This window comes from Xanthomonas hortorum pv. pelargonii (assembly GCF_024499015.1).
Taxonomy (GTDB): Bacteria; Pseudomonadota; Gammaproteobacteria; order Xanthomonadales; family Xanthomonadaceae; genus Xanthomonas; species Xanthomonas hortorum_B.
In genome coordinates this window covers 3,220,704-3,277,082 of record NZ_CP098604.1, presented here as the reverse complement: position 1 = coordinate 3,277,082, position 56,379 = coordinate 3,220,704, and the positions used below count along the sequence as shown (strand labels likewise).

Annotated in this window: 55 protein-coding genes, 1 other RNA gene and 2 pseudogenes (2 of these 58 running past the window's edge); 24 read left to right on the top strand and 34 right to left on the bottom strand. The window is 61.3% G+C overall.

Annotated elements, in window-relative coordinates; translation table 11 throughout:
• Both NDY25_RS14365 and NDY25_RS14360 read right to left on the bottom strand, forming a co-directional pair.
• Positions 1–830, bottom strand: partial view of an alpha/beta hydrolase family protein gene (locus NDY25_RS14365; RefSeq protein ID WP_180336560.1) — the beginning only. 1,141 nt of this gene lie to the left of the window's left edge; only the first 830 of its 1,971 coding nucleotides appear in the window; the start codon lies at positions 828–830; its stop codon lies beyond the left edge, outside the window.
• Between the two features lie 150 nt (positions 831–980).
• Entirely contained in the window at positions 981–1,316 is a 336-nt protein-coding gene (locus NDY25_RS14360) for a DUF3817 domain-containing protein (RefSeq protein WP_168958705.1), read from the bottom strand.
• 346 nt (positions 1,317–1,662) lie between these two features.
• On the opposite strand from NDY25_RS14360, the gene NDY25_RS14350 reads away from it, so the two are divergent.
• The 3 genes from NDY25_RS14350 to NDY25_RS14340 all read left to right on the top strand — a co-directional run bounded on the left by NDY25_RS14350 (position 1,663) and on the right by NDY25_RS14340 (position 3,885).
• A complete protein-coding gene (locus tag NDY25_RS14350) occupies positions 1,663–2,148 on the top strand; it encodes a MarR family winged helix-turn-helix transcriptional regulator (protein WP_168958706.1) in 486 nt (161 codons plus the stop codon).
• A gap of 12 nt (positions 2,149–2,160) precedes the next feature.
• A complete protein-coding gene (locus tag NDY25_RS14345; protein WP_168958707.1) occupies positions 2,161–3,102 on the top strand; it encodes a CPBP family glutamic-type intramembrane protease in 942 nt (313 codons plus the stop codon).
• 321 nt (positions 3,103–3,423) lie between these two features.
• A complete protein-coding gene (locus tag NDY25_RS14340; protein WP_168958708.1) occupies positions 3,424–3,885 on the top strand; it encodes a DUF4126 family protein in 462 nt (153 codons plus the stop codon).
• An 89-nt stretch (positions 3,886–3,974) separates the two neighbouring features.
• Here the strand turns inward: NDY25_RS14340 and NDY25_RS14335 are convergent, their stop codons facing one another.
• The 3 genes from NDY25_RS14335 to NDY25_RS14325 all read right to left on the bottom strand — a co-directional run bounded on the left by NDY25_RS14335 (position 3,975) and on the right by NDY25_RS14325 (position 6,818).
• Positions 3,975–4,949 carry a glutathione S-transferase family protein gene (locus NDY25_RS14335; RefSeq protein ID WP_168958709.1) on the bottom strand — a complete coding sequence of 325 codons (975 nt, stop codon included), beginning with the start codon at positions 4,947–4,949 and terminating at the stop codon, positions 3,975–3,977.
• Positions 4,950–5,173: 224 nt separating this feature from the next.
• On the bottom strand, positions 5,174–6,148 hold the full coding sequence (locus tag NDY25_RS14330; protein WP_233366530.1) for an XVIPCD domain-containing protein: 975 nt from the start codon (positions 6,146–6,148) through the stop codon (positions 5,174–5,176).
• Between the two features lies 1 nt (position 6,149).
• Positions 6,150–6,818, bottom strand: coding sequence for a hypothetical protein (locus NDY25_RS14325; protein WP_233366531.1), 669 nt, complete (start codon positions 6,816–6,818; stop codon positions 6,150–6,152).
• Positions 6,819–7,198: 380 nt separating this feature from the next.
• Here NDY25_RS14325 and NDY25_RS14320 point away from each other — a divergent pair, with 380 nt between their 5' ends.
• From NDY25_RS14320 to NDY25_RS14295, 6 genes are all read left to right on the top strand, one after another.
• The gene (locus tag NDY25_RS14320) at positions 7,199–8,785 is read left to right on the top strand and encodes an SDR family NAD(P)-dependent oxidoreductase (RefSeq protein ID WP_168958711.1); all 1,587 of its coding nucleotides are present in this window, start codon (positions 7,199–7,201) and stop codon (positions 8,783–8,785) included.
• A 192-nt stretch (positions 8,786–8,977) separates the two neighbouring features.
• On the top strand, positions 8,978–9,607 hold the full coding sequence (locus tag NDY25_RS14315; RefSeq protein WP_180336561.1) for a GntR family transcriptional regulator: 630 nt from the start codon (positions 8,978–8,980) through the stop codon (positions 9,605–9,607).
• A gap of 167 nt (positions 9,608–9,774) precedes the next feature.
• Entirely contained in the window at positions 9,775–9,915 is a 141-nt protein-coding gene (locus NDY25_RS14310) for a lasso peptide xanthomonin 1 (RefSeq protein WP_006452332.1), read from the top strand.
• Between the two features lie 48 nt (positions 9,916–9,963).
• Positions 9,964–10,110, top strand: coding sequence for a benenodin family lasso peptide (locus tag NDY25_RS14305; protein WP_023905250.1), 147 nt, complete (start codon positions 9,964–9,966; stop codon positions 10,108–10,110).
• A 110-nt stretch (positions 10,111–10,220) separates the two neighbouring features.
• Positions 10,221–10,895 carry a lasso peptide biosynthesis B2 protein gene (locus NDY25_RS14300; protein ID WP_168958712.1) on the top strand — a complete coding sequence of 225 codons (675 nt, stop codon included), beginning with the start codon at positions 10,221–10,223 and terminating at the stop codon, positions 10,893–10,895.
• Positions 10,895–12,628 carry a lasso peptide isopeptide bond-forming cyclase gene (locus NDY25_RS14295; protein ID WP_168958713.1) on the top strand — a complete coding sequence of 578 codons (1,734 nt, stop codon included), beginning with the start codon at positions 10,895–10,897 and terminating at the stop codon, positions 12,626–12,628. Before NDY25_RS14300 ends, NDY25_RS14295 begins: the two co-directional genes overlap by 1 nt.
• Before the next feature lie 71 nt (positions 12,629–12,699).
• Here NDY25_RS14295 and NDY25_RS14290 read toward each other — a convergent pair whose 3' ends face one another.
• The gene (locus tag NDY25_RS14290; protein ID WP_233366532.1) at positions 12,700–14,781 is read right to left on the bottom strand and encodes an Atxe2 family lasso peptide isopeptidase; all 2,082 of its coding nucleotides are present in this window, start codon (positions 14,779–14,781) and stop codon (positions 12,700–12,702) included.
• A gap of 69 nt (positions 14,782–14,850) precedes the next feature.
• Positions 14,851–17,298 carry a TonB-dependent receptor plug domain-containing protein gene (locus NDY25_RS14285; protein WP_256627532.1) on the bottom strand — a complete coding sequence of 816 codons (2,448 nt, stop codon included), beginning with the start codon at positions 17,296–17,298 and terminating at the stop codon, positions 14,851–14,853.
• Between the two features lie 439 nt (positions 17,299–17,737).
• Here NDY25_RS14285 and NDY25_RS14280 point away from each other — a divergent pair, with 439 nt between their 5' ends.
• Positions 17,738–17,998: a helix-turn-helix domain-containing protein gene (locus NDY25_RS14280; RefSeq protein WP_023905255.1), complete on the top strand. Its 261-nt coding sequence runs from the start codon at positions 17,738–17,740 to the stop codon at positions 17,996–17,998.
• Positions 17,999–18,070: 72 nt separating this feature from the next.
• Here NDY25_RS14280 and NDY25_RS14275 read toward each other — a convergent pair.
• Positions 18,071–18,834, bottom strand: a protein-coding gene (locus NDY25_RS14275) for an IS5 family transposase (protein WP_256627982.1) whose coding sequence is annotated in 2 segments (ribosomal slippage) — positions 18,071–18,519 and positions 18,519–18,834 — 765 coding nt in all. Because the reading frame shifts where the segments join, the coding sequence is not laid out codon by codon here.
• Positions 18,835–18,896: 62 nt separating this feature from the next.
• On the opposite strand from NDY25_RS14275, the gene NDY25_RS14270 reads away from it, so the two are divergent.
• Together NDY25_RS14270 and NDY25_RS14265 are read left to right on the top strand one after the other, a co-directional pair.
• A complete protein-coding gene (locus NDY25_RS14270) occupies positions 18,897–19,724 on the top strand; it encodes a hypothetical protein (protein WP_256627531.1) in 828 nt (275 codons plus the stop codon).
• 63 nt (positions 19,725–19,787) lie between these two features.
• Positions 19,788–20,768, top strand: a complete 981-nt coding sequence (locus NDY25_RS14265) for an IS5 family transposase (RefSeq protein WP_233366556.1) — start codon at positions 19,788–19,790, stop codon at positions 20,766–20,768.
• A 241-nt stretch (positions 20,769–21,009) separates the two neighbouring features.
• Here NDY25_RS14265 and NDY25_RS14260 read toward each other — a convergent pair whose 3' ends face one another.
• The 3 genes and pseudogenes from NDY25_RS14260 to NDY25_RS23190 form a co-directional block, all read right to left on the bottom strand.
• A complete protein-coding gene (locus NDY25_RS14260) occupies positions 21,010–21,162 on the bottom strand; it encodes a hypothetical protein (RefSeq protein WP_256627530.1) in 153 nt (50 codons plus the stop codon).
• Positions 21,163–21,399: 237 nt separating this feature from the next.
• The gene (locus tag NDY25_RS14255) at positions 21,400–22,380 is read right to left on the bottom strand and encodes an IS5 family transposase (RefSeq protein WP_256627476.1); all 981 of its coding nucleotides are present in this window, start codon (positions 22,378–22,380) and stop codon (positions 21,400–21,402) included.
• Positions 22,381–22,446: 66 nt separating this feature from the next.
• Positions 22,447–22,536, bottom strand: a pseudogene (locus NDY25_RS23190) (XVIPCD domain-containing protein); the annotation flags it as partial.
• 95 nt (positions 22,537–22,631) lie between these two features.
• Between NDY25_RS23190 and NDY25_RS14250 the strand changes: the two are divergent.
• Positions 22,632–23,594, top strand: a complete 963-nt coding sequence (locus tag NDY25_RS14250; protein WP_006448937.1) for an IS1595 family transposase — start codon at positions 22,632–22,634, stop codon at positions 23,592–23,594.
• Between the two features lie 13 nt (positions 23,595–23,607).
• Here NDY25_RS14250 and NDY25_RS14245 read toward each other — a convergent pair whose 3' ends face one another.
• The 9 genes and pseudogenes from NDY25_RS14245 to NDY25_RS14205 form a co-directional block, all read right to left on the bottom strand.
• Positions 23,608–24,234, bottom strand: coding sequence for a hypothetical protein (locus NDY25_RS14245; RefSeq protein ID WP_256627529.1), 627 nt, complete (start codon positions 24,232–24,234; stop codon positions 23,608–23,610).
• Between the two features lie 20 nt (positions 24,235–24,254).
• Positions 24,255–24,461, bottom strand: coding sequence for a hypothetical protein (locus tag NDY25_RS14240; RefSeq protein ID WP_256627528.1), 207 nt, complete (start codon positions 24,459–24,461; stop codon positions 24,255–24,257).
• A 15-nt stretch (positions 24,462–24,476) separates the two neighbouring features.
• Positions 24,477–24,988, bottom strand: a pseudogene (locus tag NDY25_RS14235) (hypothetical protein).
• A gap of 190 nt (positions 24,989–25,178) precedes the next feature.
• The gene (locus NDY25_RS14230) at positions 25,179–25,469 is read right to left on the bottom strand and encodes a SymE family type I addiction module toxin (RefSeq protein ID WP_251755137.1); all 291 of its coding nucleotides are present in this window, start codon (positions 25,467–25,469) and stop codon (positions 25,179–25,181) included.
• A gap of 108 nt (positions 25,470–25,577) precedes the next feature.
• Positions 25,578–26,687 carry an XVIPCD domain-containing protein gene (locus tag NDY25_RS14225; protein ID WP_256627526.1) on the bottom strand — a complete coding sequence of 370 codons (1,110 nt, stop codon included), beginning with the start codon at positions 26,685–26,687 and terminating at the stop codon, positions 25,578–25,580.
• A 19-nt stretch (positions 26,688–26,706) separates the two neighbouring features.
• On the bottom strand, positions 26,707–27,054 hold the full coding sequence (locus NDY25_RS14220; protein ID WP_256627525.1) for a hypothetical protein: 348 nt from the start codon (positions 27,052–27,054) through the stop codon (positions 26,707–26,709).
• A gap of 14 nt (positions 27,055–27,068) precedes the next feature.
• A complete protein-coding gene (locus NDY25_RS14215) occupies positions 27,069–27,707 on the bottom strand; it encodes a hypothetical protein (RefSeq protein WP_168960114.1) in 639 nt (212 codons plus the stop codon).
• Positions 27,708–27,793: 86 nt separating this feature from the next.
• The gene (locus NDY25_RS14210) at positions 27,794–28,210 is read right to left on the bottom strand and encodes a SymE family type I addiction module toxin (RefSeq protein ID WP_168960115.1); all 417 of its coding nucleotides are present in this window, start codon (positions 28,208–28,210) and stop codon (positions 27,794–27,796) included.
• Positions 28,207–28,479: an XAC0095 family protein gene (locus NDY25_RS14205; RefSeq protein ID WP_168960116.1), complete on the bottom strand. Its 273-nt coding sequence runs from the start codon at positions 28,477–28,479 to the stop codon at positions 28,207–28,209. The genes NDY25_RS14210 and NDY25_RS14205 overlap by 4 nt, the downstream gene beginning before the upstream one ends.
• A 379-nt stretch (positions 28,480–28,858) precedes the next feature.
• Here NDY25_RS14205 and NDY25_RS14200 point away from each other — a divergent pair, with 379 nt between their 5' ends.
• The 6 genes from NDY25_RS14200 to NDY25_RS14170 all read left to right on the top strand — a co-directional run bounded on the left by NDY25_RS14200 (position 28,859) and on the right by NDY25_RS14170 (position 35,576).
• Positions 28,859–29,584 carry a hypothetical protein gene (locus NDY25_RS14200; protein ID WP_256627524.1) on the top strand — a complete coding sequence of 242 codons (726 nt, stop codon included), beginning with the start codon at positions 28,859–28,861 and terminating at the stop codon, positions 29,582–29,584.
• Between the two features lie 165 nt (positions 29,585–29,749).
• A complete protein-coding gene (locus NDY25_RS14195) occupies positions 29,750–30,181 on the top strand; it encodes a hypothetical protein (protein ID WP_168960109.1) in 432 nt (143 codons plus the stop codon).
• Positions 30,178–32,652, top strand: a complete 2,475-nt coding sequence (locus NDY25_RS22985; RefSeq protein WP_306308877.1) for an XVIPCD domain-containing protein — start codon at positions 30,178–30,180, stop codon at positions 32,650–32,652. The genes NDY25_RS14195 and NDY25_RS22985 overlap by 4 nt, the downstream gene beginning before the upstream one ends.
• A gap of 98 nt (positions 32,653–32,750) precedes the next feature.
• The gene (locus NDY25_RS14185) at positions 32,751–33,143 is read left to right on the top strand and encodes a hypothetical protein (protein ID WP_233366668.1); all 393 of its coding nucleotides are present in this window, start codon (positions 32,751–32,753) and stop codon (positions 33,141–33,143) included.
• A 585-nt stretch (positions 33,144–33,728) separates the two neighbouring features.
• Positions 33,729–34,805 carry an IS3 family transposase gene (locus NDY25_RS14175; RefSeq protein WP_343243430.1) on the top strand — a complete coding sequence of 359 codons (1,077 nt, stop codon included), beginning with the start codon at positions 33,729–33,731 and terminating at the stop codon, positions 34,803–34,805.
• A gap of 258 nt (positions 34,806–35,063) precedes the next feature.
• Positions 35,064–35,576, top strand: coding sequence for a hypothetical protein (locus NDY25_RS14170; protein WP_256627523.1), 513 nt, complete (start codon positions 35,064–35,066; stop codon positions 35,574–35,576).
• 1,930 nt (positions 35,577–37,506) lie between these two features.
• Here the strand turns inward: NDY25_RS14170 and NDY25_RS14160 are convergent.
• The 4 genes from NDY25_RS14160 to NDY25_RS14145 all read right to left on the bottom strand — a co-directional run bounded on the left by NDY25_RS14160 (position 37,507) and on the right by NDY25_RS14145 (position 43,734).
• Complete coding sequence (locus NDY25_RS14160) at positions 37,507–38,061, bottom strand: hypothetical protein (protein WP_256627521.1); 555 nt, start codon at positions 38,059–38,061, stop codon at positions 37,507–37,509.
• Complete coding sequence (locus NDY25_RS14155; protein WP_256627520.1) at positions 38,042–38,971, bottom strand: AAA family ATPase; 930 nt, start codon at positions 38,969–38,971, stop codon at positions 38,042–38,044. The genes NDY25_RS14160 and NDY25_RS14155 overlap by 20 nt, the downstream gene beginning before the upstream one ends.
• A gap of 706 nt (positions 38,972–39,677) precedes the next feature.
• Positions 39,678–42,365 carry a pyruvate dehydrogenase (acetyl-transferring), homodimeric type gene (aceE, locus tag NDY25_RS14150; RefSeq protein WP_168958030.1) on the bottom strand — a complete coding sequence of 896 codons (2,688 nt, stop codon included), beginning with the start codon at positions 42,363–42,365 and terminating at the stop codon, positions 39,678–39,680.
• A 367-nt stretch (positions 42,366–42,732) separates the two neighbouring features.
• On the bottom strand, positions 42,733–43,734 hold the full coding sequence (locus tag NDY25_RS14145) for an arabinogalactan endo-1,4-beta-galactosidase (protein ID WP_256627519.1): 1,002 nt from the start codon (positions 43,732–43,734) through the stop codon (positions 42,733–42,735).
• A gap of 350 nt (positions 43,735–44,084) precedes the next feature.
• On the opposite strand from NDY25_RS14145, the gene NDY25_RS14140 reads away from it, so the two are divergent.
• Positions 44,085–44,216, top strand: a complete 132-nt coding sequence (locus tag NDY25_RS14140; RefSeq protein ID WP_256627518.1) for a hypothetical protein — start codon at positions 44,085–44,087, stop codon at positions 44,214–44,216.
• 139 nt (positions 44,217–44,355) lie between these two features.
• On the opposite strand, the gene NDY25_RS14135 is transcribed toward NDY25_RS14140, so the two are convergent.
• Together NDY25_RS14135 and NDY25_RS14130 are read right to left on the bottom strand one after the other, a co-directional pair.
• Entirely contained in the window at positions 44,356–45,678 is a 1,323-nt protein-coding gene (locus NDY25_RS14135; RefSeq protein ID WP_168958032.1) for an XVIPCD domain-containing protein, read from the bottom strand.
• The gene (locus tag NDY25_RS14130) at positions 45,675–46,274 is read right to left on the bottom strand and encodes a hypothetical protein (protein ID WP_168958033.1); all 600 of its coding nucleotides are present in this window, start codon (positions 46,272–46,274) and stop codon (positions 45,675–45,677) included. The genes NDY25_RS14135 and NDY25_RS14130 overlap by 4 nt, the downstream gene beginning before the upstream one ends.
• A 283-nt stretch (positions 46,275–46,557) precedes the next feature.
• On the opposite strand from NDY25_RS14130, the gene NDY25_RS14125 reads away from it, so the two are divergent.
• Genes NDY25_RS14125 through NDY25_RS14115 form a run of 3 tightly spaced genes read left to right on the top strand, consistent with a single transcriptional unit; the run spans position 46,558 to position 49,336 of the window.
• The gene (locus NDY25_RS14125; RefSeq protein ID WP_218974002.1) at positions 46,558–48,492 is read left to right on the top strand and encodes a SpoIIE family protein phosphatase; all 1,935 of its coding nucleotides are present in this window, start codon (positions 46,558–46,560) and stop codon (positions 48,490–48,492) included.
• Positions 48,489–48,920 carry an ATP-binding protein gene (locus NDY25_RS14120; protein WP_168958035.1) on the top strand — a complete coding sequence of 144 codons (432 nt, stop codon included), beginning with the start codon at positions 48,489–48,491 and terminating at the stop codon, positions 48,918–48,920. Before NDY25_RS14125 ends, NDY25_RS14120 begins: the two co-directional genes overlap by 4 nt.
• Positions 48,917–49,336 (top strand): STAS domain-containing protein, encoded by a 420-nt coding sequence (locus tag NDY25_RS14115; protein ID WP_168958036.1) that lies wholly within the window; start codon positions 48,917–48,919, stop codon positions 49,334–49,336. The genes NDY25_RS14120 and NDY25_RS14115 overlap by 4 nt, the downstream gene beginning before the upstream one ends.
• 4 nt (positions 49,337–49,340) lie before the next feature.
• Here NDY25_RS14115 and NDY25_RS14110 read toward each other — a convergent pair.
• A non-coding RNA gene (locus NDY25_RS14110) (sX9 sRNA) lies at positions 49,341–49,418 on the bottom strand.
• 158 nt (positions 49,419–49,576) lie between these two features.
• Here NDY25_RS14110 and NDY25_RS14105 point away from each other — a divergent pair.
• Positions 49,577–50,200, top strand: coding sequence for an HAD hydrolase-like protein (locus tag NDY25_RS14105; protein ID WP_168958037.1), 624 nt, complete (start codon positions 49,577–49,579; stop codon positions 50,198–50,200).
• Positions 50,201–50,388: 188 nt separating this feature from the next.
• On the opposite strand, the gene NDY25_RS14100 is transcribed toward NDY25_RS14105, so the two are convergent.
• The 7 genes from NDY25_RS14100 to NDY25_RS14070 all read right to left on the bottom strand — a co-directional run.
• On the bottom strand, positions 50,389–51,108 hold the full coding sequence (locus tag NDY25_RS14100; protein WP_168958038.1) for a GntR family transcriptional regulator: 720 nt from the start codon (positions 51,106–51,108) through the stop codon (positions 50,389–50,391).
• 79 nt (positions 51,109–51,187) lie between these two features.
• On the bottom strand, positions 51,188–52,543 hold the full coding sequence (locus NDY25_RS14095; RefSeq protein ID WP_256627517.1) for an SLC13 family permease: 1,356 nt from the start codon (positions 52,541–52,543) through the stop codon (positions 51,188–51,190).
• A gap of 158 nt (positions 52,544–52,701) precedes the next feature.
• Complete coding sequence (gene mdcH, locus NDY25_RS14090; RefSeq protein ID WP_168958040.1) at positions 52,702–53,622, bottom strand: malonate decarboxylase subunit epsilon; 921 nt, start codon at positions 53,620–53,622, stop codon at positions 52,702–52,704.
• Complete coding sequence (gene mdcB / locus NDY25_RS14085) at positions 53,619–54,443, bottom strand: triphosphoribosyl-dephospho-CoA synthase MdcB (RefSeq protein ID WP_168958115.1); 825 nt, start codon at positions 54,441–54,443, stop codon at positions 53,619–53,621. The genes mdcH and mdcB overlap by 4 nt, the downstream gene beginning before the upstream one ends.
• 107 nt (positions 54,444–54,550) lie before the next feature.
• Positions 54,551–55,195 carry a malonate decarboxylase holo-[acyl-carrier-protein] synthase gene (gene mdcG / locus NDY25_RS14080; RefSeq protein ID WP_168958041.1) on the bottom strand — a complete coding sequence of 215 codons (645 nt, stop codon included), beginning with the start codon at positions 55,193–55,195 and terminating at the stop codon, positions 54,551–54,553.
• Between the two features lie 2 nt (positions 55,196–55,197).
• Positions 55,198–55,902, bottom strand: coding sequence for a biotin-independent malonate decarboxylase subunit gamma (gene mdcE / locus NDY25_RS14075; protein ID WP_168958042.1), 705 nt, complete (start codon positions 55,900–55,902; stop codon positions 55,198–55,200).
• Positions 55,893–56,379: the 3' portion of a biotin-independent malonate decarboxylase subunit beta gene (locus tag NDY25_RS14070; protein ID WP_168958116.1), read on the bottom strand. It continues 416 nt past the right edge of the window; the window shows 487 of its 903 coding nt (coding positions 417–903); the start codon falls outside the window, past its right edge — the gene reads right to left on this strand; its stop codon occupies positions 55,893–55,895. Before NDY25_RS14070 ends, mdcE begins: the two co-directional genes overlap by 10 nt.

Sequence of the window (56,379 nt, the reverse complement as noted above, 5' to 3'; positions counted from 1 at the left end):
CACGCCACCACCACGTCGGTGCCGGTGGCCTGCTCCACTTCCAGATAGGCCTGCGTGCCATCGGCAGAAAAGCCAAGCGGAAATTCGCGATGCTGGCTGGTGGCCGAGTCGTTGATCAACTTCCACGGCGCTTGGTCGTTGTCGCGGTAATACAGCTTGCTGGCGTTCTCCACATCCGCCCCGTGCGCAAACCGGATACGCCCCTGCCGGTCGGTGACAAAGCTGGCGCGGCGCACCGGTGAAGTGGCCACCGTGCTGCGCCGGCGCGTGTAGATGTCCAGCTTGTCGATGCGGATGTTCGGGTCGCCGACGAACGGAATCGACGACACCAGGATATTGCGTGGATCGCCCGGCAAGGTGTCCAGCATGAAGGTGCCCGGATCCAACTCCATCTTCAACTGCGCACCGTTGATCTCATCGTTGGTGCCGTAGGGGCTGGCCAAGAGCCGCCCGTTCTTGCCATCTGCATCGATCGCATGCAATTGGCCGATGGCCATCGGTTCATCGCGCGAGCCCAGCCGCTGCGCCATCGACACCACAATGCGGTCGTCGTTGGCCCACCAGAAATCATCCACCACGCTATTGGCGCCGCCGGTCACCTTGGCCGTGGCCACCTTGTCTTCGCGCCGCACCACACCCAACACGGTGCGATCTTCCAACGGCATGGTGATGGCGTAATACGCGCCCGAGGGCGAAATCTTGATGCGCTCGAACTGGTCGTTCCTGAGATACGGCGTCAGATCCAGCGGTTCCTGTGGGGTTTGCGCGTGCAACGGCACCGCCATCAGGCCTGCCAGCACGGCAGTCGCCACCATCGTCCAATAACGCATTGCTGCACTCCGCTTCTTCCTTGGTCGGCCTATGGTGGCAAAGGCCGTTTGCGGAGTCCATGGTCTGGCGTGACATCGGGGGCGTTGCGCAGCGACATGCCGCATACCTCACAGGGCATTCTCCGCAGTGCCTAGTTTGCCTTGATGCGCTCAGCCACCGCGGCGTGTGCGTTGACCCAACAAGCCGATACGCCGGAACCACATCTCCAACGGCACCGTCACCAACGGCGGCAACGCGGCCAACAAGCTCAGCGCCCAAGCCCACCAAGGCCAGCGCAAACGCAACGCGGCAAGTACGCTGACCGCTACATAGAACAGGAACGCGGCGCCATGCAGGCGCCCGAACAGCCACACCACAACCTCGGTGGTGTGGGTGCCGTACTTGAGCAACATGCCCAGCAGCAACCCGGCCCAGGTCAGCCCCTCTAAAAATGCAGCCACGGCAAACAGCCGACCCATCGGCGACAACGCAGAAGAAGCACGCATGCAAGACTCCAGACGGACAAGGATTGCCGCGACGCGATGGCGGCGGCGACGCCCGCTGGCAACTGCATTCTACAGAGCGCCTGCCGCATCGGCAGCGCGTCGTATTGCACGATGACGAGGTTGGAAGCGGCATCTGCAGTCAACCGTGAGGATCTGCCCGCGCAGGTCCATCTGTCTGTGGGCGAGTACGAGCAACGGCGTTACCACCACAACTACGACATGGTCACCGATGCGCAGGCCATGGTGCGGCGCTTGCGCGCATGCGTGCGGGAGGGCTCTGCAGCGCGCCCCACCCCCCCACTTCTGGCACATGGCGGAAATACGACAGCGCTTATACATTTTGCCAATGCGCACACCCACGCCAACGCTAGGCACCCTTGTCCGGCATCTCATCGAGCAACTCGATGGTGAGCTGGAAGAGGTTTACGCGGCCGCAGGGCTGACCTGGCGGTCACGCTACACCCCCGTGTTGCGGGCACTTCTCCGTGTGGGCCCTGCACCCATCAAGGTGCTTGCACAGGAGATCGGCATCAGTCACTCGGCCGCAAGTCAGACCGTGGCCCAGATGACCAAGCAGCGTCTCACCCACCTGAAACCGGGCGCCGACGCGCGCGAACGCATCGTGGTGCTGACACCCAAGGCCAGGAAGATGATCCCCGCATTGCAACGGCAATGGGCCGCGACAAATGCCGCAGCCGCGCAGCTCGATGCAGAGCTGTCGGTTCCGCTCTCCAGCATCCTCGGCGAAGCGATCGCCGCCTTGCATCAACGCCCGTTTTCGGCACGCATTGCCACGGCAGCCGCCGCCCTGCCCCGCCCACCCACTCTCTAGCAACCACACCACATGGAGTCGTACATGCACGCACCACTGCAACCGGTTGCCGGACGTTCCTTCACCGGGAACGGACCCACGACGCACCAGATCGAACTGGGTGATCGCAAGTTTCTGCACCCCGGGCGCCTGCGTTGGCTCCGCGCGATCGGCTGGGCAGTGGTATTGCTTGTCGTGGTTGCCACATTGGCGCCCATGGCCGGCAGGTTTGTCGGCGGTCTGTTCCCCAAGGACTCCGGCCCCCTGCAACTGCTCGCCAGCCTTGTCGGTATCGCGGTCGGGCTGGGTGTCTATGTGCTTGCAGTGCGCCTGGCCGAAGGGCGGCGCGCCAGCGAGCTCGCCGTGCGACCGATGCTGCCCCAGCTGATCATCGGCCTGCTGATCGGTGCGGCCATGTTCGCCACGGTCATGGGCATCATGGCGGTGTTCGGGCTGTACGACATCCAGGCACTGGGCATGGCGCCGGCATGGACGGCAGTCCGCAAGGCCTTGCAGGCAGGCGTGATCGAAGAGTTGCTGTTTCGCGCGATTTTCCTGCGCCTGATCTGGCGCGCGTTCGGCCCCTGGATCGCCTTCGCCGCGTCTGCTGCGCTGTTCGGCTTCGGCCATATCGCCAACCCGCACGCCACGGTCTTTGCTGCGATCTGCATCGCGCTGGAGGCCGGCATCCTGCTGGGCGCGTTCTACGCCTTGACCGGCCGGGTCTGGATGTCGATCGGCGTGCATATCGCCTGGAATTTCACTCAAGGCTATGTCTTCGGTGCAGCCGTGTCAGGGACCGACATGGGTCCGGCGATTGCCCGCAGCACCGCTCGCCCTGGCATCGCCGAATGGCTCACCGGCGGCCCCTTCGGCCCGGAGGCATCGCTGCCGGGCGTGCTGGTCTGCCTGGCCGTAGGCGTCACGGTCCTGTGGATGGCGTGGCGTACGGGCAAGCTTGCAAAGCAACCGTAAGCGCATAATGCACCCACCACGCCGCCTTGCTCACCGACTGACGGTGCGGCCGCCGTCAGTTCCGGTCACCGCCAACAGGCTCAAGACCCGGGCGTGTCCCTATCGGTCTGATCGCGCAGTCTGAAGCGTCCGCGATCACCCCCACATCGCGTGACGCCATGGTCAGTACTGCATGCCCTGCCCAGGTGCCTGCACATTGCGGGCACCACCTTGCCATCTCGCACACATGTGACGTCCTAGGCTTTGCGCTCCCACTCACGTCAGCTCTGGCTGCAGGATCCCAACCTGCATCGACTGAAGCGCATCACTGCAGAGGTCCACATGTCCCTGATTCATTCGATCCTGATGGCCGCAGTTGCAGGCATGCGCTCGATGACCCCGCTGGCGGCAGTCGCCAATGCGGCCCGCACTGGCAACCTCCCCGCCAACAACTGCGCACCGAAGCTGCTTGCCAATCCGCTCGCATCGGCCGGCATGCTCGCACTCGCCGGTGGTGAGCTGGCTGGCGACAAGATGAAGACCGCACCCGACCGCATCGTGCTCCCCGGCATGATTGCCCGCATCGCCACCGGCGTGATCGTCGGCACGGCACTGGCGCCACGCGAGCAACGCGGCATCGCTGCACTGCTCGGTGCCACCACTGCCGTCGCTGCGGCCTATCTCACCTTCAACGCACGCATGCGCGCAATCGAACGCTATGGCCAAACCAGCACCGGCGTGGTGGAAGACGCCATCTCGGTGGGTGCGGCAACGCTGATCATGCGTAGCGCTGCCAAACGCTAAGCATTTGGCAGTACATACGGTTGCCGCAATCGCGCTTCGGTCAACGCGGCAGCGTGCCTGAGCGCGGCGGCGCGCGGCCGGGAGATGCATCAACCACCACGCCCATGCGGCGCATCCAGATCCAGCACCGGCCCCATTGGAACGATGCCGGTGGGATTGATCATGTCGTGGCTCTGGTAATAGTGATTCTTGATGTGCTGGAAGTCGACCGTCCCGGCGATTCCCGGCATCTGATAGAGCTCGCGCAGAAAGCCGGACAACTGCGGATAGTCGGCAATGCGCTGCAGATTGCATTTGAAATGCCCCACATACACCGCATCGAAGCGCACCAGCGTGGTGAACAGGCGCCAGTCTGCGTCGGTAAGTTGCTCGCCGCACAGATAGCGTTGCTGGCTCAAACGCGTCTCAAGCCAATCCAATGTCTCGAACAACGGCACCACCGCCTCTTCGTACGCAGCTTGCGTGGTCGCAAAGCCCGCCTTGTACACGCCATTGTTGACGCTGTCGTACACGCACGCATTGACCGCATCGATCTGCTCGCGCAACGGCTCGGGGTAGAAGTCGCCGTCTGCAGCGCCAACCTCGTCGAACGCGCTGTTGAACATGCGGATGATGTCTGCAGACTCGTTACTGACCACCGTGTTGCGCTCGCGGTCCCACAACACCGGCACGGTCACGCGCCCTGAGTAGTGAGGATCGGCCTTGAGATAGACCTCGTACAGATGCTGCGCATGATGAATCGCATCGCCCACCACACCCGGGCCTTGCGCGAAGGTCCAGCCGTGCTTGCCCATCCGCCAATGCACCACGGAGACGTCGATCATCGACTCCAGGCCTTTCAGCCGACGAAAGATCAACGTGCGGTGCGCCCAAGGGCAGGCCAACGACACATACAGGTGATAACGCCCCGGAGCGGCCTGAAAGCCGCCCTCGCCGTGCGGACCCGCACTGCCATCGCGTGTCACCCAGTTACGAAATCGCGACTGCGACCGTTCGAAACGCCCCTCGCTCTTGTCGGTGTCGTACCAACCGTCTTGCCACTTGCCGTCGACCAACAGGCCCATGGTGTCTTCTCCCACAACAACAGTGAGAAGCAACCCTAGCTCACCTGATTTGGAGAGTACGTGAGTAGCCTTGGTGGCTTGGGCAAACGCGACAAGCCATGCGCTGTTGAAGACAGAAAACCAACAGCTACAAGGCAACAAAAGCCGCGCTTTGCAACTGGCTGGTAACGCACGCTACCTGGCAATCGCCGACGTGCCAGTTAGCGCACCAAGTGCACCAGTTCTCACACCAGTCGATGCTGAGGTGCGTTGGATTGCTCTCGCTGCTGCTCCTGCTGCGGAGACTGCTGCTGTGTTTCTCTCAAAGACTGAAGTTGTGCCGGGGAATGCTCGACCGGTTGCGCGATCGCATCGCCTGTCTTCATTTGCACCATCTTGTGCGCAGGGTCGTTCAGCGCACCCTCTACGACGAAGACGTTCTCGCCCTGCCTCGTCGACGCTGTGTTCTCGCTCAGTACGATGTGATCGATCCGCGACAGACCGTTATCCCTTGCCAGATGCGCGGAGCTTGCGGCCAGGCGGGCGCTGTTGTCGTCGTACTCCCTTCCAAGACCTTGCTCTAGGCGGCGCACCGCTTCCTCTGCCTGGCAATGAAGAGGGTCTGGAGACGTGCCGTCGGCAATCGCACGACCAGGGTCAGAATGCCTGTCGTTGTCAGACAAGATGTGCTGCCATACATCGCGTTCGGGCATCGGGTTCCGCACTTCCTTGTTCAACTCGCTATCCGGGAAAGGCGGCCTGATTTGCTGGATTTCAGGCTCGTTGTGCAGCACCTTCGGCTCGCCTTCATAGCCTTTTATGCCTCCAAGAACGGTCTGGCGATGAAGCCCGGCATGATTCAACGCTGCCCAGCTGAAATCGACGCACGAGTTGGCGAACGCGTCGTACTTCATATCGAAGCCGTGCTTTGCAGGCTCGTCTGAAAACTCACGAATCTTTTCGTACTGATCTTTAGATATCTCCACCGTCCTAGCGTAATAGGGATCCTTGTAGGATTCGATGTCTTCACCAGAAACCTTGCCAAGGCCACTTTTACGATGATCCTCGCGAGGTTCAAAGCCGAAACTTTCCAGGCTTTCACCGCTGGTTTTTCCAGTGGCAAGAAACATGTGACCCGTCAATGAAGTTCCGCCGGCTTTGAGAGGCGTTCCCGGTGAAGCGAGATAGATCGTCAATGTGTAGCGCTCTTTGTCTTCCATTTCATTTCGCCTTACTTGCATAAGCGAGCAGCAGCTCAACAGATTGTCCCTTCAGCCTCGGATGATCCTCCAGAAGCTCAAGAGTCAGTCGATAGTGGCCGGGGGCAGGACGATGTGCCTCTGCCAGCAAAAGCACCTTGTAGAACATGCCCTGCTGAATTAATCCGACGCGACGAAGCATGGACTCATCGACGCCGCTCCAGGTCACGCCGGCAACACGTCCGTCCGCACCGATAGGAACATCGGTTCCAGGAGCGGGGCCGATCCGGTAGAGAGGTATCTGCGTCGACTCCCCATTGGCAAGATTCCGTAAATTCACTCGAGCAGCAAGTCCCTCGTCAACTAGCCGATCAGATGGTGCGCGGAGCGCTGCACCTTCATTGGCCTGCAAGCGAATCGCCACTTTCAGCAATGACGAGGCCCCAGGCCCGGGCGGCGGCAGATCGAACTCAACGTCTGCAACCGTGCCAGCCTTGTCCAGGGCCACCGGGCGCGTCAGCGGAACGACCGTTCGCAGTGCTGCGGCCTCTTGGCTGATGGCAGGTGAGGGTGTCGCTTGCTCCGAAGCGGCGCCGCATGCGGCCAATCCGGTGACCGCAGCGGCAAGGGCGAACCGGCAAAAACGCTTAACTGTAAACCTTGGCATGACGGGCCCTTCCTGGCTGGACATGGTGTGGACATCCTCCAGGGCCTTGTTGCTGGCCCTGCGTACACACAAATTCTAAGGGAGTGGGCCGTAGGACAAGCGAGTAGGCCCCGGAACCTGCAGGTGGTGCGCGCCCCAACGGCCGAAGCTGGTGCCACCGTGTGCCGAGGATCGCGCCGAGATTCTGGCGCCTCGCTCGTCGCAACAGTGGCCTCGACCACCCGCCTCAGCCACTCATTGGCGCCAACCACCCACAATCGGCGAAAATGGCGGCTTACCAGCTTACGCGGCCTGCGGTAGAGCGCTCCGGCGCCCCTCGCCCGTCCGCGCAGTTGTCATCGCCTTCGCTCGTCGGCCGCACGCCGCCATTGCCACGGCTTGTGCCGCCTCACTCCGGATCCATCTTGAACACCAACGCCCCGCCCCTGCCCGCCGACGACCTGCCCCTCACCGACCGCCTGCGCGTGGCGCTGGACCTGCTGGAGGCCATCGAGGCCGACCGCAGCGTGCTCGACGCGCTGCCCGAGGCCGACCGCGTGCGCCTGCACCAAGTGGTGGCCAAGGTCTATCACCCCGAGCCGAAGGCGCGGCGGCAGCTGCTCAAGCAACGCGAGCGCGAGCGGCATCAGGAGAAGGTGCGCAAGGCCGAGGCATTGCTCGAACAGCGCGGTATCCGTGCACTGAGGCGCAAGCCGGTGTTCAGCACGCCAAACGTCTTCCCGCCGCATGCCGCCGGCCTGCACGATGCGCACAACGGCGAGAACGCCGCTGCCGCGCCGGAGCCCACGCATTCGCCCGAGCTGCGCCATTGCTATGTGTGCAAGCAGAAGTTCACCCAGCTGCACCACTTCTACGATCAGATGTGCCCGGCCTGCGCCGAGCTGAATTTCTTCAAGCGCACCGAAACCGCCGACCTGCGCGGCCGCGTGGCATTGCTCACCGGCGGACGGGTCAAGATCGGCTATCAGGCTGGCTTGAAGTTGTTACGCGCCGGGGCCGAGCTGATCGTCACTACGCGTTTCCCGCGCGATTCGGCTGCGCGGTATGCGCAGGAACCGGACTTCGCAGAGTGGGGCCATCGCGTGCAGATCTTCGGCCTGGATCTACGCCACACGCCCAGCGTGGAAGCGTTCTGCAGCCAGCTGCTGGCCACCCGCGAAAGGCTGGATTTCATCATCAACAACGCCTGCCAGACCGTGCGCCGCCCGCCGCAGTTCTATGCGCACATGATGGCCAACGAAACCGCCGCGCTGGATGCCCTGCCCGACACCGTACAAAAGCTCGTTGGTCACTACGAAGGCCTGCGCACGCCCGAGCTGTTGCGCGAAGCCTCGGCCACCGCGCTACCGGCCATGCACGGGCGCGGCCTCGCCGATGCCGATGGCCTCACCCGCGCCGCCGAGCTGTCGCAGGTCGCGCTGCTGGACGACGAGCTGGTGGGCCAGGAACATCTGTTCCCCGAAGGCCGTCTCGATCAGGATCTGCAGCAAGTCGATCTGCGCGGCCGCAATTCCTGGCGCCTGCTGATGGCCGAAGTGCCGTCGGTCGAGCTGCTGGAAACGCAACTGGTCAACGCCATCGCGCCCTTCATCATCAACGCGCGTCTGAAGCCGCTGATGCTGCGCACACCCGAGCGCGACAAGCACATCGTCAATGTCTCGGCGATGGAAGGCCAGTTCTACCGCAACTTCAAAACCACCCGTCACCCGCATACCAACATGGCCAAGGCCGCGTTGAACATGATGACGCGCACCTCGGCGGCCGATTATCAAAACGACGGCATCCACATGAACAGCGTCGACACCGGCTGGGTCACCGACGAGGATCCGGCCGACATCGCCGCGCTCAAGGTGCAGCAGGAACGCTTCCACCCACCGCTGGACATCGTCGACGGCGCCGCCCGCATCGTCGACCCGATCATCCACGGCGCCAATACCGGCGAGCACGTGTGGGGGCAGTTCCTCAAGGACTATGCGCCGACGGATTGGTGAACAAGCCGCAACTCCATCGCAGCTAGATTTGAACAATGGTGCAGGCGCGTTTGCATGGCATGGTGCAGTGATATTGCACCATGCCTGTAATGCTATATCTGCGATGGATTGAAAAAACGCACACGGCCGTCCTCGTGCACCTCTGCATTCCATGTACGATCCAGCCATCGTACGCAGACAAGGAGTTCGGCGATGAGTGCGATTCATTCCAAGAGTGCGTTCGTCTATGAGCAGGTCAGACGTGCGCTGCAATCCGGGCGCTACCTGCCCGGTCAACGGATCGATCCAGGCAAGCTTGCTGGCGAATTCAACACCAGCGCTACCCCGGTGCGTTTTGCCTTGTATCGCCTGGTCGGCGAAGGGCTGGTTGCCGATCACGCACGCTATGGCCTGCAGGTGCCGTTGCTCACCGAAGTAGCGTTGCGCGATCTCTACGACTGGATGGAGCGCCTGTTGTCGATGGCCTGCGATATCGGCATGGCACCTGTGCCACGCATCATCGTAGCGCCGGAATCGACCACCACGCAGGACGATGTGGTGAAGCAGACCTGGAAACTGTTTGACGCGATCGCGCGCGGCACCTCCCACTGGTCGCTACACCGTGCTGTCAAACAGGCCAACGACCGGCTGGCGCCTATACGCCGTGCCAAACAGGGCATGCTCGACGCGGTCGACGACGAGCTCGTGGCGCTCGAGCATCACTGGCAACAACGCGACTTCGTGGCGTTGCAGTCGGCCTTGCAGGCTTATCACGCACGACGCAAACAGGCTGTGCCACGCATTGTCGCTGCGTTGAACGAGCGTAGCCGCGACACGCGATAGTGCATTGACGGTCTGCAGCAGCGCTACAAAAGTGCCGTCATTCCGGGCATCGATCACAGACCGGATTTAATTACCGGAGTGCAACGCAGTAATCATTTGAAAATCAAATTCCTCGCTTCTTACCTTGTGCATGTCATGGAGCCCCATGACACAACCAGGAGACAGCGATGAACAGCAACGACACCACCCATAGCGATGCATCCAACGAGATCACGGTGCTTGGCGTTGCCAGCACGGACACCAAAGGCGGCCCGCTCGCTGGCGAAGAGATCGGCGGCTTCAATGTGCCCGGCATTTCCGAAGAGTGAACCCGAGGCGTGCCTATGTGCACGCCTCTCCCACCAGGAGTAGAGACCATGGATACCAGCAACAACGACGCTCGCGCCACCGCGTTGGATCAGGATCTCATCGTACTCGGGGTCGCAAGCCTGGACACACAGGGCGGGCCATTGGCAGGCGAAGAAATGGGTGGCATCACCACCCTGGGCATCAGCCAGGACTAGGCACTGCCAACGCGCGGCAGTCGCCATTCGGCTGTACATGCCGATAAGCAACTTCACAGGCCACGGGGCGCACGCGAACGGTGCGCCCCTTCTCTCTCCAGGACAACGCCATGCACCGCTACACATTGCGCGACGACCTATCGTTCTGCCGCATAGGCAAGCGCCTGGTGTTCCTGGATGTCGGCAACGACCGCTACTTCCGTCTGCCCAGTGCACAAGAACACTCCCTGCTCGCCTACCTGGCGCAAGACCCGGTATCGGAGCCGGAGATCGACGGCCTTGTCGAACGGGGACTGCTTGTGCAGGGGTCGCAAGCCAGCGCCGGTCCGCAGCCTTCCGTCATGCCTGTTGCGCGTAGCGCGATGGAGACGCCCATACCAGCGCGACGACCACAGCTGTTTGAACTGTTTGAGGTGCTGATGCTCGTGCTGTCCACGCGGCTGGCGTTGAAGCGCACTCCGCTCAGCAAGATACTCGGCAGCCTCTCCGCTGGAGCACAGCGCAAGCGGGCGCAGCAAAGCTCGGTCGCCCGGCTCGAGCAACAGCTCATCGATGCGGCATCGGTCTTCCGGCACGCACGCGTGTGGGTGCCGGTCGAGATGCGCTGTCTGCTCGATTCGGTCGCGTTGGCCAGATTCCTGCGTAGGCGCCAGCTCGATGCCCGGATTGTCTTCGGCGTCGCACTCGATCCGTTTACGGCGCATTGCTGGGTGCAGGCGGGCGATCTAGTCCTGAACGACACGGTTGGAAACGTCCACGCGCATACGCCCATCCGGGTAGTGTGATGTACCGCTACATCGCCTTGCTCAACCATCCGCAGACACACCGCGATGGCGACCGCGCCGGTGTCGATGAGGCGCTGCGACAGATCGGGTTACTTCCACGGCTACGCACTGAATGCATCGATCTGTATGCATCAGACGACACGCCCGTGCTCGACCTGCCTGGTGGTGGCGCACTGATCGGCCATGTCTTTTCGCGGCGCGACAATACTCCCTTGGTGGACGGCGCATCGCTGCAGGCGTTGTCGGCAGCACAGCGTACGCGGCACCTGATCGATGCAAACTGGGGCGAGTACCTGCTGTTGCACGCACCACACGAGGACCCGGGCACTGTCATCCTCATGCGCGAGCCTTCCGGCGGCGTGGCATGCGCCTACGCGCTACAGCATGGCTTCATCACCTCAGACATTTCGATCGCCACGCATGCGGGTGTGTACACGCGCGAGATCGATTGGGACTCTATCGCCCATCATCTGTACTACCCTCACCTCAAGACCGAGCGCACCGGGCTTGTCGGCGTGCGCGAATTGCTGCCGGGCAGCCAGCTATGTCTCCAGACCAACCGCAGCAGTGTCGAACAGGTCTGGAACCCCTGGGATTTCGTCGCAGCGCCGCAGCGTCGGCACGACCCGTTCGCCGCACAGGCGCAGGTACGTCAGGCGGTGGCATCCAGCGTCACGTGTTGGGCGCAGACCGATGCGTCTGTGCTGCTGGAACTCTCTGGCGGCCTTGACTCGTCCATCCTCGCCGCGTGCCTGAAAGACACCACAGCGCGCGTGGCGTGTTGCAACCTGGTTACGCCGGTACCTGGCGCCGACGAGCGGCACTATGCCCGGCAGATGAGTGATCTGTTGGGCACCGAGCTGATCGTGCGGACACTCGGGTTCGACGCTGCGCCGGTCGATTTCGCATCGCCGGCTCATGCGGTCGCGCCCAGCACCTGGTTTTTGCAGCATGCCTCCAATGCGCTGAAAGAAGCGATCGGCACGCAGCTGGCCATCACCAGTTTCTTTTCCGGCGGCGGTGGCGACACCGTGTTCTGCAACACCAGAACCGCCGCGCCCGCCGCAGATGCCTTCCGCGCAGGCGGCCTGCGCGCCGGCTTCAGCGCAATCCACGATCTCGCCAAACTGCATCAATGCACGCTCTGGAAAGCAGGCAGGTTGACGATGAAGAAACTCCTCGCCAAGGCCGGCCCGCCGCGCAAGCCGGAGCGATCGTTTCTGCCGAGCACGCAGGCTGAGGTTCCGTTGCAATCGCATCCCTGGTTCGATGCCCCGCCCGGCAGCCTGCCCGGCGACCGCGAACGCATCTTCGATCTGGCCGGCACCCAGGTGTTCCGCGATGGATTGGCACGCAGCGCGTCGTGGCACCTGCGCATGCCGCTGCTGTCGCAACCGGTGGTGGAAGCCTGCCTGAAGGTGCCGAGCTGGATGTGGATCGACTGCGGCCGCAATCGCGCCGTCGCGCGCGATGCGTTTGCCGATGTGCTGCCTACACAGATCCTGCATCGCCGCAGCAAAGGCACCTTCATGAACTACTCCGGCGCGGTCTATCGTCAGGGCAGGCAGCAGATCCGCGATTATCTGCTGCATGGTCGACTCGAAGGCCAGGGGCTGCTGGATGCCGATGCCCTACGCCACCATTTCGACCACACGCTGGCCGACGGCGACCACAGCGTCATGCGCATCTTCGATCTGTGTGCGGTCGAGAACTGGGTCCGTCATCAAGGCTGATGTTGCCTGCGCTGGGTGGAAGCCTGCCGTGTGCGTGGCACGTGTGCCACGTGGAAGCGGCATCACGCACGCTAATCGCCACGCGCCGGCAGTGCCGCCTTGATTGCGCGCCAGCGCGCGTACTGCGCGGCCTTCTCCGGCGCAGCGTCCTGGTAGTCCTGCAGCCAAAAGCGGAACCAATCTACATTGCGCGCATACACCGCCAACTTGTGCTGCGGCTGAAACTTCTGGTGCGGCTCGTTCGGAAACACATACAGCTCGGCACGTTGCGCACGCAGCAGCGGAATAACGTAATCCAGTGCATACAGATACTCCTGCTCGGAATGCTGAAACAGGATGGGCGCGCGAATCCTGTCCAGCTTGAACGCTGGCGACAACGCCTTCCACCGCTCAGGCGTCTGCTCCGGTGCGCCCAGGCCCCACATCTCGCGCAAGCCCTTGAGGAAGGGCTCGCCTTTCATGCTGCCAAACAGGTAGTACGTCGGCGACACCACCGGGTTGGCCACCGAGGCGGCGGCCAGCAAGTTCGACTCGGTGGCCGTCCACAGGGTCACCGCACCGCCGAAGCTAAGCCCGCCCATGCCCACGCGCGTAGAATCGATGCCGGCCTGCGCTGACAACAACGCCACCGCACTTTCCACTGCCGCCAGCCCCTCGCCGTGCCGTTCCAGCGCATCCATGGTGTAGCCAGGCAACTGGTTGATGCACAACGCCGAAATCCCCACCTGCGCCAAGGCGGCCAGCGGCCACTCGTCGCCCACGCCACCGCGCACGAAGCCCGGGCAGCTGTAATAGGTGACGAACAACGGGAGCTTGCCCGCGCCGTCACCGCGTGCCGCAAAGAACTGGCCGCTGTACTGCCGCCCACGTGCATCGCGCCACTGCAACAGCCGTGCGGGCGTCGCACGCGCCATGTCCGCCGCAAGCTCCGCGTTGGGATCGAACAGCACCTGCCGCGCGCCATCTTCGAGCGCGATACGTTCCAGACGCGGCGGGCGATCGGCCTCCGCTGTCACGCACACCAGCGCAGCGGCCGACGCACCGCAGTGTGTGGAGGAATCACGTCCGCCATTGATCAGACCACGCCCCTGCACCACCGCATGCACCTGCCCGGTGGCCGGATTCCAGCGCTGGATGGATTGCGCCAGGCCCAGCGCAGGATCGGTGATGGTGAACAGCACCTCCGCGCTGCCCGGCCGCCACTGCACTGCGGTGATCGCCTTGCCCACGCAGGCCGCCGCCGTGCAGCGCAGCGCCTTGCGTGCATGTGCACCGGGCAACACCGACAGCGCCACCTGCGGCCGGTAGAGCTGGCCGTTGCCATCACCCACATGCGACAGCACCGCCACCGCGTCGCCCTGCGGCGCACGCACGGATTGCCACGCATCACCGTCGATACCGCGCAGCGCACTGACGGGCGGTTCCTCCGCAGGCACCTGCGCAGCGGCAAGCGGCCGCGTGCTTGCCGTCGCCAGGTCCAGCGCCAGCCAGTGGTCCGGCACCTCGGCCAACAACCCGGCGCGATCGAACCACACCCCACCGAAGCGCTGCGTGGCCAAGCGCCCTTCCACATTGCCCGAGCGGAACAGGCCCTGCCCCAGCGGCACCGTCTCGTCGATCCGGATGCCCTGCGCATACTCGTCCTGTTCGGCCGCCATCACCTGCGCGCGCGTAGCACCGACGCGATAACGCAGCACCTGCCCCTCCGCCTCCAACACGAAATCCTGCACGTCTGCCGCATCGTGGGTTGCCGCTTCCGCGCCAGAGCCATCCGCCGCCGCGCGCCACACCGCAATCACGCCATCGCGTAAAGCGCGGTAGTACAGCCAGCGGCCATCCGGCGACCACACCACCTTTGCAGGCAACGCGCCGCCGGCCGAATCGCGCAACGGCACACCGCCATCGGCCACACGTCTGGGCGCAGCATCCTGCAGGCCTTGCACATACCAGGTGCTGTCGTAGGTATTGCGCTGCACCGATGCCTGCTCGGTGCGGAATGCCACGCTGCGGCCATCCGGCGACAGTGTGGGGCTGGCGATATCCACCACCTCCAGCAATCGCTGCGGCGACACCGTTTGCGCGTGGCCCACGCACACACCTGCCGCCATCAGCACGCCTGCAAGCAGCAGGCGCCATAGCTTGTGATTGGTCACGCACGCACTCCTCTCAGCAACGCTCAAAAACGGTCGGCTGCACATCGGCTGCAGCAGGCAGCCGACGCATCACCAGTGCTTGGACACCGACACGCTCACGAAGCGGCCAATCGCCGAATAGTTGGTGGAGTCGTACGCCGCCACGTACAGCGGCGAGGTCACCCGGTACAACGGCGGATCGCGATCGAAGGCGTTGTCCACCGATACGCCGAACTCCAGCCCGGCCCACGCATCGCGGCGTGCGCCGGTGGCGTAGCGCAGCGCCATGTCCACCGTGGTGAACGATGCCGACTCCACCCCATCGGCGCGGTTGCGCACCCCGCCGCGGTAGTTGCCGAACAGCGAGGCAGTGAGCCCGCCCTGCTTCCACACCGCGCCCACGCGGCTGCTCAGCGTGGGCGGGTTGAATAGCGTGCCGGCCAGATCGAACGCCGGTTGCGTGGGCAGCGTCTGCTGCGTGCTGTCCAGCCAACTCGCCGAGCCGCGCAACGTCAGCGTGCCGCGCGCCAACGCCACCTGGTAGCTGCCGCTCGGGTCCAGACCCTCGATGTCCTGCTGCGCCACGTTGGCGTACTGCGTGTAGATGATCGCCGCCACCCGGCCCGGGTCGTAGGCGACGCCGGCAAAGTTGGAGAACCGGCTGGCGAGCGCGATCACATCGGCCTGCGCCTGCGGCGTCGGCGAGCGGTCCACAAATGGCGCGTAGATCGGATTGCGCAAGGCCTGGCTGGCATTGGTGATCGGCTGCAGCACGCGGTTGCTGTAGTCCACGCCGAACCAGGTCAGCTCCGCCTCCAGGCCATCCAGTGCCTCGGGGTGCCAGGCCAGCGAGACCGAGCGGGTGATGGCGCGCTCCGGCTGCAGATCCTGGTTGCCGCCATCGGCCACCAGCACCGTGGTCCCGGCGGGAAAGCCCACCCCGCCGAAGGCGCCCGGCTGGAATAACCACGCCTCCTGCGCGTAGTTGCGCTCGAACAGCGTCGGCGCCTTGAACGACTTGCCCCACGAGGCCTTCAAGGTCACATCGCTGCCAGGCGCGTACAGCACGCCGAACTTGGGTGTGGTCACTCCGCCGAAGCTGCTGTAGTCCTCCCCGCGCACCGCCGCTGTCAGCGTCAGTCGCTGCACACCCGGTACGCCTTGCGCCGGGCCCACCAACGGCAGGTTCACCTCCGCATAGGCGAAGCGCGCGCTTTCGCTGCCGTCGATCGTCTCCACGCCACTGACGTGGTTGACGTTGCGGAACGTGTTGCTGCGATACCCGATGCCGGCCGCCAGCCGCGCATCGCCTGCCCGCAGCGCGAACAACGGCCCTTCCGCACCCAGCTCGTAACTGCGGCTGTCGTTGCAGTAGCACAGGTCGGTCACGCTCACCGCACCGCTGGCCAGCGCCGTTTCCTGGCGGTATTGATCGTGCTTGCTGTTGCCGTCGGTGGCGCCCAGCGTCAGCGTCCAGTCGCGGGGCAACCACACCACCAGGCTGGGCGAGAGCAGCAGGCTGGTGGTGGTCGGCGTGACCCGGCTGTTGCGGCCACTGACCGCGTAGAAATGCAGCTGGTCGCGTTCGGTGCGTAACGCGTCCAGCCGCAGCTCTGCATTGTCGCCAAGCGCCTGGTACGCGCTGAGCAGGCCGCCGCGCAGATCGCTGCCGGGATACAGCGTGGACGGGTCGGTGAGTTGCGCGGTGTAACTGCGCTGCCGGCTGTAGATCGGGTCTGCCGAGACATCCTGATACGTGGCGATCAACCCGCCACTGCGCCAGGTGGTGCCGGCAGTGACGCTGTATTGCCGAGTGGTGAGCCCGCCTTGCGTGGCACGCCCGAAGCGCGTGCCAACGCTCACCCCGTCGTAGTCGCGCTTGAGGATCACATTGCCAACGCCACCTACCGCGTCCGACCCATAGATAGCAGACGCACCATCGGCCACGATCTCCAGCCGCTCCACCGCCTCCACCGGGATCGCACTGATGTCCACCGCCTGGGTGAACCCGCCATAGGCCAGCCGGCGCCCGTTGAGCAGCGTGAGCGTGGCATCGGCGCCCAGGCCACGCAGGTTCAGGCTCGCGCCGCCGGTCATGTTCTGGTTCGCGTTGCCGGCCCCGGCCAGGTTGCCGCTCAGCACGCCCGGGTTCTGCCCACCGGAGAAGTTCTGCGGCACGCTGCGGATCACCTCGCCCAGATCGCCGAAGTCTTCTTCGCGGATGCGTGCCGCATCGATCGCAATCACCGGCGAGGGCACCGCACCGCCCTTGATGCGTGTGCCAGTGACTTCAATGGTCTCCAACTCGGTTGCGGATGCTGGCGTCGGTGGAATCGCCGCAGGCGCCGGTTCGGGAGAGGTGGCAGCCGCCGGGTCGCTGGTGCTTGCCGACGCGGGCGCCGGAATGCCGGCCGCCGCAGCCTGATCTGTTGCCGCTGCCTGCGGTGCCGCGGCCTGTGCCGTCGCCGAAGCTGCCGCCCCGCTGCTCATAGCGAACAGGGCGAGAGAAATGGCGTCGCGTAACGTACGTGTCTTCATGGAGCGTCCTTTGGCTTGCCTGGGTTGGCCCCGCCAACAGCGCACCCCGGTCGACCCCGGAGCACGCAGCCAGCTGAGCAAGATCGGTCCTGCACCTGACTGCCGAAACAAAGCACCGCTGCGACAGCGGGCCATGATCAGTATTGCTAACTGTTTGCCATACGATCAATCATCGCGCGCGCAAAGCGCCTCGGTGCCCACCCGGGCCCGACACGCCATCACTGCGCAAACTGTTGCACTTCCCCCACTGCCGGCAGTGGTCCCGACGCTCAACTCATCGTTGGCGTGGCCACCGCAGGCACTGCTGCAGCTACGTTTAACGTAGCCGTCACACCAAGACTACGTTTACCGTAGTATCGAAGTCAAGCCCGCTTTCGGAAGCTTCCGTGCATCGAAGTCCGGGACGCGCACACCCTTGGTTGAGAAACGACAGCTCCCCGTGTACAGCCGCCGGCTACGCGAGGCGCGCCAGGTCTACGGCCTGTCGCAGCGCAACCTGGGCATCAAGGCCGGCCTGGACGACTTTGTCGCCAGCACCCGCGTCAACCGCTACGAGACCGGCGTCCACCAGCCCGACCTGCAAACCATCCAGCGGCTGGCAAACGCCCTCGACGTACCGGTGGCCTACTTCTATGCCGAAGAAGACGACCTCGCACAGATGATTCTGGAGTACCAGCGGCGGGGCAAACCCGTACCCTGAGACGTGTGGATGAGCCGCCAGAGGATGGCAGCGGATGTGCCGGGCGCGGGACCTTCAGGCAACTAGGGCCTGTTAACACATCCGAAGCCCATCAACGACTAGGACGAAGCTGAGGAATCCAAGGAACATGACATCCAGCTTCTCGAAGCGCGAGAAAATCCGGCGGTAGCCTTTCAAGCGACGGAACAGTCTCTCCACTTCGTTACGCCGCTTGTACATCTCCCGGTTGTATTCCCAAGGCTCGACCCGATTGGATTTCGGCGGGACCACCGGCACGAAGCCAAGATCGAGCGCCAACTGGCGTGTTTCGTTGCCTTCGTAAGCACGGTCCATCAACAAATGAATCGGCCGCTCCACTGGCCCCAGGTGTTCAAGCAACGCGCGGCCTGCAGGTGCGTCATGCACGTTGCCAGGCGTCAATCCAAAGGTGATGGCTGTTCGAGCATCTGCGGCAACCATATGAATCTTGGTGTTCCATCCACCGCGAGACTTGCCGACGGCCTGCGGGCCGTTTTTTTTAATGCACCCGTGCCATCGGGATGGACCTTGACGCTGGTGGAGTCCAGCGAGACTGCTTCGATCTTGATGCGCACGATCTGGGACTTCTGCAATTGGGCGAACATCCGGTCCAGCACACCCGCCTTGGCCCAACGGTTCATGCGTGTGTAGACCGTATGCCAGTTGCCAAAGCGCTTGGGTAGGCCGCGCCATTTGCAGCCATGCTCGGCAACGTAAAGGATGGCGTTGACCACTTGCAGGTTGGTCATGCTGACATTGCTGCGCTGCGCCGGCAGGCAGTGTTCGATCAGAGAAAATTGTGCTGGCGTGATCTCCATACCCAATAGTTTAATCGCTCGGGCCATTAGTGTTAACAGGCCCTAGGCATTTTCCGTTCCCCGTGTCCTCCAGGAAGCCAGAGCAGACGCATGGATCGGAAAAACAAACTCCCACGTTTGGCGAAGACATGGCTGGCATGTGCGGCACTTGCCACAACGCTATGCCCGGCGCAGCCCTCGCCAGCGTGCCCGGCTCCGCACCGATCTCGGACAACCCCGCAGCAAGCGTCGCTCTCGAGCCCGGCGAATACATCACGGAAAAGGGATGGGGGCATCTGCTGCTAACCAAGCGCAATGGATCGCTGTGGTTTGCTTTGGAAAGCACCACTGGCCAATCCATGTGCTTCCTGGAAGGCGTGATCGATGGACGCCAAGGCATTGCCACAAGCGACACGGGCCCCACGGATTGCAGAGTGCAGTTCGCGAACACCGCCGAAGGTATCGAGGTGACAAGCCCCACGCCGGTCGAGTGCAAGTCACTCTGCGGCTACAACGGCGGTTTCGAAGCACCTTACCTGCGGGCCAAAGAAGGCTGCGGCCGCAACGCCCTTGCACGCACGCGTGCGGCATTTCAGCAGCGATACGACCGCAAGGACTACAAGACGGCATTGACCACCCTGTCTCCGGTCCTGGCGCAGTGCGCGCCGACACTGGAATGGGGAGAAGAGGGAGATATTCGCAATGACCTGGCAATCACGCAGTACAAGAACGCGCTGTATGCGCAGTGCCTGGAAACCTTGAATACCTACGCCGAAGACGCAGCGGCAGAAGACGACGCAGTGATGGAGAACTGGCCACCGCTGCTTGCGGATCGCTATCTGGCAATCGTGCGCGCAGCGCGAACCAATCTTGCGTTATGCAGAAAAGGGCTGGCCGGGCAAAAGAACTAGGGAACCTCTGAACAACGCACCATAGATACGCGACACTACCCGCCTCATGTTGAGGAGTAATCCATGCAACTGACGTTCGGCGACGCTGAAGGCCTGGGCAAGCGCAAGCAGACCCGCCGGGAGATCTTCCTGGCCGAGATGGAGCAGGTCGTTCCGTGGCAGCACTTGCTCGGTCTGATCGCACCGCACTATCCGGTGTCGGGACGCCCTGGTCGACAGCCATACGCACTGGCGACGATGTTGCGGATTCATTTGCTGCAGCAGTGGTATGCGTTGAGCGATCCGGCGATGGAAGAAGCGCTGCACGAGATTCCGACCTTGCGGCGCTTTGCCCAGCTCGGTGGCTTGGACAACGTTCCGGACGAGACCACGATTTTGAACTTTCGGCGCCTGCTGGAGACCCATGGCCTTGCCGCGCGGATGCTGGACGCGGTCAACGCGCATCTGGCACGCAAGGGGCAGAGCCTGCGGTCGGGCACGATCGTCGATGCGACGCTGATCGCTGCACCCAGTTCGACCAAGAACGCCGATCACGCGCGCGACCCTGAAATGCATCAGACCAGGAAGGGCAATCAGTGGTATTTCGGGATGAAGGCGCACATCGGCGTGGATGAATTTTCCGGGCTGGTGCACCACGTCCATTGCACAGCCGCCAATGTCGCCGACGTCACGGTGACGCACGCATTACTGCATGGCAAAGAAGACAGCGTGTTCGGCGACAGCGGCTACACCGGTGCGGACAAACGCGAAGAACTGCAGACCTGCAAGGCTGCATTTTTCATTGCCGCCAAGCGTTCGACGCTGAAAGCCATCGGCAACAAACGCGAGCGTGCTCGGGAACAGCGTTGGGAACACTTCAAGGCCAGCGTGCGCGCGAAGGTGGAGCATCCGTTCCGGGTGATCAAGCGCCAGTTCGGTTACACCAAGGTCCGCTATCGCGGCCTGGCCAAGAACACCGCACACGTGCTGACCTTGTTTGCGCTCTCCAATCTGTGGATGAAGCGAAAGCAGTTACTGCCTGCCATGGGGAGCGTGCGCCTGTAACCCGGGAATTCCCAAGGAAAGTGCCAGAAATAGCGGAAGATCCGAAGATCCAAACGCGACTCTCCGGACCGACGCGACATCCCGCACTCTCAGGCCTCGTTGTTCAGACCTTCCCTAGAGCATTCAATTTCAATCGATAACACGTGGTGTGCGGCTCATCTCATCGCGATGCAAACATGCCCCTGCGCGACCTCACGTCGGGCTTCCGCAGATTCGCAAAGTCGACCACGGCTCAGCCTCCCTACGCTGCCTTCTGAAACTCGATAGGCCCTTGATAGCCCGAATACTTCTTCTTGATCAGGATGTGATCGGATGGCGTGACACAGCTATCTTCCAGGGAATTGGCCACATGCGCCTCGTCCACGAAGAACTCCTCGTAAGGAAGTGGCAGCACGGACGTTTCCCCGCCGCGATCAAATTTTAGCAGCAGGCTATCATCGCGCTCGAAGCACAGCGTCTTCCAAGGAAATCGCTCAACTTGCCGGCTTCGACCACAACCGAATCCTTGCCAGCTAGGGAAGGTCTGAATAACGAGGCCTGAGAGTGCGGGATGTCGCGTCGGTCCGGAGAGTCGCGTTTGGATCTTCGGATCTTCCGCTATTTCTGGCACTTTCCTTGGGAATTCCCCGGGTTACAGGCGCACGCTCCCCATGGCAGGCAGTAACTGCTTTCGCTTCATCCACAGATTGGAGAGCGCAAACAAGGTCAGCACGTGTGCGGTGTTCTTGGCCAGGCCGCGATAGCGGACCTTGGTGTAACCGAACTGGCGCTTGATCACCCGGAACGGATGCTCCACCTTCGCGCGCACGCTGGCCTTGAAGTGTTCCCAACGCTGTTCCCGAGCACGCTCGCGTTTGTTGCCGATGGCTTGCAGCGTCGAACGCTTGGCGGCAATGAAAAATGCAGCCTTGCAGGTCTGCAGTTCTTCGCGTTTGTCCGCACCGGTGTAGCCGCTGTCGCCGAACACGCTGTCTTCTTTGCCATGCAGTAATGCGTGCGTCACCGTGACGTCGGCGACATTGGCGGCTGTGCAATGGACGTGGTGCACCAGCCCGGAAAATTCATCCACGCCGATGTGCGCCTTCATCCCGAAATACCACTGATTGCCCTTCCTGGTCTGATGCATTTCAGGGTCGCGCGCGTGATCGGCGTTCTTGGTCGAACTGGGTGCAGCGATCAGCGTCGCATCGACGATCGTGCCCGACCGCAGGCTCTGCCCCTTGCGTGCCAGATGCGCGTTGACCGCGTCCAGCATCCGCGCGGCAAGGCCATGGGTCTCCAGCAGGCGCCGAAAGTTGAGAATCGTGGTCTCGTCCGGAACGTTGTCCAAGCCACCGAGCTGGGCAAACCTCCGCAAGATCGGGATCTCGTGCAGCGCTTCTTCCATCGCCGGATCGCTCAACGCATACCACTGCTGCAGCAAATGAATCCGCAACATCGTCGCCAGTGCGTATGGCTGTCGACCAGGGCGTCCCGACACCGGATAGTGCGGTGCGATCAGACCGAGCAAGTGCTGCCACGGAACGACCTGCTCCATCTCGGCCAGGAAGATCTCCCGGCGGGTCTGCTTGCGCTTGCCCAGGCCTTCAGCGTCGCCGAACGTCAGTTGCATGGATTACTCCTCAACATGAGGCGGGTAGTGTCGCGTATCTATGGTGCGTTGTTCAGAGGTTCCCTTAGGTGGCTGGGAACTACTATCGAGGTAAGGCATCGGGCGGGTATCGCTACCCAGGTCGATACCATTCCGCTCCAGCGCATCTTCTTTAAGTTTACCTGATTAGCCCTGACCATCAGCCGCCTGTCGCAGGATCTGCGCCGCGCTGGGTGGATGCTGCTGTCACCTGAAGCCAACGAGGTGGCGTGATGAGTATCAATGCCGTGCAGTTCCAAGCGGGATTGTCGATGCCTGAGTTCTTCGCGTCCTACGGCACCGAAGCCAAGTGCTATCGCGCGCTTTACAAGTGGCGCTGGCCGCAAGGCTTTCGTTGCCCTGTTTGTGCCGGACGCGTGCGCTCGCGTTTCAAGCGGGGTGCTGCGATCTACTACCAATGCAGCGCGTGCCGGCATCAGACCAGCCTGATTGCAGGCACGATGTTCGAAGGCACCAAGCTGCCGCTGCGCACCTGGATGCTGGCGTTGCACCTGCTGACCTCGACCAAAACCAACATGGCCGCGCTGGAGTTGATGCGGCATCTGGGCGTCAACTACAAGACGGCCTGGCGGATGAAACACAAGATCATGCAGGTTATGGCCGAGCGCGAATCCATGCGGAAACTGGCGGGTTTCGTGCAGATCGACGATGCCTATCTCGGCGGCGAGCGTAACGGTGGCAAGGCCGGACGCGGATCGGAGAACAAACAAGCGTTCCTGATTGCGGTGCAGACCGATGCCACCTTCACCGCGCCGCGCTTTGTGGTGATCGAGCCGGTGCGCAGCTTCGATAACACCTCGCTGCAGGACTGGATTGCCCGTCGCTTGGCGCCCGAATGCGAGGTCTACACCGATGGGCTGGCCTGCTTCCGCCGGCTAGAAGACGCCGGCCACGCGCACACCACGCTGGACACTGGCGGTGGTCGTGCCGCGACCGAAACGGCCGGTGCACGTTGGCTCAACGTGGTGCTGGGCAATCTCAAGCGCGCCATCAGTGGCGTGTATCACGCCATCGCGCAAGGCAAATACGCAAGGCGTTACCTGGGAGAAGCGGCCTATCGTTTTAATCGTCGATTCCGCTTGCGCGAGATGCTGCCACGACTTGCCACGGCCATGATGCAATCCACACCATGCCCAGAGCCGGTTTTACGTGCAGCGAGCAATTTTCATGGCTGAGAGTCGGGGCTAATCAGGTAAGTTTAAGACGCTGCAGATTGAAAATCATCGGTTGCTCAGGCGTACCTGGTGGTGCCTTGTTGTAATGACGCTCATAGATAGCAGCGGTACCGATGACCCAAGGGCCATAATGGTTGGGGTAATCAGAGAGGCCGCCCTGCCCGATCTGAGTGTCCTGCGCAGACTTATCAAAATAGTTGACTCCCATCGCCTCGACGTTCGCCGGGGTGGCTGACATGGTCAGATCCTGGTTTAACGACAGGTTGGGCTTCAAGGTATAGACAAGACCTTGGCTTCCAGCACTAGTGTCAATGAAGTCACGCATTCTTCCCGAGGCAGCGCGATAAATATCTTCCAAGGTTGGCTGCGGCACGCTGCCCTTGACTCTGCTCACTGTCGCATTCCAGCCTGCAATCTCAGCACGCGACTCATCCTCCCGATTGGTGGAGAGCACCTTCTCAGCAGCGGCCGTGTAGTCGTGGGTACTGCGTGCAATTGTGCGGGCTTCAACCATGAACTGCTGTCTTGCGCCCTCTGCTTTTGAGCTGAAAGCACCGTGCTGCAATTCGTGCCCAAGCACGAACGTCAGATCGCCGCTCGCCTGGGCGGGAACTCCTGATGGAGTTGCCAGTTTTGCCAATGGCACCTGGATGGAGTGGCCTACAGGGTCGAATGATCCCCCATGTGAGGATCGGTAAGAGGCTGGAAACTGGAAACAAGCTTTTGATCGACAGCCTCATTGAGTTGACGCGCGAGCTCCGGCGAATCAGCGAACAGCTTTTTCAGCTGATCAACGTGCACCTTGGTGACGCCGGGTGCATGTCCGAAATCATCTACAACCTTCAACGCATCGGGACTGAGTGCCATGTCCGCTCCTTGGAGTTATCGGATGTAAACCCATTCGACACACTTGTGCGCCACCAACTCCTGAGGTTCGGCAGCTTCGCCCCGCGGGAAAACCTCGATGCGCATCCCTGGGCGGGTGAAAAAGTCGCTCATCCACCTGCCGTCTTCCACGACGTTGCGCTCTCGCGCGAACCCCATTTTTCCAACTGTTTGGTAAAGCTGTCGAAGTCGAGACGGCATATCTCGGTCATCGGTGGTGAAGCGCCAGCCGTATTGCGATCAAACCGAAACTCGAACCATCGCCCATCGAGCTTTGTCTCCTCCAAGCCAAAGCCATAGCTCCAGTCATTGGTGAGCACGCCGAACGCGCGGTAACGGCGATCGTCGTCCTTCACGTTGTGAACCGCCTGCCCCATCGTCGACGAAAGGTACTCCGGCGTTAGGTCGGAGATGGCTTTGCTCCCTTTGATCAACTCCAGTAATCGGGAAAGCAAACCTTCTGCAGTGGGTGTGGCCGACGACGCGTGGGTGGGACTGGAAGAAGTCATGGCATGTGTCTCCGTGACGGTTGCCGGGGCTGGGGTGGCCGCCGTGTGGGCGCATGCGCCCAGAGCGAGGGTGGCGAGCAAGGCGTAGAGGGGCGCGCGATCATGAAGCGTCCGTTGTGCGCTGGTGGGGCTGCGACGCTAGTGGCATCCGGCACCGAGGTCAATCGCAAGGTCCCTGGCAGCGGCAGCATCACCGCCGCACGCCGCGCGCTTTGGACGGCACCTCCACCTGCGCCAACACCTCCATCACCAACTGCCCTTCGCTTGCAGTGATACGCAACTTTGTGCCGATCGCAAAGCCCAGTTGTTCCAGCCATAGCCCGCTAAGGCGGACGTGGGGCACGTGCTGGTCGCCGGCGTGGTCGTGGGCGCCGGGGTAGAGGGTGTAGCTGACGGTGCATTGGCGCGGGCGGCGGGCGCGGCGGGGTGCATGCAAACGGCCGGGGCTTTGCGGCGTTGTGTCCGGCTCGGGCGCGAGCATCGGTGGCGGTTTGGGTGCTGTGAGGAGCGGACTTGCGCAAAGGAAATTGAGAAAAACCTTCTATCTCGCGAATTGATCAATCCTTTGCAAGCATGTCCGCAAACGATCTCAACGCGTCATCGTTGGTCCAGGCGGAGTGACTTCCTGTTGCGATTGCTCAAGCGCTTGCTGCTGCTCCCGTGCCTGCGATTGGGCTTGATTAATCGATTGCACGCGCTCGAACGACTGGTTTTCAGGCGTTTGCACTGCCTGCACAGTGGCCATGTCGGCACGGTGGTGCGCTGGATCGCTCTGGGTGCCCTGCACCAGAAACACCTTTTCTCCGGCCGCGAGCTTGTCTGTCGGGTTGTTGAGCAGCACATGGTCTACCCGCGATAAGCCTTCTTCCTTTGCGAGCACAAGCAGGCTTGCCGTCATGCGCTCACTCGATGCATCCCACTCCCGGCCACGTTGCGCATCGAGCTTTTCTACGCCACCTTTGATCTGTTGGTACAGCGCATGATCCGCGTGGCCAGGCTGCGAGGGCGACAGCGCCGGTGATGATTGTGATTGCGGGTCGCGCTCACGCAACACGTGCTCCAACTCCTGCACGGAGATTGGCGACACGTGCAAGTGGGTATTCTTGCTGTGCTGGAACAGGCCGGGCGTCGGTGGCTGCGTGCTGCTGTCGAGGTAAGGCATGGGGCGCGTATCGCTGCCCAGGTCGATACCGTTGCGTTCCAGTACTTCTTCTTTTAATCCCAGACGCTGCATGTCCAGGATCATTGGCTGTTCTGGATCGCCGGGCCTGGGCTTGTTGTATTGACGCTCGTAGATGGCAGCTGTTCCAACCACCCACGGGCCGTAGTGGTTGGCGTAGTCAGACTGCCCCGCGTGACCAATGCGAGTGCTCTTGGCAGCCTTGTCGAAGAAGTTGACGCCCATTGCCTCGACGTTGGCAGCGTTGGCGGGCATCGTCATATCTGCGTTCAAGGTGAGGTTGGACTTGAGCGCGTAATTAAATTGCGGCATTCCGCCAGTCCGATCAATGAAGTCATGCATACGGCCTGGCGCTTCCCGATAAATATCTTCCAAGGAAGCATGCGGATTTGATTGCCTTACCCTGCTAACGGTTGCATTCCAGCCTGCGATTTCTGCACTCGCTTCATCCATACGGTTGCTTGAGAGAACTTTCTCGGCTGCGTCAGAATAGTCGTGCGTGGTCTTGGCTATCTGCACCGCAGCGGTTTCGAAATCTTTACGAGAGGCGGCTGCGGCTGGGCTGTACTAGGCCATGTTGCAATTCATGGCCTAGTACAAACGTCATCTCACCGGAGTCGAGCGACTTCCCACCAGGTCCATTCGACAACCTGGCCAGAGGTAGCCGGATGGAATGATCATCCGGCGTGAACGTTCCGCCTGCATTCGGGTCGGTCAGGGGTTTGAGGCCGAGCACGCGCTGCTTGGCAACCGCCTCATTGAATTGGTCAAGCAAAACGGGCGATGCGGCGAGCACACCCTGCAAATTGACGACATGTTCGGGGCTGACGCCTGGCTGGCGGCCGAAGTCATCAACAATCGCTTGCGCATGTGGACTCAATGGCATGACCGTTCCTTGGATTAACGAATGTAGATCCATTCAACGCAGTGGTGCTCCACCCGCTCCTGCGGCGCATCGGCCTCGCCTCGTGGAAACACCTCCACGCGCACGCCTGGGCGACTGAAGAAGTCACTCATCCATCGCCCGTCTTCCACCATGTTGCGTTGACGCACAAACCCGATGCTCTCTAGCTTCTTGGTAAACGTATCGAAATCGACCCTGCAGATCTCCGTCATGGGCGGGGAAGCACCCGCTTGCGCTGGAACAAAGGTGAACTCGAACCAACGCCCCGCAGTAGGCGTCTGGTCCATGCCAAAGCTGTAACCCCATTCACTGGTAAGCGGAGCACTGGCGCCGTAACGCTTGGGATCTGTTGCCGCATGCGTCACCGGAACCCCCATTTTGGATTGCAGGTAGTCAGGTGTCAGATCGTCAAGTCCGTGAATCGCTTGAATCAATGCAAGCATGCGGGTAAGCGCATCCTCTGCAGTTCGTATCGGCCCGCTGGGTTCACTGCCAGCGGGAATGACTGCGGAATCGGGTGAGGAACGCATGGCAGATGTCTCCGTGACGGTTGCCGGGCCTGGATTGGCCCCCACGTAGACACATGCGCCCAGAGCGAGGGTGGCGAGCAAGGTGTAGAGGGGCCGCGCGATCATGAAGCGTCCGTTGTGCGCTGGTGTGGCTGCGACGCTAGTGGCATCCGGCACCGAGGTCAATCGCAAGGTCCCTGGCGGCCGTAGCGTCACCGCCGCACGCTGCGCGCCTTGGCCGGCACCTCCACCGGCGCCACCACCTCCATCACCAACTGCCCTTCGCTTGCAGTGATACGCAGCTTGGTGCCGATGGAAAAGCCCAGTTGTTCCAGCCATAGCCCACTGAGGCGGACGTGGGGCACGTGCTGGTCGCCGGCGTGGTCGTGGGCGCCGGGGTAGAGGGTGTAGCTGACGGTGCATTGGCGCGGGCGGCGGGCGCGGCGGGGTGCAGGCAAACGGCCGGGGCCTTGCGGCGTTGTGTCCGGCTCGGGCGGCAGCATCGGTGGCAGCTGGGTGCGATCGGGTTCGACGATGACCCACTGCACCCGCTTGGGTGGCGCGGGGTGCGCACGTTGACGGGTGGGCCGTGCGGTGGCGGACGCGTTGGGTGGGCGGCGGCGTGTCATGGCGCCTCCGGGTGGCGAGTGTTGGTGATGGGTGCAGCAACGCACTGCTGCAACGCCACGTCGATGCGTGCGGACAGGCTGCGCAAGGCCTGCGACAACACGCCGGGTTGGCTGAGCAATTGCTGCGCGGGATCGTCGTTGGCCTGCTCAATAGCTGCGCGTGCGGCCAGCCGGCGCAGCACCTCGCCCACATCCCACAGCAGGCCGTGAGCAGAGGCTGGCAACAGATAACCCGGCACCGATGCCGGCGTGGATGGTGCGGTAGACATGGCAACGCCCTCCTGGAACAACCCAAGAACCGCCGCCAACGGCGACGGGATGTCGGGAGGTTCGAAACCGCTAAGAGCCGGCGGGCGTATTTCCCTTGCGGGTGTTGTATTAGCCGCCCTCCCGACGCAGGCATCGCATCGGCTTGTACCTGCAGGATGCGGGCACAAAAAACCCACCAGTTTGACGGAGGTGGGTACCGCTCTTAGAGGAGTTTCGACGCTCCTTGGGCTTAGATTGCGAGTGCAAGGTGTGGCGTGTCAATAGCAACTGAGGAAGAGACTTGACGCGTTTGAGCAACGCGCTGGCGCGCTGTCGGCAGCTGAGGAATACTGACCATGACAGATGCATGTCGCACGCGCGATCGCCGAGGGAGGCTAAATGAGTTCAGTGGATGAAGCGGTAGCGAAACGCAGCGCCGACATCGATGGAGAGGCAGTCAAGCTCACAGACTCGAGCTTTCCCTCGCTCTCTGCGGCGATGGCTCACTACGCACAGGTGACCGAACAGAGCCGCGCCGGCCCAGTCGAGCGCTGGAGCCTTGCGATTGGCATGATCGGTGCGGGCGTCGGGATCTTGGCCGGTACTTTGCTAGATGACAAAACTGGCGCTTACTTGGCCGTTATTGGCCTTGTCACTGAGTTGACAGGCTTTGTTGTGTCGGCAGCGCTAACCGTCAAGCGCGAATGGCCTGAGTTCCGCCGCCCCTATGCGGATCACGCAGACCTGATGGAGCGGGAGTTCCACCAATATCAATCGATCGTTGCATCGCTTCGCAGATTTCCGCTGGAACAACGACGTCGACGCGAGGCATTTATGCGTGACCGTCGCACCAACATGCACGACCGCCTGGGACTGTTCACCGGTGGCATTGAGAAGCTGGGATTCATGCCCGTCTTGCTTGCCTTGTATCTGCAGCTGAAAGACTGGCGTATGGGAGACTGGACGGTATTGAGCAAGATCACCCTGATACAGGGCGTGCTGGCCTTCACGCTCCTGTTTGCCTTTGCGATGTCATGGCATCTCATTCGCCTACGTATACGCGTGCAGTCGTACGAGCAATTATTGGCTGAGGCAAATCGGCAAGATAGCGCCTCTAGCAAGTAAGCGGCCACCAAGCACGATATGCCACTTATGGTGCAATAATGAGTAACCACGATTGCCGATGCCGCACCCTTGCTGGTTGCCCTTGGCACGACGTAGCACAACGACCATTGCCTATCGCCCTGTTCGATAAGCCATACCATTTGGACCAGCAAGAAAGGAATTGAGATGTCATCGACATTTGAATGGGTAGATTTGCCAGCAGGTCGGGCCCGTTTTTCGGGCGGCATCCGGGGTGCTGACGAGCTTGGGCACGAAACCTTCGCCATTGAAATTGATGGCACGGAGTATTTTGGAGAGCTAAAGAATGATTGGCTTCCAGACCAAACCCACTATGACGTAGCAGTTGTTTCTTTTGGATTTTCGGTAGAGCTTCAGGTCGGGATGCCAATTACCGCCTGGTCAGTTCGCCCTTTCACCGATGACGAGCTTGAATCCATAAAGACTATCATCATCCAATTAATACAGACTGGAACTACCTTTACGAAAAAGCCGCTAATCATTAGTGAAAGCGGAGGGGCGATCTTCACGGGAAAGATCATTTTTAATGAGAACTGGGCATTGATCAAGCGTAACGATCAACCCGGAGTTCAGAAATGAACGACCACGCCGCCTCGATCTCTCTGATAGAGAGAGCAAAGTCTCTAGATGAAATATCTGAAATTGCAAGGTCGTATTCTGCAAAATCGGTTGATCAGGGCGGAATTCTTTATAGTCGTTGGGTTGGGGATGTCTCATCCGAAGTTATGGCGGTTGAACTTTCTGACAGGACTGGACTTCCCATCATCAACGACACGCCGCGCGCCAAGTTCCTCATGGAAGCCCGGTCTGCCGTCGAGGAGAAGGCTTCCGAGATTTTTAGGTCGCAGGGATTGCCTCCGAAGATGGCCAAGGAGTCTGCTGCGTCGTTCTTGTTCGGCGACCCGGCGGTTTCATCGCAGAGCCCCACGTCCTTGTCGAAGTGCCTCTGGGGCGAAGCCTCGCACGAATTCGCAAGCTCGCTGCGTGGTGACATCAAAGTAGTGGCTTCTGCTGCCAACCTGGAACGTGTCTTCGGCCAGGTTGAGGTGCCTGCTGTGCTGAACAACCCAAATGTCACTTCGCTGGGCGGTCAACCGATTCCCAAGTTGCAGGCGCTGTACGCACAAGGTGGTGCAGGTGCTGTTCTGCCGGAGGTGCAAACACACTTTATCCAGGCTGCACCCAAGGGCATCTTTGTAGCGCCAGAGAGCATCGGCTCAAAGATTGAAAGGGTTACGTTTTCGCGTGAGTTCGCTGGGAGCTTAGAACTGCAGCAAACACACTTCAAGCCATCCGCAGAACTCACTGCATCCGGCATGGTCCGCGCGCCGACCGGGCTCGATGTGCCAGCCGCGAGCATTGCAGAAACAGCGCTTACCGCAGAAGCAGCAGCTTCACGCAGGCTCTCTCCCGGCACCGTCCGTGGGCTGGGCGTTGTGGGCGCGGCGGCGGCCGTGTACGACCTGGGCGTGACGAGTAGAAACACCGAGCGGCTGGACGCGCAAGGCAATAGCACCGCAGCCGATGCAGAGGTCACTCGCTACGCCACACGCAATCTGGGCACCGCGGGTGGGGCCGTGCTTGGCAGTAGCGTAGGCGCAGCGCTAGGCGTGGAGTCTGGCCCGGGCTTGCTAGTCACAGGTGCGATTGGCGGCATCGTTGGCGCGGTGGGCGGCGACAAGCTGGCCGATGTGATCAATGATCATCGCATTTCCCACCAACAAGATGCGCAAGGCAATACGTGGCGCCTTGAGAGTCACCAAGCCGGAGAACGGTGGGCGCGTGACGTCAGCACTGGTGAGGTCGATCCCGCTGCAGTCGCCTTCGGCGAAGCCGGTGTGCCGCTCTACAAGACGCGGACAGAAGTTGCCACGCCGGAAGTCGCGGACTTACTCACCTTCAAAGCATCTCGTACGTCTATCGAGCTGGCACTCGGTTCGCCGCCGCAGAATAAAGATCCCTACACCCAACCCGCCAACGAGCACGACACGCGCAGCCTGCGCGAATCCCCGTGGATGCACAACGCGAATACGCAGCAATGGACGCGCCAGGTAGCCGATGGCCTGATCGATCGCACGATGAGCACGCACACCGAAACGGCTAGCCCTCAGCGTGCGTCGCAACTCGATGAAGCTTCGCGGCAAATCATCAAGCAGAACGCGATGCACACGCCAGCAGCGATGGCCGCGCACTACAAGGAGACCTACGAGCAGAATGGCTGGGAGCGTCACGCCTACATGCCCGCCGCAGTCCATGACGCACTGAAGCATCCCGGCCGGATCGTCGGCTCAGACGGCGACCTCTACGAACGTGGCAAAGATGGTCAATGGACCCATGACGGGATGCTCTGGGACAGCCAGGCCAAGGGAAATTTAAAGCAAGAGCTTGATGGAACCTATGCAGCCCAGCCCCTAGGCACACAGCGTACCGCTGCTCAGGTGGTGGCACAGGCTGCTGCTGAACCGATCAAAACGCTAGAGGCGGTCCATGTCACTGCGCCGAGGATGCAAAGCCACCACAACACGGACACCTCTTCGAAGAAGACTCAGGAAGACGCAGATGTACGCGGCCATAGCGCCACCGCACGGCCGCAAGCGTCAGGCCCGCAAGATCCGGGTCATCCCGATCACGCCATGTTGAAGCAGATCCGCGAAGGGGTGGCCAAGATCGATGAGAGCGTGGGCAAGCCGTATGACGAGATGAGCGAGCGCGTCAGCCGCTGCCTGCTGGCGGCGTGCAAGGACAATCGCGAGCGCTATCCAGAAGCAGGCAACACCTCGCTGGCTGCGAACGCGCTACAACGTGTGGATCACGTACTGATGGGCAAGAACGGCAACCTGGTCGCGATCGAGGGGCGCATCGACGACCCAACACACAAGCGCGCTGCCATTCCCATCGACCAAGCTATCAACATGCCTTTGGAGCAGTCGGACGCAAAGCTACAAGCGGCCAACCAAGCCATCGCCCAGGAACAGACACAAACACGACAGCAGGAATTGGCACGAAGCCAGCAACAAGATACTCAGCAAGCGCCACGTTTGAGTTTCTGATCGAAATGGATTCCACGACCTAGCATCTGACCAGTCCTGCCTCGCCCGTGTGCCGAGGTAGTAGGCGGCACTTTGCCGGACAAACCTCATCAATACGCATGAACATCAATCTAAAATCTTGCCTCATTTTTGGCAGGTGGTTGCTTGCAGTATCAGCCTTGACTGCTTGTACAGAAGGCAGCATGCGTTCTGATTACAAGAAGAACGATGTACAGCCGGTCAAAGTCGAAAAGTTAGGATCCACCTCACTCAACATCACTTACCACATGCCGGCAGAAAGCCTCTTTTATTCTCCGGGTGTTGATTTTGTAACGGACCACGGCGTCTTGCGCATTGCCATCCGCAGATGTGGCATCAGTGATAAATGCGATGCCATGGCGGAAGCTGTCATGCCAATAGCCGAGCCGTGGACACGGAAAGTCACCGTACCGTATGCAGGCGGAAAGGTCCTGGTGTTCTACGCAGACACCGAAGAAACTTTTACGCCTTAATTCAAAAGTCTGCGCTAACGGAGTCGGTTTTTGCGGGCGTCAGGCCCGCTCATCGGCCAAACCGAGCGCCGCCGATTGATAAGTGAGCCTGGCCCGTTATTGTTCCATGTGCACTTGCTTACCAAGCCACCTGTAAAAGGACGGATCGGGCAGCTGATGCAGCGGCTTGAGCGGAACTACATAGCGCTGTTCAATGGCCGCCACGGGCGCACCGGCACGCTATGGGTAGGGAGCTACAAAGCCTGCCTTGTGGAAAGCGCTGACTACGTCCTTCGCTGCTATCGCTACATTGAACTCGACCCGGTGCGTGTTCGCCTGACCGACGACCCGGCGTCGTATCACTAGTCCAGTTGCCTAGCCAATCTGGGTCAGCGCGGGCACTCGGCACCGGCGCCACATCCCTGCTGACTTGTGCTTGGCAACGACTCGCTTGGGCAATCCAACGCCTACCGCGCCTTTCTCGATAAAGCCCTGTCCGACTGTCGACTCCCCGTAAAATTGATCCATCCATAACTAGAGGTCTCCGGGCACACTAGCCACCAAGGAGACCAACGATGCCGCAAGAGCAAGTTCACCGAAAGCCAGATTGTCGCCACGCTGAAGCAGGTTGAGGGCGGCCGCCAGGTCAAGGATGTGTGCCGTGAGCTGGGCATTTCCGATGCGACGTACTACGTCTGGAAGTCCAAGTACGGTGGCATGGAGGCAGCCGATGTGCAGCGCCTTCGCGACCTGGAGACCGAGCACAGCAAGCTCAAACGCATGTACGCCGAGCTCGCGATGGAAAACCATGCATTGAAGGATGTCATCGCAAAAAGCTATAGACCCGGCGCACAAACGCCCGCTTCTTGCCTGGCTCGTCGAGCAGCATGGCTGGAGCGAGCGCCGGGCCTGTGCGGTCGTTGGCGTGGCTCGCTCGACAGTGCGCTATCGGCGTCGTCCCGATCGCGACGAGGAGGTCATTGCGCTGTTGTCCGAATTGGCCGAGCGTTTTCCCGAGCGTGGTTTTGGAAAGCTCTTTCAGATCATCCGCCGTCGCGGACATGTGTGGAATCACAAAGGGTGTGGCGCGTGTATTGCCTGATGAAACTCAATCAACGTCGTCGCAGCAGGCGCCGGGTCCCGACGCGTCATCCACAACCGCTGGCATGCGGAGAGCGACCCAATGCTGGATGGTCGATCGACTTCATGTCCGATGCGTTGTGGGATGGTCGACGCTTCCGCACGTTCAATGTCATCGACGATTTCAGTCGGGAAGCCTTGGCGATCGAAGTGGACTTGAATCTCCCGGCCGCCCGCGTCATCCGCACCTTGGAACGCATCGCAGCCTGGCGCGGCTACCCCGCCAAACTTCGCTTGGACAATGGCCCGGAGTTTGTCGCATTGGCCTTGGCCGAGTGGGCCGAGCGCAAAGGCATCGCCTTGGACTTCATCGAGCCGGGGCGTCCAATGCAAAACGGTTTTATCGAACGCTTCAACGGCAGCTACCGGCGCGGCGTGCTGGACATGCATCTCTTCCGCACGCTGAGCGAGGTTCGCGAACAGACCGAACACTGGCTGGCCGACTACAACCAGCAGATCCCGCACGACAGCCTGGGCGGGCTAACGCCCGCCGAGTTCCGTGATCAACATCAACCGCAGACCTCTAATTTTGGCTGGCATTGAATTACGGGGAGTCGACACGACGAACTGCTCGCCAGCATCGGCTTTCATCTACAGCAGCAGCGAGCCCTTGGCCACGACTCCTTCCGCGCGATGGTCGACGCCAAGACCCACCGATTTGCGTACGTCAGGCCCGCGCATCGGCCACGCAAATCGCGCGCGATCGACTCAAAGTTGACCTGACCCCGTTACTGAACTCATTGATTGCACCGAGTCGCTATTCAAGCTTCAATTAACCACCCCCATTTCACAGAAAATCATATGAGCGCTCCGAACCAATATAGCCCTTCGGCTGCCGTAAAAAACTGGAAAGCTGAGATTATTCGAGGCCTAAAATATTGCAAGGAGCATGGCTGGCTTCTTAGCGGAGGCATTGCCTTACTAGCTGCAATTAGCATTTTCAACTACTCAATGCGCGAAAATGTACCTATCAACCTCACAGCTGCATCAGCAATAGCTTCATTGCCCGTAATTTTTACCGCTATCGCCTGCATTGTTATTTTACTGTTAGGCTGTGTCCTGCTACCTACCGCCATCACTTTTATACCACCAATTCCAGGACGCCCGACACCAATAGTCAGAATATTCAGTGGCAGGCCAAAAGTGCGGATCAAAGCGCGCAAAAGTTTAATTTTAGCGCTTATGATACCCGCCGCAACAACTTCAATAATAATATTTTTCTACAGTTATTATAACGATGTAGAAAGTCCGCTATTCGGCCTTTCCGTTTTTCCTCCATCATTCTCTCGATCTCTTCATTCATTAGAATCCTAGGCGGAAAAGGTAATAAATTTTTTCCACGGATTTCTCTTGATTTTCTGGCTGTTTCGATAGCAGCGGCATTGATTCAGATTATTACCTGGCTATCTATTCTAAAGTTCTCATTATTTTTGTTCGCGGACGAAAAAACTGGATGCTGGGATTTGTTCTAGTTGCTATTGTTGCGACTTTGACTCTTACATTCCTACAAACCTTCGCAGCAGCAGGAATATCACAACTACTTGCAAGCTCAAAACCTCTCAACCATCTAGCCTTAACAATTACCACTATTGTCGTAGCAATGTGCGCATTTCCTCCGACTGGATCAATGCTAGCTGGATTTGTAATGCAGTCGATGGCTTCAGGTGGCCGCAACTGCGTGATAATCAAGTGGTCCAAGTCAGGATTTGAGGATCCTACGCTCCCATCACAAAACGATAAGAAAAGCAGTATCGCCCTCAAACTGATGGCAGTGGATGGGAGTGACTACCTCGCCAGAGCGAATAATTCTAAACAGAAGGAGATTCAGCGAATTCCCGTGTCTTCGGTGCGCTCTATGTACGAGTGCCCCTCCAAGAACCCAAACGACGAAAATTAATAATATTCCAGCGGTAACGGGGGTGAGGCTAACGGGATTAGGCTCACTTCCTAATATCCCGCAGCACATCGTGCAGCGCGGGAAGAACCGCTTGCCGTGCTTTCTGGATGATGGCGACCGATTGCGCTACGTGCACTTGCTGCATGAGGCCCTGCACGCCATAGGCTGCCAGCTGCATGCCTATGTATTGATGGACAACCACATGCAATTGCTTGCAACGCCACCTGCAACGGGACGGGACGAATCGGGCAGCTGATGCAGCGGCTTGGGCGCAACTACGTGGCACTGTTCTATGGCCGCCACGGCCGCGCCGGTACGCTATGGGAAGGGCGCTACAAAGCTTGTCCTGTGGACAGTGCTGACTACGCACTTCACTGCTATCGCTACATTGAACTCAACCCGGTACGGGCTCGCCTCACCGACGACCCGGCGGCGTATCGCTCGTCAAGCTGCCCGGCCAATCCGGGGCAGCGCGGGCACTCTGCACTGACGCCATATCGCTGTTGGCTTGCTCTTGGCAACGGACCGATTGAGCGATTCAACGCCTAACGCGCCTTGGTCGATGAAGCCCTGTCGGACGAATTGCTCGCCAGCATCCGTCATCCATTTACAGCAGCAGCGCGCCCTGTGCCACAACGCCTTCCGCGCGATGGTCGAAACCAAGACCCGCCGCTTTGCGGGAGTCAGACCCGCGCATCGGCCACGCAAACCGAGCGTCGTCGATTAATAAGTGAACCAGACCCCTTTACCAAACGCACTACGCCACCTGCTCACCGAAAACCAGTCAGACATGAGGTTTGTCGCTTGAAGAGTAGGGAAACCTCAGCCTCCGCCCCCTTTGTTCTCTTCTATCATTAGGAATTTACGTTAACGACCACTTAGAAGCCAAACCAAAACTAGCAACCTCGGCAAGCAGGTGATCAAGCGCAGGAACTCGCTGCGGGAAGACGCGGCAACCTGCAATTTTGTGATTATCCAACTTCGATGAAAACCTAGCTAATAGCCCGTCATCAGGCTCGCACATTGTACACTTTTCATCACTGCAGCCTAGATTCGCACATATCGAGTCCCATGAAACAGCCGACAAAGCCGAATGAGTTGCTTCGTGGGACTTATCGCCAATATTAAGATTGCGGAATCTACACAGCCTATCACCCTTTTTATGTCCATAAATCCGTGCAGAGGCCAATTTTTTCATTATAAAGTTCGCGCCGCACAATTCTATCACCTACATCGCTCTGGGCATATAATTCGGGCGGAACTACGTTCTCCAGCTCCCTTGCATTTAAAATATGAAGAGACCAACGCCAACTATTTGAAAAACTCTTTCTGCAGCTTTTTGCAGTACTACCAAGCGCACCATGCACGTGAGGGCGATCCGAGTCTACGACACAGAGCCCTAAGGAACTCGAATTTCGCTGATGGACGACTAATGTAAGCGAAGTGCCACCCCTCCACCAGAAACCGGGGTAAACCTAAGCCCCCCATCCCAAAGATACCTTTTTCTCTGAGGTGGATTTGAGCTAAAAATAAGATAACTTGATAATCATACATATGCTCCACAACTAAGATAGTTGATTCAAGCAAATTAGTATCACTAAAAGATGATAACGGAACAACCCAATCAATTCCTTGCTGATGACAAGCTATCGAATCGGGCACAATATTTATTTTCTTTAGCAATTTACCAAGCACAGCGACTTGAGAATATTTAGCCAAAACCGATTTAAAATAAGCTGAAGATTTTCTTGAGAGGCCTTGCACCTGCAATATCTTTGATATTACACCTCTTTCGCCAAGTATCAAATGCCTGCGGGCAAAACCCGCTTCCCCTAAATTATCGAGACTTTCTATAAAATTCGCGAAATTTACAGCATCCCCATCAGTTATCCAGAAAAACATTAATCCTCCGGCACAAAAAACCTAACGGCCAGGATTCAGCAAGTACACCGCTATCATCGAAGCTGACGCACTTGACCTTTGAGACGCCCGTTGAGTTGTCAAAGAGGATTATCTGAACATCGTCCGCATCGATAACTTCACTAGCAATGAGGGCACCGAGTCGATTCACGATGTGCTCGCTATGAGTTTCCACGAAAATTGGAACCCGTCGTGATTGTCTATCTAAAGCATGAGAAACACCAGCAAATACATCCGAAAGAAGCGCTTGATAGCGCGGATGAAGATGCAACTCGGGCTGTTCAATCGCAATTATACTAGCCGCCGAATTTTCATGCGAAGATCTTTTGATGCAGGAATGCCATAGCTGTAGAACTACTGGGAGAACTTGGGAGTAGCCAAATCCTAGGTCAGTTACGTTCCTGCCAACTGCGTCACTTCCAATCACCACTTTAATTTCTACATTTCCGCCAGCGATCTGCGTGTAAGCAAAAAATCCGAGATTTGACTTCATCCATTGCTTGAGGTCTTCTTTATCGCGCATATCAAGCGAATGAAGGTACATAGCTGTATTAGCACCACTTGAGTCAATCTCATCAACAGCAAGATCTTGCAATCGGTAATAACGCTCTACCGAGGCTCTTACTGGCTCGATATATTTCACCCCCTTTGCAAACCGCTCAAAATCATCGCCTACCTCCTTAACTATTTCGGGTAGCGCATGGAGAAGCAATAGTGAGCGAAGCTTTGTTAAGGAGGGGCCATTAGCATTTCTTAAAGCCAAATCATTTTTGAGACTTTCTGGAGCAGTAGTTAATCCAGAAAATTGTCTCTTAAATTCCACAGCTGGCGCATATGCCAACTCTTTAGCCACTAATCGAAGAGTAGCGGTTGAAGTATTACCGTGCGCCATAAGTCTCAATTGACTTACAATTAAACCTAAAATCCAAGATCGATCCTCAATAAAAAAGCCCCGCCCTCACCCTCCTCCCTGGAAAGGAATATCAGTCTTGGTATTTTTGACTCGACATCCCCGTACCAAAATTGATCTACCGCAACCTCGAACGACTCGTCATTTATAACAATTTTCTTTACCGCCTTATTGGCGCTGTAGATAATCGAGACATTATCACGACCAATCCCCAAACTTACTTTCGAAACCCTACCAGCTTCATTTTTAGTGCTATCCAATTCCAAAATAATTCTTATGTTGCGACTCAACCTATGAGTCGCGACTGTATCCTTTAACAAAACTTTCTGCGCACGACGCAACTTACTACTTACATCCAAATCGAATGATAGGGAAACTGGCACATCCTCCCCCCTCACTTCTCACTTGCTTAAGACTCCCGAAGTCGACAAGGCGTCCGTACCATAAAATTGGGCCTTTAGTTCTCACTTCAACACTTTGCTTTAATAACGGGAATATACGAATCAACGTACTTTTCCCAGAACTATTCATGCCGACTAGGATATTTATTTTTTGACAGGTATGTGCCCTGAATTGCGCAAAGCACGGATATTATTCAGCCCCATCCCAGATATCATTTATGTCTACCTAAGCTGCAAAAAGGCGACCCTTCGGTCGCCTTTTAAATTGTCAAAATTCCCAAGAAAAATCAAACCCCTACAGGATTCGCCTTCTCAGGATCAATCTTGTACTGCTTGATCGCCCGGGCCACATCCTTACCCGTCATCTTGCCATCCTTCGCCAGCGCGGCAATCGCCGCATGCGCGATGTAGTAGCGATCCACCTCAAAGAACCGACGCAGATTCGCACGCGTGTCCGAGCGACCGAACCCATCCGTGCCGAGCACGCTGTAGGTCATCGGGACGAAGGCGCGGATCTGGTCGGCGAACAGGCGCACGTAATCCGTTGCGGCGATTGCCGGGCCCTGGCGGCCTTCCAGCAGCTGGGTGACGTAAGGCTTGCGCTGTTCGGCCTCCGGGTGCAGGCGGTTCCAGCGTTCGGCGGCGAAGCCGTCGCGGCGCACTTCGTTGAAGCTGGGGCAGGACCAGATGTCGGCGGTGACGCCGAAGTCCTTGTCCAGCAGCTCGGCTGCGGCGATGGCCTCGCGCAGGATGGTGCCGCTGCCCAGCAGCTGCACGCGCAGTTCGCCCTTCTTGGGCTTGCCGGCGTCCTTGAGCAGGTACATGCCCTTGATGATGCCCTCGGCTGCGCCGTCCGGCATGCCGGGGTGGGCGTAGTTCTCGTTCATCAGGGTGATGTAGTAGTACTCGTCGATCTGGTCTTCCATCATCGCCTTCATGCCGTGCTGCATGATGACGGTGACTTCGAAGCCGAAGGTCGGGTCATAGCTACGCACATTCGGGATGGAGCCGGCGATGACCTGGCTGAAGCCATCTTCGTGCTGCAGGCCTTCGCCGTTGAGCGTGGTGCGGCCGGCGGTGCCGCCGAGCAGGAAGCCACGCGTACGCATGTCCGCTGCCTGCCAGGCGATGTCACCCACGCGCTGGAAGCCGAACATGGAGTAGTAGATGTAGAACGGCAGCATCGGCACGTCGGAGACCGAGTAGCTGGTGCCGGCGGCCATCCACGAGGCGATGGCGCCCGGCTCGCTGATGCCCTGCTGCAGCACCTGGCCGGTCTGGTCTTCGCGGTAGTACATCAGCTGGTCGGCATCGACCGGCTTGTACTTCTGGCCGAACGGGGCATAGATGCCGATCTGGCGGAACATGCCTTCCATGCCGAAGGTGCGCGCCTCATCGGCCACGATCGGCACGATGCGCGGGCCCAGTTCCTTGTCGCGCAGGGCGATGTTGAGGCTCTGCACAAACGACATGGTGGTGGAATAGCTGCGCTCGCCGCTGTCCTTGAGCAGGCGCTCGAACTTGTCGAGCGTCGGCGCCACGAACGACTTGCTGGCCTTGGGACGGCGTGAGGGCAGGAAGCCGCCCAGCACGTTGCGGCGTTCTTTCAGGTACTGCACTTCCGGGGAGTCTTCGCCGGGGTGGTAGAACGGCACCTGGCCGTCTTCCAGCTGGGCGTCGGTGACCGGGATGTTGAAGCGGTCGCGGAAGTGCTTGACCGCCGCGTCGTCCAGCTTCTTGGTCTGGTGGGTGGGGTTGAGCGCCTCACCGGCCGAGCCCATGCCGTAGCCCTTGACCGTCTTGGCCAGGATCACGGTGGGCATGCCGGTGGTGTTCACGGCCTGGTTGTAGGCGGCATACACCTTGTGCGGGTCGTGGCCGCCACGGTTGAGGCGCCAGATGTCGTCGTCGGAGAGGCCGGCGACCATGGCCGCGGTCTCCGGGTACTTGCCGAAGAAGTTGGCGCGCGTGTAAGCGCCGCCGAAGGCCTTGCAGTTCTGGTATTCGCCGTCGACGGTTTCCATCATCAGCTTCTTGAGGACGCCGTCGGTGTCCTTGGCCAGCAGGGCGTCCCAGTAGCCGCCCCAGAGCAGCTTGATGACATTCCAGCCGCCGCCACGGAACACGCCTTCCAGTTCCTGGATGATCTTGCCGTTGCCGCGCACCGGGCCGTCCAGGCGTTGCAGGTTGCAGTTGACCACGAAGATGAGGTTGTCCAGGCCTTCGCGGCCGGCCAGCGCAATGGCGCCGAGGGTTTCTGGCTCGTCCGACTCGCCGTCGCCGATGAAGCACCACACCTTGCGGTCGGACTTCTCGATCAGGCCGCGGTTTTCCAGGTAGCGCATGAACTGCGCCTGGTAGATGGCGGCCAGCGGGCCCAGGCCCATCGACACGGTGGGGGTCTGCCAGAACTCGGGCATCAGCCACGGGTGCGGGTAGGACGAGATGCCCTGGCCGTCCACTTCCATGCGGAAGTTGTCCAGCTGGGCTTCGCTGATGCGGCCTTCGAGGAAGGCGCGGGCGTAGATGCCCGGGGCGCTGTGGCCCTGGATGAACAGCAGGTCGCCCGGGTGGTTGTCCGAGGGCGCGCGCCAGAAGTGGTTGAAGCCCACGTCGTAGAGCGTGGCGCTGGAGGCGAACGAGGCGATGTGGCCGCCCAGGTCGCCGGGCTTGCGGTTGGCCCGCACGACGGTGGCCATGGCGTTCCAGCGGATGATCGAGCGGATCTTCCACTCCAGCGCGGAGTCGCCGGGGTTCTTGGCCTCGTTGGCCGGTGCGATGGTGTTGACGTACTCGGTGGTGGGCGAGAACGGCAGGTAAGCGCCGGCGCGGCGGGTCTGTTCGACCATGCCTTCCAGCAGCTGATGGGCGCGCTCAGGACCTTCTACATCGATGACGGCCTTGATCGATTCGAGCCACTCCTGCGTCTCAAGCGGGTTCGGATCGTTGTGCAGCACTTCGTTCAACCAGTTCATTAGCGCTCCCGGGGGGACACACCCCGCGGGTGTGTCGACATCGTGAATTCGTGAACCCCCAAGTGTACCGCACGCACCTGTTGCCATTCCTCGCTACGGGTGCGTATGGAATGGGATGGTGTTGTGCGGTGAATGCGTTGGTGGCGGATGCCACGCATGCGGGCGCTGCCGGTGTACGACCAAAGGATAAGGGCCGCTGGCGGGCGATTGCCGAGCGCCAGCGCCAGCGGCTCGGCGCGGAATGGGCCGATGTGCATGCACCGTAGGAGCGCACCTGGGCGCGAGTGGCGTTACCGGTAAAGCCCGTCGCGCCCGGGTGCGCTCCTACGGGGGCGGTCGATGGTGCCCGGTTGCGTGGCGCAGCCGGTCAGAACGCCTGCAGCGCTTCGGTCAGCTGGCCGTTGTTGTTGACCGCGCCCATGGTGTAGCCCTGCCAGCCGGGGTAGGCGTTGGGCTCCCAATAGAACACACCGAGCACGCGCGAGCCGATGGCGTTGCTGCGGCTGAGCAGGTTGGTGAGCATGGCGCGGGTGGTGGCGGCCTGCTGCCAGTCCATGCCGACCTCGGCCACGACCACGTCGCTGCCGTAGCGGGAGATCATGTCGCGCATGTTGGTGTCCAGACGGTTGTTGTAGTCCTGCCAGCTGCCCACCGGCGGGTAATGCGACATGCCGATGACGTCCCACTTGCCGCCAGCCGAGCGCAGGTTGTCGAAGAACCAGCGGAAGTTGGCGTTGTCGTAGCCGTTGGCCAGATGCACGATGACCTTGGCGTTGGGGTACACCGCCTTGGTGGCGTTGTAGCCGCTGTTGATGAACTGGCCCAGGTTGGCGAAGTTGGGCGTCTTGCCCTCGTTCCACAGCATGCCGCTGTTGATCTCGTTGCCCACCTGCACCCAGCTGACGGTGATGCCGTTGTCCTTGAGGTACCTGAGGATGCCCTGGGTGTGGCTGTAGACGTCGGTATTGAGCTGGGCGACGGAGTGGCCCGCCCAGGCGGCCGGCTTGGTCTGCTTGCCGGGGTCGGCCCAGCTGTCGCTGTAGTGGAAGTCGATCATGATGCGCATGCCCTGCGCAGCGGCGCGCTTGGCCTTGTCCAGGGTGTCGCGGCCATCGTTCCAGCCGCCGGACGGGTTGACCCACACGCGCAGGCGCACTGCGTTACCGCCGACGTCCTTGAACAGCTTGATGAAGTCGGTGGTGTTGCCGGCCGCATCGCGAAACACCTGCGGCGGGTTGGCCGCGGCCTGCTGGTTGAGCCAGCTGACGTCGGCGCCCTTGGCGATGCCTTGCGCGCCTGCGCCGGCGCTGAAGATGCACGCCAGCAGTACCAGCAGCAAGCGGCTATAGCCCTTACGAAACATGCTCATGAAACCCTCTCCCTTGATCGATGGATGTCGCGCCACGCGGCGCCTTGCCTGATCCCCCTGAATCTCGAGGCGTGCTGTGCGGCGATGCGGGCAATGCCGCGATGCCACGCACGCTGCGAAACGGTGGCGATTCAAACACGGCACTGCAACGCGGTTGCGCTCGCTATAGGTGCTGGGCGATTGCGGCATAGTTCGCGGCGGAAAAAACCTTGCGCCAGCGAACTGGCACTATTTTCGCCAGCACGATGTTGTGCGGGTGCAACAGAAAAACAGCGCGGTACTGCGCGAGGCAGCTGATCCTCGCGATCTGTCGCCGCAACGACATGCATGGCCGACCGTCTGCGACCGCAATGGACCTGGGCCTGATCAGACGCGGCAACGCGCTACAGGCCTGCCGGCAATTGGGCACGCTGCTAGAAGCGCAACTCCTGATGCCCTGCCTGTTTGACGCACTCAACGAACTCTCGCTGCAGGATCGGTAGCGATCAAACAAAAAACGCCGGGCAAGCCGGCGTTTTTGGTGCAACGTGCGATGGAAGCAGTCGCAGGTTGAAGCGGCACTGCGTCACGGAGGCTGGTTAAGCGAATGAACGCCACCGGGCCGCTAACGCATGACCGCACTCAACTCATCGCGCGGGCGCCCTGCTGTTGCTGCTGGGTCTGCGACTGCTGTTGTTCCAATGCCACGGACTGACGTGCGGCATTTTCTGCAACGCGCTGGCTGCTCTGTTCCAGCGGGGTATTGATGGCGGTCATCGTCTCCACGCTGACGCGCAGCTGCGCGGGGTCGTCCACGCGGCCCTGCACGGCAAAGGTGCGCGCCGCATCCGGGCTCATCATCACCGCGTCGATGCGCTGGCCGCCGGCGGCATGCATCTCCGAGGCGAGCGAGCCGGATAACTGCGCGCTCTGCTGATCCGGGCTGCGCCCGGCGCGTGCGTCCTGCGCGTGCACGCCACGTTGCGCATCCTGGAACAGGCTATTGCCCACGTGCCCGGGCTGATCGATGCGCAGCGAGGTGTGGTCGTTGCCATGCTCGCGCGCGTCGCGCTTGGCGGGCTCGCCCGGGGCGAGCGGGCCACGGATGGCGTCTATGACGTCCTTGCCTAGGCCGAGGTTGCTGCGGCTGATCACGGTGATGCCGGCGCGGATCTGATCCAGATCGGTGCGGTACTCGTTGATCATGCGCTTGTTCGTTTCGGCAAGCGTGCGTGCATTCGGATCGCTAAGGACGGAACCTTCGTTCAGAAAGTTGCCGAGCTTATGCGCGCCCAGCGATGCACCGGCTGCGACAACCGGTGAATCGGGAATCAGGAAATTGGCCCTACTGTTGCTGTAGCCGGCGTGGTTCAGCGTGCTGATCTCATCAGGCTTTGCGTAGATGCGCACCTGGCCAAAGTGCGGGGATGCCGCACTCACGGGATCGGACGCCATTACATGATTCACCACGCTGTTACCGCCTTCCGGAATACGGTAGGACAGGCTGGCCGCGCCATACGAGTTAAAGGTCTCGCCTTTGAGATCGTAGTGATGTGCGGAGATCTGCGCGAGTGCGCCGCCAAGGGAGTGGCCGGTGACGGTCACTGCTGGCGTACGACCGTTCTGCTCCCCGTATTCTTTTGCGTAGTCCAGCGCATGCTTTGTCAAGGTCAACGCATCGTCGGCTTGCGGATTATGCCGGCTCCGCACCATCGCCCCATCGGTGAGGATGTCGTCGAGCTTGCCCTCGGTACCGCGATGCGAGACCACGATCTCACCGGTGCTTTCACGGCGATAGATGGTGCCCTGATAGCCGGTAGCTTTGTTGTTGACATGCTCCAGGACAGCGTATTTCTCTCCACCGGTTTCAAACAGTTCTTTCTGATCCGGAGCACGCCGCCCTACCGCACGGTCCTCGTAAATATCGTTGGACAGATCAGCGTATTGCTGTGAAGGGATGGTCATGGCGTCGCTTCCTTGGCAGCCAATGTGATGGTGAACAGCTTGTCGCGAATCTCAGGCTTGAACTTTTCGGTATCAAGCTCGCCCATGTCTGGAAAATCGCTCATGCCCGAACGCGGATAGCGCTCACTCCAGTAATACTTGGTCGAAGCCTGCTGCGCAGTCACCGTCTTGCCTTCGATAAACGACAAAAAGCGCGTCTCTTCTTCGGCACCGGTGGCCTTGAGCAGCACGCTGGCACCGCTGAATTCCCAATGGCAGACGCCGCGGCCGTAATAGTCCTCGTCCTGCATCAGGTCCAGATAGACGGTGCCGCGGTATTCGGTGTCGGAGATCTTCTTGAGCGCGAAGTCTTCCTGGCTGGTGATGCGCCCGGCGGTACCGGTCTCGGCCTGGATCTTGCCGCATTCGGCTTCGTTGCTGACGTCGTATTGCGCCGCACCCTGGACCAGGCCGAAGGCACCGGGCGCCTTGTCGAGGGTGAGCGTGACCTCGAAGGCCTTGCGCGGGCTGGGATTCAATTTGGCAAGGCCGCGACCGCCCGCCTCCACGTCGGCTTCTGCAGTGGCCTCGGTTGCGGGGGATGTGGTCTGGGTCATGCTGGTCTCCGGGGCGTTACAGGCCGTAAGCAAAAGGGCCAGCAGGCTCGGTGTGAGAATCAGGCGCAAGGCCGGCCTCCATGGCGATAAGGGGGCTCAATCTAGTCCGCTTGAGCCGGTGGGGTCAATTTACGGCAGCTGACGTGAGGCAGTTGTTGCCCGCCGGAAAGCTGCCATGATTCGACCTGTCAGCTAGGGGGAGCGCGTTATCGCCACGGGGTTCACATCGCCAGCCGACAACGTGGCCGTCACCCCACGCGTGCACTGGCGGCGCAGCCTGCGCATGCGCGTGTTGCTGGCCGCCACCGCAGTGCTGGTACTGCTGCTGGCGGTCCTGGGCACGGTGTTTTATCTGGGCGCACGTGCCGAATTGGTGGAGGCGGCGCGCACCGAAGTGGATGGCTTGACCGAGCAGACCGCGCGTAGCCTGGCGGCGATGCTGGATTCGGTGCAGGTGAGCGGCCGCACATTGGCCGCCAGCAGTGGTGCGGTGGGGCTGCAGCCGTTCAATCTGCGTGCGTTGCTGCTGGCCACGCTCAGTGGCGACCCGGATATCGGCGCGGCGCGTTTGATCATCGAACCGCGCACGCAAAAAGCCGGCGATACCGGGTTTGTCTGGTACGTGCATCGCGAGGGCACGCGCGTGCTGGAAAAATCGGTGCAGGAGCTCGGCGACGACTACCGCGCGATGCCGTGGTATCTGCGCACCCAGCGCGAAGGGCGTGCATGGTGGTCCGAGCCATATATCAACACCAATGGCGGCGGCGAGTTGTACACCAGTTACAACCTGCCGCTGCGTCGGCCGGGCGATGCCGTGGATGCGGCGCCGGTGGGCATGGTGAGCGTGGATCTGCCGCTGCAACATCTGCGCGCCATCATCGACCAGCTGCCGCACGACATCAGCATCCGGCCGATGCTGTTGTCGCCGGAGGGGATGGTGATGTTCAGCCCCGACCCTGCGCTCAATCTGCATGACACGCTCGCTACCTACGTGGCGCGTTCGCGCCCGGATCTGGCGCCGCTGCAGCGTGCAGTGGCGGCGGGCCAACCAATTTCGTTTTCGCACACCGCGCCCGATGGCGAGCGCTTTCTGACCCATAGCGCGGCGGTGGGGCGCAGCGGCTGGACCTTCGTGCTGTCCGCATCGGAAAACTACGTGCTGGCCGGCCTGAACTGGCTGGCCGCATGGGTGGCGTTGGCGGCGTTGCTGGGCGCGGCAGTGTGGTGGTGGTTGATGGGGCTGATCACGCGCACCTTGACGCGGCCGATCGAGGAATTGACCGATACCGCCGAGCATTTTCGTCGTGGCGAATTCGAGTACCCGCTGCGGCATATCGAGCGCGATGACGAAGTGGGCGTGATGGCGCGTGCGTTCGACAGTGCGCGCGGTGCGATCCGCGACCATATCGCGCAGATCGGCGAGATGACCTCTGCGCGCGAGCGCATGTACAGCGAGCTGCAGATTGCGCGCGAGATCCAGCAGGCGATGCTGCCGTCCGGGCGTACCTTCGACCGCGCCAACTCGCATCTGGAAACCTGCGCCTGGCTGGAACCGGCCAAGGCGGTGGGCGGCGATTTTTACCACTTCATCGAGACCGAGCCGGGGCTGTTGTGGTTTGTGGTGGGCGATGTCTCCGACAAGGGCGTGCCGGCGGCCTTGTTCATGGCGCGCGCGGTGAGCGTGCTGGAAATCGCCGCGCGCCGGCACACGCGCCCGGACGCCATTTTGATCGCCGCCTCCACGCGGCTGGCCGAGAACAACGAGCCGTGCATGTTCGCCACCGTGCTGTGCGGGGTGATCAATGTGGTGAGCGGCGAATACTGGCTGGCCAGCGCCGGGCACGAGCCGCCGCTGTTGATCGACCTGGATGGCACGGTGCGGCCGTTGCCGCTGGAAACCGGTGCGCCGCTGGGCATCGAACCGCAGCTGGCCTACCCGGTGCTGCAGGGCCGCATGAGCGCCGGGCAGACCCTGCTGGGGTATACCGATGGCGTGACCGAGGCGATGGACGAACACGGCGCCAGCTACGGGCTGGAGCGGCTGCTGGCCGCGCTGCACCCGCGCCGTAGCGCGGCGGCACAGTGCAAGGCGGTCATAGACGACATTGCCGGCTTCACCGGCCAGGCCGATGCGTACGACGACATCACGCTGCTGGCGATCCGGCTGCGCCAGGAGCATGCTGAGCCGAATGCCGCCGGGGAGGCAACCACACCATGATGCTCGAGCTGGCCATCGCCCCGTCGCTGGACGATCTGGCTTATGTCAGCAACGCGCTGGAACACTCGCTGATACGTGAAGGCCTGCATCCCGAGCGTATCGGCCAGGTGCGGCTGATCGTGGAAGAGCTTGGCTGCAACGCACTGCTGCACGGTCAAGGCGACGAACAACCGCTGCGTGTGCAATTGCAGGTGGACGCGCAGGCCCTGGTGCTGGAGTTGCGCGACCCCGGCGACGCCTTCGATCCTTGCGCCGTGCCCGCCCCCGATCTGGACGCCGATCTGGATGCGCGCGCGATTGGCGGTTTGGGCCTGTTTCTGGTCAATCAATTCGCCGATCACATCGCCTACCGCCGCGATGGCGCATACAACGTGGTACGCGTCACCCTGCTTCACCCGTATGCCCCTGTCCCCGAGACCATGTCATGACCACGCTCGCCATCCACATCGATCCGGCGCAAGACACCCGTCAACGCGTCATCCTGACCGGGCGCCTGGACACGCATACCTATCTGGACCTTGAGGCGGCGCTGTCGCCACTGCTGGGCACCACCATCGTCACCCTGGTGCTGGACCTGACCGCACTGGAATACATTTCCAGCGCCGGCATCCGCGTCATCTTCAAGGCCCGCAAGACCCTGGCAACGCGCCAGGGCAAGCTGCTGGTGACCAACCCGCAACCGCAGATCCGCAAGGTCTTCGACATGGTCAAGGCGGTGCCGCTGAGCGATGTGTTCGCCTCCACCGAAGAGCTGGATGCGTATCTGGCCGCGATGCAGCGCAAAGTCATCGAACAGCACGCCGACGGCGACAACCCGATCCAGCCGCACTTTGCCGAAGCGTAAGAGCGGCTAACAAAACTGTAGCGAGCAGTGGTCAGGCGGGCGTGGATGGCGCGCTCAGAACCGGAGTGTACGAGTGGTACATGCCGATTCCGAACACTGGCGGCTCGCGCCTGACGGTGAGCACAGTCGTTTTGTTAGCCGCTTTAAATTTCATCGCCTGCGCGCACATGTAGTGCCGTGTGTGCGCATGGCGCGTCAGCGGCATTGGGTAGGCTATGACGCCCTGATACTTGCGTTGCAATGCCCGCACTGATCATTTTCGATTTCGACGGCACCCTGGCCGACTCGTTCGGCTTCTTTTTGAGCACGCAGCGCGTGCTGGCCGAGCGGCACGGGTTCCGTGCGGCACAAGCGCACGAGGTGGAGGATGCTCGCCGGCTGAGTACGCGGGAGCTGTTGAAGGCCTCCGGGCTGCGTGCCTGGCGCGTGCCGCTGGTGGCCGCCGACTTTATCCGCCTGATGCGCGCCGCACCGCCGATGGCGTTGTTTGCCGGCATTGCCGACGTAGTAGAGACGCTGCATGCCAGCGGCACGCGCCTGGCGGTGGTGTCGTCCAACTCGGTGGAGAATGTGCAACGCGCGTTAGGAGCGGAGTTGAGTGCGAAGTTCGCCGTGATCGACGGTGGTGCGCATCTGCTGGGCAAGCAACGCGCCTTGCGTCGTGTGTTGCGCGCCACCGGGTATGGCGCGACGCAGGCGGTGTATGTGGGCGACCAAGTTGCCGACTGGGAAGCGGCGCAAGTGGTGGGGTTGCCGTTTGCTGCCGTTGCGTGGGGCTATGCGCACCCGGAGGTGTTTGCCGGGTTGGCTGGGACGCAGTTGATTGAACGTGTGGACGGGTTGCTTGGGTTGGGTGTGCAGTAGCCCGGTTTTTCAATGGCTGGGATTTGGGATTTGGGATTTGGGATTCGCAAGAGCAAGAGCTTCCCGCCGCTACGTGCGGACGTACCCTCATCCGCCCTTCGGGCACCTTCTCCCGGTGGGAGAAGGGTACGAGCGTCAGGCGCCCCTGGGGTCAAGCCAGCTGCTTTAAGCGGTTCGCCACGGCGTCTCTACACACCACCCACCCGCGGTAACGGTGCAGGCACGTTCAACATTCCGCCCGCTGCCACATACGCCGCCAAGGCCTGCCCCTGACTCAACAGATGCCCGTGCATCGTGCGCTCTGCACCTTCGGCATCGCCGCGCCGCACGCACTCCATCAATGCACGATGCTCGGCCAACGACTGCGCCATGCGCCCCGGGGTCAACAGCTGACGGCCGCGATGCATCTTCAAGATGCGGTGCAGATCGTGGGTGACACGGATCAACCACGGATTGCCGGCGTACTGCTGCACGGTTTCGTGGATCAGATAATTGTTGCGGTAGTACTCGGCCAGGTCGCCAGCGGCGGCGGCGGTTTCCATCGCCGCGTGCAGCTCTTCCAACCGCTGCACGCCGGCCGCATCGATGCGCTTGACTGCATCGTGGGCGCAGCGGCCTTCGAGCATGGCCATCACCGGGAACAGCTGGTTGAGATCTTCCAGCGTCAGCCGCGTGACCCGGCTGCCACGGCCGGCGTCCAGTTGCACCAGGCCTTCGGCGGCGAGCAGCTTGAGGCTTTCGCGCAAGGGCGTGCGGCTGATGCCGAGTTCTTCGGCCAGCGCCGGCTCGTCGATCCACTCGCCCGGTGGCAACGCGTAGTCGTAGATCTTCTGGCGCAGGCGCTCGGCCACTTCCTCGTACAGCGGTACGCGCTTTTTGGCGGTGCGCGAATCAGGGGCGAGGGTCATGGCGGGCAGGTCGTTAGCGTCGGAGCGAGGGCGCCCATTCTACGGGGGCGCCCCACTCCGCCGCTGTGCGCGTGCCGGCTCACAGCCAGCCCGGCACCACGAACAGCAGCCACGCGGTCAGTGGCCCCAACAACACCACCAGCCCGCTGTAGACCAGGAAGCGGCGGAACAGCGCGTCGCGCTCCTCTTTCGCCGCCGAAGCCACCACCAGCGCGCCGTTGGTGGAGAACGAGCTGACATCGACGATGGTGGAGGACACCGCGAGCGCGCAGATCACCCCGGCCGCACCCAACTGGCCCTGCATCAGGAACGGTACCGCCAGCGGAATGGTGGCGCCCAGCACCGCCGCCGACGAGGCGAACGCAGACACGATGCCGCCGACATAACAGACCAGCAGCGCACCCAGCAACGGCATGCCGATCTGCGAGACACCGGTGCCGATGTAATCCACCGCGCCGGCCTTTTCCAGCACTGCGACGTAGGTGACCACGCCGCTGATCAACAACACCGTGGACCAGCTGATGCCATCCACTGCGCCTTTCTGCGCGCTGGGCGAGATCAATGCAAGGACCACAGCAACGGTGATCGACACCAGGCCGACATTGAGGTTGTAGATCAGCGCCGCGACACCCAGACCCAGCAAGCCCACCAGCGTGATCAAGCGATCGCGGGTGATGGCAACAGCCTCCAGCGCCAGCGGATTGGTCGACAAGGTACCGCCGCCAGCGGCAACCAGGGAGCCATGCCCTTCGATCGCAAATGGGCGTTTGGAGGCCTGGTCATCGGCCACTGGCACGTATTGCGCATCCGCCAGCGACACCTCTTGCCGACGCATCAGCTTGAGCCCGCCGAAGGCGCAGAAGCAGATGATCGCCATCATCAGGTTGAAACCAAGACTGGTGAGGAACACCGCCATCTCGGTGACGTCCAACCCGGCCTTTTCGACCACCTTGTTGGTGATGCCGCCATACACGCTGATCGGCGAAAACCCGCCGCCCTGCGCGCCATGGATCACCAGCAGGCCCATCATCAAGGGATTGATGCGGTACTGCTTGGCGAAGCGCAGCGCCACCGGGCCGATGATGGCCACCGCCGCCGGCCCGAGCGCACCGAAGGCAGTGAGCAGGCCGGTGATGACGAACATCACCCACGGGATCGCCACGATGCGCCCGCGCACCGCGCGTACCGCCCAGTGCACCAGCAGATCGATGGTGCCGTTCTTCTGCGCGATGGCGAACAGATAGGTGATGCCGACCAGGGTCAGGAACAGGTCGCCCGGAAAGCCGGCCAGTACCTCCTTGCCGTCCAGCCCCACCCACACGCCGCCGATGATGAAGGCCAGCGCGAAGGCCACCGCACCCATGTTGATGGGCAATGCGGTGGCGACGATGAACATGATCACCAAGCCAAGAATCGTTGCAATTTGCGGGGTCATGCGCCCTCCCAGACACCTGATACGCGTACAGCACGGATGGCCACCCGCCACCCAAGGGTCACGTCCTGTCAGACACCAGGAGCGGCCAACACCACTGATGCGCAGCTGCCAGGCGGTTGCCTGCTCGCTATGCATTGCTGGCTTCTCCTAGCGTTACCTCATGCCGCGCGCTCGCACGCGGCGTTGACCCACTCGACAACACCTTGGGTGCTGTTGAATTCGTCCACCGACCGCGCCTCGCAGTCCGGCAATACCTCCCGCGCCATGCGCGCCAATGCGCTGCCTGGCCCCAGTTCGAGAAACACGCGTGCGCCGCGTTCTGCGGCCTGCACCAGCACGTCGTACCAGCGCACGGTCTGCGCAAGCTGTGCGGCAAGTGTGTCGATCACCAAGGCCTGCGTGGTGACGGCACGTGCGTCGATACCGGCAAGCACGCGTAGCTTGGGCGCAGTGATTCCTGCGGTTTTCAATGCAATGGCAAATGCGTCGGCGGCCGCGCGCAACCACGGCGTATGCGCCGGCACGCTGACCGGCAGCAGCGTGATGCGCGCGCCTTGCGCCTGCGCAGCGTCGCCGAGTGCCTGCAGCGCAGCGTGCGGGCCACCGAGCACGGCGTGGTCGTCGCCGTTGATGATGGCCAGGGCCGCACCATGGGTCTGACACAGCGTTTCGAGCGCGCGCAGTGGCAGGCCGACCACCGCCATCAACCCGGCATTGTCCGGGCTGGCCGCGTCCATCAGGCGTGCGCGGGTGCCGGCCAGCTGCAGGCAGGTTTCACTGTCCATGCTGCCAGCCACCGCATGCGCGGCGAGCTCGCCGACGCTGTAGCCGAGTACCAGCAACGGTGTGGGCAGTTGCGTACGCAACACCTGCCATTGCGCCAGCGTACCGGCACACACCAGTGGTTGTGCAATGGCATTGACGTAACGGCTTGGGTCTGCGGCCAGCGTTTGCGCAGATGCACCAAGCAGCTTGGTCGCAGCAGCGAGTACGCTGGCCGCAGCGGGTGCATCGGCGACACGCGCAAACATCTCGGCGTGTTGGCCGCCTTGGCCCGGGCAGAGCACGGCGAGCGTCATGCGCTTTCCTGCACATGCAGAAACCAGGCGCAGGCCAGCAGATCGGCGCTGCCGCCCGGGCTCAGGCGACGGGCGACGAATTGCTTACCGATGGCGTTCAAACAATCGCGCCACTGCGGTTGCGCGATGCCGCCGTCGGTGAGGAAGGCATGTGCTTGCGCTTTTGCGTAAGCCAGCCCTTCCTGACCACCACGATGCAGTAGATTCAGATCGTCCACTTCGCTGACCAACTGCATCAACGTCTGCGCCAACGCCGCTTCCGGCGTGGCGCCGCTGTGCAACGCAGCGCGCAGGCACGGCAGCGCGACTTCGCGTAACAGCGGGTAGCCGGCTGCGGCCTGCTCGCGCACACCGCTGACCTGATACTGCGCACGCATACGCTGACCATTGCTGTGCGGATTCAGCGGCGCAGCCCGCAATGCATCGCCCCACACCTGCACCGCGTTGCAGACCGCTTCACCAGTGGGGCAGCGCCCGTGCGCGACACGCAAGCGCGCCGCCTGCGCAGTGAGCAGGCCGAGGCTGAAAATCGCACCGCGATGGGTGTTGATGCCGCCGGTGGCGCGCAGCATCGCCGCTTCGGCATCGATGCCGAGCCGACGCAAGTTTGCGAACGGGGCGTTGTCGATGCCGGCTTGTGCGATGGCGACAAAGTAGCCGCGCAAAGCGAACAGGCTGCGCAGAAAGGTGGCCGCGTCCATATCGGTGTGGCTACCGGTATCGAACGGGGTGACCAGGCCAGGCTTTGGTGCGCAGGCCAGTTCTGCATGCAAGGCAAGCACTGCAAGGCGGCCGAGTCGGTGCGCCAGTGGACTTGCCATGCCGCTGGTGAGACGCGATGCGCCCTGCAGCGATGCACGATGTTGAATATCGCCATGCGTACATGGGGTCTCGGCTTTGGTATCGGCAACATCCTTCGCCAGCGCACTCATGCCGCGCTCCACACAGGAAACAGCGCGGTGCGCGACGCCAGCCGGCAGCCATGATTGGATTTCACCAACACCTGCTGCGCGCTGCCAGCGTATTCGCGCCAGTTCACGGCGGTGCCGTCGTCGGCCAGCAGTAATTCGCCATCGGCGCGCAGGCCATGGCGTTGTTCCCAGCGCTGCAGCAGCGTCACCACCGCATGCGCTTGTTCGGGTGTTTCGATCGACCACGACAGGTCCAGATCCGATTGCGCGTGCACATACGCAAGCCCGGTGAGTGCCTGCCATGCAAAGCTGCCGAACACGCGTGGCTGCAATGCATTGGCCCGGGTCTGCACCAGCAAGGCCTGTAGCGCTGGCTGCGCGTCGGTGGGCGCGTGGGCGATCACTGCGTCCAACAGCAACGGTGCGGTGCTGCGTGCGATATCGACACTGCTGGCGCTTAACGCAAGGCGCTGCTTGCCTTCGCTCGGCGGCAACGGCACGCCGAGCCGCAGTGTGCCGGGCGCTTCGCTGCCGTCACCACGCGCCACCACCGCTGGCAGGCCGGCAGCGAACCACTGCTGCAGGCGCGGTTGCGCACCCGGCGTCAACGCCTGCCAGCGCGCGTCGGGATGCAACCACACCAGTGCGTGGCGGCCGGGCATGCTCAGGCCTCGCCTGCTGCCACGGCGGCGGCGACATCGCGCGCCAGGGTACGGCCGCCACGTTGTGCGCCAAGCGTACGACGTTGGTCGCCGTCGCTGGGCGTGGCCAATGCATCGGGCAGCGCCTGCGCCAGATCGCCCTCCCACAACGATTCCACTGCGCCCATGCGCACGTAATTTTCCACACCCGGCGCGAACACCGGCGAGCTCTTGCTCAGCGCCTGCAAGGTGTCCACCGATTGCTTGGTCACACGTGCCATGGCGCGTAGATCCATCACGCGGATCTGTGCATCGGGCAAGGCGTGGATATGGTCGGCCATCAAGCCGAACGAGAGGAAGCCGCCGCTGACCGATTCGCCGTACACCAACGTGACCAGCCGCGCACCGCGCGTACGTGCAAGATCCAGCGCGCGTGCCAGATGCGCGAAATAGCCGTTGATCCCCAGCAGTTCGTCGCGGCGCGCGAGCCGTTGCCCGGCGGTGTCGGCCAGCATCACGATGGGCCGCTGCGGATGTGCACGTGTGCTCGCCAACACGGTAGCGGCCAACGCCAGTGCGTGGTCCACGCCGACTTCCAGTTTATTGGCGGTGCCGATCACGGTGACCTCGCCCGCAGCGGTCATCGCGTTGCCGGTGAGCACATCGTCGTTGCGTGCGATGGCGTGACCGAGCGGAAACAGCTGATCCAGCAGTTGGCTCAGTTCCATGGAATGCTCCGGTCGGCAGTGGCGGCGAGGAAGGCCTCGGTGTCCAGCAATGGCAGGTGCTGCGCATCGACGATGCCTTGGCGCTGCCAGATCTCCAGACCATCGCGGCAATCGCCGTAGGCGTCGATGCGTTTGGACAACTGCTGCTGCGCAAGTTCCAGTGCCTGCAATGCGGCCTCGCCTTCCGGCTCGGCAAGTGTGTCCAGCGCATGGGCAGCCGCGTCGGCGAATGCCGCGATACGGTCGGCGACCAACGTCTGCGCCTCGCCGAGCAGATAGCGATGCTTACCGCCGGTGACGCGCCACACCAGCGCGCGATCGCGCGCGTCGAACTCTTCCACGCCGCGCACGGTCTCGATCACGTCCGGGCCGGACAACGACAGGCGACCTTCTTCGGACATGATCACCGCGCTGCAACAGCGCGCCACGATGCCCATGCCGCCGAAGGCGCCGTTGCCGCTGCCGATCAAGGCCAGT

Bases quoted from the DNA above. Each gene is read 5' to 3' on its own strand.
- NDY25_RS14360 (WP_168958705.1), bottom strand. From the start codon at position 1,316: ATGCGTGCTTCTTCTGCGTTGTCGCCGATGGGTCGGCTGTTTGCCGTG.
- NDY25_RS14350 (WP_168958706.1), top strand. From the start codon at position 1,663: ATGCGCACACCCACGCCAACGCTAGGCACCCTTGTCCGGCATCTCATC.
- NDY25_RS14345 (WP_168958707.1), top strand. From the start codon at position 2,161: ATGGAGTCGTACATGCACGCACCACTGCAACCGGTTGCCGGACGTTCC.
- NDY25_RS14340 (WP_168958708.1), top strand. From the start codon at position 3,424: ATGTCCCTGATTCATTCGATCCTGATGGCCGCAGTTGCAGGCATGCGC.
- NDY25_RS14335 (WP_168958709.1), bottom strand. From the start codon at position 4,949: ATGGGCCTGTTGGTCGACGGCAAGTGGCAAGACGGTTGGTACGACACC.
- NDY25_RS14330 (WP_233366530.1), bottom strand. From the start codon at position 6,148: ATGGAAGACAAAGAGCGCTACACATTGACGATCTATCTCGCTTCACCG.
- NDY25_RS14325 (WP_233366531.1), bottom strand. From the start codon at position 6,818: ATGTCCAGCCAGGAAGGGCCCGTCATGCCAAGGTTTACAGTTAAGCGT.
- NDY25_RS14315 (WP_180336561.1), top strand. From the start codon at position 8,978: ATGAGTGCGATTCATTCCAAGAGTGCGTTCGTCTATGAGCAGGTCAGA.
- NDY25_RS14310 (WP_006452332.1), top strand. From the start codon at position 9,775: ATGAACAGCAACGACACCACCCATAGCGATGCATCCAACGAGATCACG.
- NDY25_RS14305 (WP_023905250.1), top strand. From the start codon at position 9,964: ATGGATACCAGCAACAACGACGCTCGCGCCACCGCGTTGGATCAGGAT.
- NDY25_RS14300 (WP_168958712.1), top strand. From the start codon at position 10,221: ATGCACCGCTACACATTGCGCGACGACCTATCGTTCTGCCGCATAGGC.
- NDY25_RS14295 (WP_168958713.1), top strand. From the start codon at position 10,895: ATGTACCGCTACATCGCCTTGCTCAACCATCCGCAGACACACCGCGAT.
- NDY25_RS14285 (WP_256627532.1), bottom strand. From the start codon at position 17,298: ATGAAGACACGTACGTTACGCGACGCCATTTCTCTCGCCCTGTTCGCT.
- NDY25_RS14265 (WP_233366556.1), top strand. From the start codon at position 19,788: ATGCAACTGACGTTCGGCGACGCTGAAGGCCTGGGCAAGCGCAAGCAG.
- NDY25_RS14255 (WP_256627476.1), bottom strand. From the start codon at position 22,380: ATGCAACTGACGTTCGGCGACGCTGAAGGCCTGGGCAAGCGCAAGCAG.
- NDY25_RS14250 (WP_006448937.1), top strand. From the start codon at position 22,632: ATGAGTATCAATGCCGTGCAGTTCCAAGCGGGATTGTCGATGCCTGAG.
- NDY25_RS14240 (WP_256627528.1), bottom strand. From the start codon at position 24,461: ATGGCACTCAGTCCCGATGCGTTGAAGGTTGTAGATGATTTCGGACAT.
- NDY25_RS14230 (WP_251755137.1), bottom strand. From the start codon at position 25,469: ATGCTCGCGCCCGAGCCGGACACAACGCCGCAAAGCCCCGGCCGTTTG.
- NDY25_RS14220 (WP_256627525.1), bottom strand. From the start codon at position 27,054: ATGCCATTGAGTCCACATGCGCAAGCGATTGTTGATGACTTCGGCCGC.
- NDY25_RS14215 (WP_168960114.1), bottom strand. From the start codon at position 27,707: ATGATCGCGCGGCCCCTCTACACCTTGCTCGCCACCCTCGCTCTGGGC.
- NDY25_RS14210 (WP_168960115.1), bottom strand. From the start codon at position 28,210: ATGACACGCCGCCGCCCACCCAACGCGTCCGCCACCGCACGGCCCACC.
- NDY25_RS14205 (WP_168960116.1), bottom strand. From the start codon at position 28,479: ATGTCTACCGCACCATCCACGCCGGCATCGGTGCCGGGTTATCTGTTG.
- NDY25_RS14200 (WP_256627524.1), top strand. From the start codon at position 28,859: ATGAGTTCAGTGGATGAAGCGGTAGCGAAACGCAGCGCCGACATCGAT.
- NDY25_RS14195 (WP_168960109.1), top strand. From the start codon at position 29,750: ATGTCATCGACATTTGAATGGGTAGATTTGCCAGCAGGTCGGGCCCGT.
- NDY25_RS22985 (WP_306308877.1), top strand. From the start codon at position 30,178: ATGAACGACCACGCCGCCTCGATCTCTCTGATAGAGAGAGCAAAGTCT.
- NDY25_RS14185 (WP_233366668.1), top strand. From the start codon at position 32,751: ATGAACATCAATCTAAAATCTTGCCTCATTTTTGGCAGGTGGTTGCTT.
- NDY25_RS14170 (WP_256627523.1), top strand. From the start codon at position 35,064: ATGAGCGCTCCGAACCAATATAGCCCTTCGGCTGCCGTAAAAAACTGG.
- NDY25_RS14160 (WP_256627521.1), bottom strand. From the start codon at position 38,061: ATGTTTTTCTGGATAACTGATGGGGATGCTGTAAATTTCGCGAATTTT.
- NDY25_RS14155 (WP_256627520.1), bottom strand. From the start codon at position 38,971: ATGGCGCACGGTAATACTTCAACCGCTACTCTTCGATTAGTGGCTAAA.
- aceE (WP_168958030.1), bottom strand. From the start codon at position 42,365: ATGAACTGGTTGAACGAAGTGCTGCACAACGATCCGAACCCGCTTGAG.
- NDY25_RS14145 (WP_256627519.1), bottom strand. From the start codon at position 43,734: ATGAGCATGTTTCGTAAGGGCTATAGCCGCTTGCTGCTGGTACTGCTG.
- NDY25_RS14140 (WP_256627518.1), top strand. From the start codon at position 44,085: ATGGACCTGGGCCTGATCAGACGCGGCAACGCGCTACAGGCCTGCCGG.
- NDY25_RS14135 (WP_168958032.1), bottom strand. From the start codon at position 45,678: ATGACCATCCCTTCACAGCAATACGCTGATCTGTCCAACGATATTTAC.
- NDY25_RS14130 (WP_168958033.1), bottom strand. From the start codon at position 46,274: ATGACCCAGACCACATCCCCCGCAACCGAGGCCACTGCAGAAGCCGAC.
- NDY25_RS14125 (WP_218974002.1), top strand. From the start codon at position 46,558: ATGCGCGTGTTGCTGGCCGCCACCGCAGTGCTGGTACTGCTGCTGGCG.
- NDY25_RS14120 (WP_168958035.1), top strand. From the start codon at position 48,489: ATGATGCTCGAGCTGGCCATCGCCCCGTCGCTGGACGATCTGGCTTAT.
- NDY25_RS14115 (WP_168958036.1), top strand. From the start codon at position 48,917: ATGACCACGCTCGCCATCCACATCGATCCGGCGCAAGACACCCGTCAA.
- NDY25_RS14105 (WP_168958037.1), top strand. From the start codon at position 49,577: ATGCCCGCACTGATCATTTTCGATTTCGACGGCACCCTGGCCGACTCG.
- NDY25_RS14100 (WP_168958038.1), bottom strand. From the start codon at position 51,108: ATGACCCTCGCCCCTGATTCGCGCACCGCCAAAAAGCGCGTACCGCTG.
- NDY25_RS14095 (WP_256627517.1), bottom strand. From the start codon at position 52,543: ATGACCCCGCAAATTGCAACGATTCTTGGCTTGGTGATCATGTTCATC.
- mdcH (WP_168958040.1), bottom strand. From the start codon at position 53,622: ATGACGCTCGCCGTGCTCTGCCCGGGCCAAGGCGGCCAACACGCCGAG.
- mdcB (WP_168958115.1), bottom strand. From the start codon at position 54,443: ATGGCAAGTCCACTGGCGCACCGACTCGGCCGCCTTGCAGTGCTTGCC.
- mdcG (WP_168958041.1), bottom strand. From the start codon at position 55,195: ATGCCCGGCCGCCACGCACTGGTGTGGTTGCATCCCGACGCGCGCTGG.
- mdcE (WP_168958042.1), bottom strand. From the start codon at position 55,902: ATGGAACTGAGCCAACTGCTGGATCAGCTGTTTCCGCTCGGTCACGCC.